Raw genomic sequence first — 47133 nt, 5'->3', positions numbered from 1 at the left:
CGGCCCCGCACGGCGGGGGTGGCGGTGGGCGGCGGGGGCCCCCCGGGGGGGGCGGGCGGGGGGCGGGCCCCGCGCCCCCCCCCCCCCCCCACCGGCACCGGCACCGGCGGCGCGGTCTCGCAGCCGGCGCTGTCGGCCAGTGACCGGGCGCAGGCCAGCAGCACCGAGCGGGCCCGCTGCTCGGTCGCCCGCGCCGCCGCCTGGCCGGCCAGCCGCGACCCGTCCCAGCCCAGTCCCACCGCGGTGAGCTGCTCGGCCGCGGCGACCACCTCGTCGGGGTCGACCTCTCCCGACAGCACCTGCAGCCAGGTCCGCCCGGCCCGCGCCACCGTGGCCGCGTAGGGGCTGGTCCGTGCGGCCGCGACCAGCGCCGCCGCGTGCGGCCGCAGCCCCTCGGGGTCGTCGGCCAGGATCGCGGCCTGCGCGCCGCTCCAGTGCAGCGAGGTCGCCCACAGCTCCGGGTCGCCCAGCCGTGCCAGCAGCGCCTGGGCCTCGGTCAGGTGCGGGCGCAGCCGCTCGCCGTCCCGCAGCCGTGCCGCGGCCACCACCAGCTCGCCCAGCGGCAGCAGGGTGAACAGGTCCACCGGGTGGCGGACCACCGCCTCGCGCGCCCGCACCCACGCGCGCACCAGGGCCGGCAGGTCGCTGCTGCGCCGCGCCAGCCCCACCTCCAGGGCCTGCAGGACGACGTCGTCGCGCGGCTCGAGCGGGCCGCCGCCCTCCTGGGCGCGCGCCATCTGCTCCCGCGCCTGGGTGGACCGGCCGGCCAGCATCGCGATCCAGGCCAGCAGCAGCCGGTGCCGGCGCCGGCACGGCGGGCCACCGAGGTCGGCGTCGACCGCCCGCTGCAGCACCGACTCGGCCACCCCCAGCTCCCCGCTGTGCAGCGCGACCAGCGCGGCGAGGGCGGCGGGGGAGTCGACGAGCAGCGCGGTGCGGCCCACCGGCTCGAGCAGCGCGGCGGCGCGGGTCAGCGTGGACAGCGCGGCGGCGATGTCCGCGGCGGCGCCGTCCCCCGTCCGCAGCGACTGGAGCACCCCCTGGGCGGTCAGCTCCTCGCTCACCGACAGCACCGTGGGCACCTCGCAGGCGGTGCGCGCCGCCTCGAGGGCGGCGGCCGCCGCGTCGGGCTCGCCGGTCGCCAGCAGCGCCAGCGCGGCCGATCCCGCGCGCTCGGCCCCGGCCAGCCGGCACAGCCCCGCGGCACGGGACAGCAGTCCCCGCTGGGCCAGGACGGCCGCGGTCACGCCGGCCGCTCGCGCCCGGTCCGGCGCGGTCTCGTCGGCCAGCGCGGTGTCGGCCCACTGCAGCGCGCCGTCGAGGTCCCCGGCCAGCGCGGCGGCCTGCGCGCGCCGACCGGCCAGCGACGCCACCGGCGCACCGCTGTGGGCCGCCTCGCCGAGCAGCTGCGCGGCCAGCGCCGGGTCGTCGGTCAGCGCCGCCTCGCCGTGCCGCTCGAGCAGCCGGGCGGCGTGCCGGTCCCGCACCCGCTCGGCGGCCAGCCGCCGGGCCAGCTCGACCGGTTCGTCACCGCGCTCGACCAGCAGCGCCAGCAGCTGGCGGCGGACCCGCCGCGTCACGTCGGGCGGGGTGACCGCCAGCAGCGCACGGGCCGCCAGCGGCACCACCTCGCCGGTGCCCAGCAGCAGCCCGGTGGCCCGGCCGGCGTCCAGCAGGTCGACCGCCCGGTCCGGCGACACCCCGAGCAGCTCGCCCAGCACGTCCTCGTCCAGCGGTGCCCCGGCCGTGAGGGCGTGCAGCAGCGCGCGGGTCTCCTCCGCCACGGCCGCCAGGTCGGCCCGGACCCGGTCGGTGACCTCGTCGGGCACCACGAGGCGCCCCGGTTGCCCGGGAACGCCGCCGCGCCGGCCCAGCGCACGCAGCAGGGGGACGGCGAACGCCGGCAGCCCGCCGGTCTGGGTCAGGACGGCGTCGGCGAGCGGGGGTGCCAGGGCCTCACCCAGCAGCTCCCGCGCCCACTCGCGCAGCCGGCCCCGGTCGGCGTGCCCGAGGACGACGGTGCGCCGGGCGGGACCGACCTGGGCCAGCAGCGCGCCCAGCGCGGCCGGCCGCGGCCAGGGGCGCTGCGCCAGCACCACGCGGGCGGCCGGCGAGCGCAGCAGCACGCCCAGGCGGGCCACGTCGGCGTCGGACAGGTGGTGCGCGTCGTCGACGAGGACCGCCACGGGGCCGGGCAGCGCGGCCGGGTCCTCCGGGACGGCGTCCAGCACCGCCAGCCCGGCCCGCTCGTGCGCCGTCGCCAGCTCGGCCAGCAGCAGCGACTTCCCGGTCCCCCCGGGGCCCACCACGGTCACGACGGGGGGCACCCGGCCGGTGGAGGCGGTCAGCTCGCGCACCAGCTCCGGACCCCACCCGGTCGCCGCGCTCACGCCGGCCCCTCCACCGGGGCAGCCGGTCCGGTCGCCGGGGCGTCGGTCGCAGGGGCGTCGGTGGGCTCGGGTGCGGGCTCGGGATCGGGCTCCGGCGCCGGCGTCTGCTCCACGGGGGCCTGGGAGGCCGACGGCTGCTGGGCCGGCGGGTCCGGCTTGAAGGGATCGGGGACCGGTGGCCGGGACGCGGGAGGTCGGGTGACCGGCGCCTGGGAGGCCGGCGGTCCGGAGACCGGGGGCGGCGAGGTGGTCGGCTGCCCGCCTCCGGTCGGCTCCTCGGTGACGGGGGCCTGGCCGGACGGCGACGGTCGCCCCGCCGTCCCGGGCGCCGGGGCACCCGGCGACGCGGTACCGGACGGGGTCCCGCCGGCAGTCCGGGAGGGGCTGGAGGCGGACGCCGTGGTCCCCGGTGCGGTGCGGTCCCTCGTCGACGCCGCGCTGCCGGGGGCGGACGGCGTGCTGCTGCGGGCCGCGGTCGCGATGGCGGCGGCGAGGCTGGTCCGGGGGGAGCTCGTGGAGTCGGCCGCCGTCCGCGACGCGCCGCCCCCGGCGCTCTCCGCGGCACGTGCGGTGGAGCCGCCGCCCACGACGGCCGTCCCGCGGGCGATGACGCCCCCGTCGTCGGCCTCGGCGGCGGCCCGCCCCGTGGGCCCGGGCGGGAGGACGGCGTCGAACAGCCCGGCCGCCGCGGGCCCCAGCAGGAGCAGCCCGAGCGCGAGGCCGGCCACGACCGCGCCGCGGCGCACCCGCCCGCTCCGCCGCGCTGCCGGCCCGGTGGCCGCGCGGGGAGGGGACCCCGGACGGTGCCGCCCCCGAGGCGTGCGCGGCCGCGGGAGCACCGGCTGCGGGTCCACGGCGTCGGACGGCACGTCCGCCCGCTCGGTGGGCGGCGCGGCAGCAGCTGCCGCTCGCGGGAGGGCCTCGGCTGCCAGCGCCTCCCCCGCCAGCGCCTCCGCCGCCAGCGCCTCCGCCGCCAGCGCAGCCGCACCGAGGGCGGGGGTCAGTGCGGGGTCCCCGCCCACGACCAGCGGCCGGCCCAGCTCGTCGGAGAGGACCTCGGCGACCAGCGGCACCCGCACGCCGCCGCCGGCCAGCACCACGGCGTCCAGGTCGGTGGGGTCCAGTCCCGCGGCCGCCACCGTGGCGGCGACCGCCTCGGCCGACTCCCGCACCGGCCCGGCCAGCACCTCGTCGAGCTCCTCGCGGGTGAGCCGGACCGGTCCGTCCGGCCCCCCGGTCCCGATCCGGACCACGGTGGCCGTCGACAGCGCCTCCTTGGCCGCCCGGCAGGCTCCCCGCAGCGCCCGGGCGTCCTCGGGAGGTGCGTCCAGGCAGTCGAGGACGTGGGCGAGGACCTCGTCGTCGACGTCCCGCCCGCCCCAGGGCAGCGGCGCCGGCGGGACGGCGAGGTGCACCAGCGGCCGGTCCGGGCCGGGGCCCACCACGGCGGTGTCCAGCGACCCGGCGCCCAGGTCGTAGACGGCGACCGTCGGCTCGGGCGCGAGGTCCCCGGCCGCGACGTGCGCGGCGACGGCCGCGACGGCGGAGGACACCAGGGAGAAGCGCGGGACGCCGGCGGCGGTGAGCGCGGCGGCCAGGGTGGCGCAGCGGTGCCCGGCCCAGGACGGCGGCACGGTCACCACCGTCCACGCGTCAGGGCGGCCCTCCCGCTCGGCGGCGAGGCCCCGCACGTGCTGGACGGCGTGGGCGACCAGCTCGGCGGCCGGTACCGCGCGACCTCCGGCGTACACCGGCACCGGGTCGCCCACCCGCGCCACCAGGGTTGCGCGACCCGCCGTCCCGTCGGCCGGGACGAGGGCGACCCGCCCGTCGTCCCGGACCGCCGTCGTGACCGGCCCCTCGCCGAGCGGCAGCGGCACCGCCGCGCCGTCCGGCCCGCAGACCGCCGCCGAGACGGCACCGCCCCCGACGTCGATCCCCAACCCGTACTCGCCGTTGCGCACAGGCCCCCCCTGACCACACGAGTCCCCGGGTCCGACTGCGGACCGGTCGGGGTCGCATCGCAACGTATGTCCCTGCCGTCCGCTCTGTCCCGCGTGTCACGGGGACCGATCCGCAGCGCACGGTGAGGAGGGGGCGACACCCCGCAGCCCCTAACGGAGAGTCAGCGGTCATCCCCCATACCGGTCCGGCGATGGGGGGCGCTTCCCCGATGCCGGGGGACGGCGGCCGGGCGTGGACTGCGCCCCAACAGCCGGCCGACGGTGGGCGGCTCGAGACCCAGGAGTGCAGCCATGTCGACCGTCGCGAGCACGCTGCTCGACTTCATCCTCGACCTGTTCCGCGACCCGGAGAAGGCCGCGGCCTACGAGGCCGACCCGCAGGCCGCGCTGGACGCCGCCGGCCTGTCCGACAGCACGCCGGCGGACGTGGCCGACCTCGCGCCGATGGTGTCGGACTACGCCACCGTCGGCGGCTGGAGCGGCGGTGCCTCCCACGGCGGCGGCTCCCACGGGGGCGGCTCCCACGGGGGCGGTCGGGGCGACCACGACTCCGGTGCGGGCGGCCGCGGGGACTCCTGCGACGCCGACGAGGACCGGGGCGGACACCACCACCCGAGGCCCGTGGACGACGACGAGGACGAGCACTCCTCCGGCGGCGGCGTCGCGCCGGTGGACCGCGACGAGTGCGACGACGACGAGGACGAGGGCCAGGCCGGTGGCGGCCACTCCCACGCCCCCGCGCCGGCCGGGGGCACCGAGGCGGTGGTCATCACCCACCTGCAGGAGGTGCACTACTCGCACACCGAGACGACCGTCGAGATCGACGCCTCGCACAGCATCTGGGTCAGCGGCGACGCCCAGGCCATCTTCGGCGACGTCCGGGGCGACGTCACCCAGATCGACAACGAGGGCGGCATCGTCGCCGGCGACGACGTCGAGGACTCCTCGGTCGACAACAGCGACCACTCGGTGCGCGACTCCCACAACACCGACACCGACACCGACGTCGACGTCGACGTCGACGTGGACGTCGACATCGACGACAGCCCCGTCAACATCGGTGGCGACCAGGCCGTGGACAGCTTCACCGGCAACGAGGACAACGACGTCGTCGCCGACCGCGGCGGCCAGGTCGGCGACAACACCTCCGTGCGGGTGGACGACGTGACCGTGGTCGAGGACTCGGAGAACGTCGGCAACGACACCTCGGTGCGGATCGACGACTCGTTCAACGGCAACGACCTCTCGCAGGACAACGACGGGGTCGACGACTCCTTCAACGGCAACGAGGACATCGGGAACGACCACTCGGACAACTCCGAGACCGACAACAGCGTCAACGACTCGTTCAACGGCAACGACCTGTCCGACGACGACGGCGTGGACGACTCGTTCAACGGGTCGCTGAACGGCAACGACCTGTCCGACGACGACGGGGTGGACAGCTCGTTCAACGGCAACGACCTGTCGGACAACTCCGAGACCGACAACAGCCTCGAGGACAGCGGCAACAGCTACACCGAGAACTCGGTCGACGTCGACGAGGACTACCACGTCGACGCGCAGGACACGGGGGACGTCACGGTCGGCTGACCCCCGCGGTACACCGGGTCCCGGTCGCTGCACGGGGGGCGACCGGGACCCGGCTGTCCGCGGCTGTCCCCGCAGGATCCCCGGGTGGTAGGACCGGGACGTCAGGAGGTGTGTGCCCGTGGCAACGTCAGCGCAGCTGCTCGACCGGGCGGGAGCGCTCGCGGAGGTCTGCGGGCGGCCGGACCTGCAGCGCCGGCTGCTCCAGGCCCGGGCCCGCAGCGCCGACCCGCGGGTCCGCGTCCTCGTCGTCGGCGAGCCCAAGCAGGGCAAGAGCTCGCTGGTCAACGGCCTGGTCGGCGCGCCGGTCTGCCCGGTGGCCGACGACGTGGCCACCGTCGTCCCCACCGTGGTGCGGGCCGGGGAGGCGCCGCGCGCCAGCCTGGTCCTGGCCACGGGGCCGGGTGGGGTCGGTGGTGGCTCGCCGGACGACGACGGGCCGACCGAGCGGGTGCCGGTCCCGGTCGAGCAGGTGGCCGCCCGCGTCACCGGCGAGGGGACCGACCGGCTGGTGCAGGCCGAGGTGGAGCTGCCGCGCCGGCTGCTCGACGGGCTGGAGCTGGTCGACACCGCCGGCGTGGGCGGCGTGGGCGCGCAGCGGGCGCTGCGCACCGTCGACCTGCTGCCCACCGCGGACGCCGTCCTGGTGGTGTCCGACGCCAGCCAGGAGTTCACGGCCCCGGAGATGGCCTTCCTCGAGCAGGCCGCCGCCCTGTGCCCGACGGTCGTCTGCGTGCTGACCAAGACCGACGCCTGCCCGCACTGGCGCGAGGTGGCCGAGCTCGACCGGGGCCACCTCGCCCGCCGGGGCATCGAGGCGCCGCTGTTCGCCGTGTCCGCCGCCCTCGCCCAGCTGGCGGTGCAGCACCGCGACCGGGAGCTGCACGAGGAGTCCGGGATCGGCGCCCTGGTCACCCACCTGCGCCGCGAGGTCGTCGACCGCGCTGAGGTGCTCACCCGCCGCGCGCTGGTGCACGACCTGCGCGCGGTCACCGAGCACCTCTCCCTGGCGGTGCGCACCGAGCTGGCCGGCCTGGAGGACCCGTCCGCGCGCGAGGAGCTGGTGCGCGGGCTCGAGGAGGCCCGGGCCGCCGCCGACGACCTGCGCCGCCGCTCGTCGCGCTGGCAGCAGGTGCTCACCGACGGCGTCACCGACCTGGTGGCCGACATCGACTTCGACCTGCGCGACCGCTCCCGGGTGGTGGTCCGCGAGGCCGAGGAGGCGATCGACGCCCAGGACCCCGGCCCGATGTGGCCCGAGCTGTCCGAGTGGCTGGACCGGCGCATCGCCGCCGCGGTCGCCGACAGCTACGTCTGGGCCGAGCAGCGTTCGGAGTGGCTCGCCGAGCGGGTCATCGAGCAGTTCGCCCGGGACGGCGGCGGTGCGGTCCCCGTGCTGACCGTCGGCGCCGCCGGTGACGCGCTGGCTGGCCTGGTGGAGCTGCCGACGGTCGACGACGGCGCGATGACGCTGCGCGAGCGGACCCTCATCGGGCTGCGCGGCTCCTACACCGGCGTCCTCATGACCGGGCTGGTCACCAGCCTGGCCGGGATGGCGATCATCAACCCCGTCTCGCTGGCCGCGGGCGCCCTGCTCGGGCGCAAGGCCTACCGCGACGACCAGCAGCAGCGCCTGCAGCGACGCCGGTCGGAGGCCAAGGCCGTGGTCCGGCGGCACCTCGACGAGGTGGTGTTCCAGGTCGCCAAGCACCTCAAGGACCGGCTGCGCACCGTCTCCCGCACCCTGCGCGACCTGATCACCGACACCGCCGAGGAGATGGCCCGGTCGCTGGCCGACGCGGTCGCCGCCGCCCAGCGCGCCACCCGGGAGGCCACCGCCGAGCGCGACGCCCGCATCCGCTCGCTGCGCCAGCGACGCGACCAGCTCGACCGGCTGGCCGCCGACGTCCGCGCCCTGGAGCGGGCCGCGGTGGCGGCCCCGTGACCGAGCTCGCGAGGTCACGCGTGGGCAGAGCACCGTCGGTCACGACGCCCACGAGCGCCGGCGAGGAGGCCTCGTGACCGCACCGGCGAGGTCCAGCGGGGACGCGGGCAGCACCGTGCTGGACGACGTCCGCGCGCTGCTCGACGACGCGGTGGCGCACTACGCCGACGTCCCCTCGGCCGCCGCCCGGCTCGGGGCCCAGCGGCGGCGGCTGGACGAGCCGCTGCGCCTGGCCCTGGTCGGCCGGGTGAAGTCGGGCAAGTCGACGCTGCTCAACGCCCTGGTCGGCGCCCGGGTCGCGCCCACCGACGCCGGCGAGTGCACCCGGGTGGTCACCCTCTACCGGCACGGCGCCACCCCGCGCGTGGAGCTGCACGGCACCGACGGCGGACGGCGGACCCTCCCGGTGCGCCGCGCGGACGGCGGACTGCGCCTGGAGCTCGGCGGCACCCCGCCGGAGGAGATCGCGCAGCTGGTCGTGGACTGGCCGACCGACGACCTGCTGCGGGCGACCGTCGTCGACACCCCGGGGATCGCGTCGCTGTCCACCGGCACGAGCGCGCGCACGCACGGCTTCCTCGGCGCCGACGACGGCGTCGCCGGCGCGGACGCGATCGTCTTCCTCACCCGCCAGCCGCAGCCCGAGGACGTCGCCGTCCTGGCCGCCTTCCAGGCCGGCACCGGCGGGGAGGGGGCGCTGACGACGACGATCACCGTCCTCTCCCGCGCCGACGAGGTCGGGGCCGGGCGGCTCGACGCGCTGCACGCCGCCGACGCCGTGGCCCGCCGGATGTCGGCCGACCCGCAGGTCGCGGCGGTGAGCTCCGCGGTGGTCCCCGTCGCCGGGCTGCTCGCGCTGGCCGGCCGGACGCTGCGGCACGGCGACTACGTCGCGCTGCGGGCCCTGGCCGACGCCGACCAGCAGCAGGTGTCGCGGATGCTGCTGACCGCGGACCGCTTCACCCGCCCGGAGGCGCCGGTGCCGCTCCCGGCGGAGGTGCGGACCGCGCTGCTGGACCGGCTGGGCCTGTTCGGCATCCGGCTGTCCATCGCGCTGGTGCGGGCCGGTGTCCCGGACGCCACCGCGCTGGCCGAGGAGCTGCTGCGGCGCAGCGGCCTCGGGGAGCTGCAGCGGCTGCTGCGGGTGCACTTCACCGAGCGCGGCGCGCAGCTGCGGGCCGGGACGGCGCTGCGACTGGTGGAGGAGGTGCTCGCCGAGCACCCCGTCCAGGGGGACGACGAGCTGCGGGCGGAGCTGGAGCGGCTGCGCCTGGCCACCCCGGACCTCGGCGAGCTCGACCTGCTGGCCCGGTCCCGTGCCGCGCACGGCCCGCTGCCGCCCGAGCTGCGGGCCGAGGGGGAGCGGCTGCTCGGCGCCGAGGGCACCGGCCCGGCCGCGCGGCTCGGGCTGCCGGCCGGGACGCCGGACGACGCGCTGCGGCAGGCGGCGCTCGAGGCCCTGGCCCGCTGGCGGACCGCCGCCGACGACCCGCTCGCCGGCCGGGCGACCGCGGACGCCGCGGAGGTCGTCGTCCGGGCCTGCGAGGCGCTGCTCGCCGCCCTGGACCGCTCAGCGGCGGCCGGCCGCCCGCGCTGACCGGCTGACCAGCGGGACGACGGCGAGCACGCACAGCACGGCGGCGGCGACCAGCGCCCACCGGTCGAGGTCGGCGCCGCCCGTGACCACGGTCTGCGCGACGTCGAGGACCAGCACCGTGGGCACCACGGTGAGGACCAGCGCCCACCGCGCCCACCCGGAACCCGGCAGCACCAGCGCCGTCCACACCAGGGAGACGGCGACGAGCGCCCCCACCCCGCCGAGGACCAGCGCGATGGTGGCCCGCACCCCGTCGGTGACCAGGTCGGCGGGCGCGGCGGGGTCCTCGGCCGTCGCGAGCACGGCGAGCCGGTCGCGGAGCGCGCCGAGGTCCAGCAGCGCCGCCGAGATGCCGGTGACCGCGGCCAGGCAGCCGGCCCACCACAGCGCCACGGCCGCCCGCACGGTCGCGGGCCGGGGCGGCCGGCTGCGGGGGAGCGGCGGGGCGATGTCGCTGGTCACCGCGGGCCGCGCCGGGGGCGGCGGTGCGGCGACGTTGCCGGTGAGCACGACCCGCCGGGGCAGGGGGCGGTGTGCTGTCGTCGGTCCCTGCTCGGACCTGGTGGACCCCGCCACGTGTCGCTCCCCCCGTGGGCCTGACCGCCGGACCGTCGCAGCCTGTCACCGCATGCGCGACCCCACAACCAGCCGGTTGCCGGGCGCCCTCAGCGACCGGTGAACCGCGGGGTGCGCTTCTCCAGGAAGGCCTCGACGGCCTCCCGGTGGTCGGCGGTGCGGCCCAGCTCGGTCTGCAGCCGGGCCTCGAGCGCCAGGGTCTCCTCGAGGCGGTCGGTGGCCGCCGTGGCCAGCACGGTCTTGATCGCCCGGTAGGCGGCGGTCGGGCCGGCGGCCAGCCGCGCGGCCAGCGCCTGCGCCTCGGCCAGCACCTGCTCGGCCGGCACGACCCGGTGCACCAGCCCCCACTCGGCGGCGCTCTCGGCGAGGAACGGCTCGGGGAGCAGCAGCAGCTCGGCGGCGCGCGAGCCGCCGACGCAGTGCACCAGGCGGGAGGCCAGCCCCGAGTCGCTGGACAGCCCGATGCCGGCGAACGCGGTGGTGAACTTGGCGCCCGCAGCGGCCACCCGCAGGTCCCCGGCGAGCGCGATGCCCAGCCCGGCACCGGCGGCGGCGCCGTTGACCGCCACGACCACCGGCACCCGCAGCGCGGCCAGCGCCAGCACCAGCGGGTTGTACTCCTCCTCGACCACCGACAGCGACGTCGCGGCGTCCCCGCGGAGCGCCTCGACGTGCTGGCCGAGGTCCTGGCCGACGCAGAAGGCCCGGCCGGTGCCGGTGAGCACCACGGCCCGCACCGCCTCGTCGGCCGCGACCCCGCGGACGACGTCGAGCAGCTCGCGCCGCGACCGGGAGGTCAGCCCCGGCCGCAGCATGGTGACGGTGGCGACCCCGCCGGCGTCCTCGCGGGTCACGGTCTCGGGCATCGTCGCCCCTCCTCGTCGTCGGCGGCCCTCCGCACGGCGAGATCGGCGATCTCGCCCGGCTCCGGGACCGGGAGCGTACGAGACCAGCCGTCCCGCCCCGGGCGGCCGAGGTCCCGATCGGGCGTGAGTAAGGTGAGGCTGCCCTACGCTGTCGCTGGTCCCGGTGCTCACCGCCTTCCTCCGGCCGGCCCACCGGCCCACCGCCACCGCGGCCGACCGCGCCGAGTCGTCCCCGCCCGTCCCGACCACCTCGTCCCCGGAGGCTCCCGAGCATGTCCGTGCGTGACCGCCGCCTGCCCCTCCTCACCGCCGGCCTGCTCGCCGCGCTGACCACCGCCGCCTGCGGCGGCGACTCCGGCACCGGCACCGCCGCCGGCACCGACGAGGAGGCCGCCGACACGATCACCGTCGCGGCCACCGACGACGCCTGCGACGTCGCCACCGGCGAGCTCGCCGCGGGCACCCACCGGTTCCAGGTGACCAACAGCGGCGACCAGGTCACCGAGTTCTACGTCTACGCCGCGGGCGACCGGGTGATGGGCGAGGTGGAGAACATCGCCCCCGGGCTGACCCGCGAGCTGCTCGTCGAGCTGCCGGCCGGCGACTACGAGACCGCCTGCAAGCCGGGCATGGTCGGCGACGGCATCCGCAGCGCCCTCACCGTCACCGGCGAGGCGGCGCAGCTGTCGGAGGACGAGACCCTCGCCCAGGCCGGCGCCGACTACCAGCGGTACGTGCGCAGCCAGACCGGCGCGCTCGTCGAGCAGACGACGGCCTTCGCGGACGCCGTCCGGGCCGGGGACGTCGAGGGTGCCAAGGCGCTGTTCCCCGTGGCCCGCACCTACTGGGAGCGCATCGAGCCGGTCGCGGAGGTCTTCGGTGACCTCGACCCGCGGATCGACGGCCGCGAGGGCGACCAGGCGGAGGGCGAGGACTTCACCGGCTACCACCGCATCGAGCAGGCGCTGTGGGTCGACGGCAGCACCGAGGGCATGGCCCCGTACGCCGACCAGCTGCAGGCCGACGTCCAGGAGGTCGCCGGCCTGGCCGACGACACCACGCTGGACCCGCTGCAGCTGGCCAACGGCGCCAAGGCGCTGCTCGACGAGATCGCCACCGGCAAGATCACCGGCGAGGAGGACCGCTACTCGCACACCGACCTGTGGGACTTCGCCGCCAACCTCGAGGGCTCTGAGGCCGCCGTCCAGGCGCTGCGCCCCTACCTCGAGGAGGCCGACCCCGACCTGGTGGCCGAGATCGACGAGCGGTTCGCCGCCGCCGAGGCCGAGCTGGAGCAGTACCGGACCGGCGACGGCTGGGTGCTCTACGACCAGCTCACCCAGGAGCAGCTGCGCGGCCTCAGCGACAGCATCACCGCGCTGACCGAGTCCGTCAGCCGGGTCGCGGCCGTCGTCGCCGACCGGTGAGGCCCCGATGAGCGAGCCGACGACCCCCGGCCGGGGGCTGAGCCGGCGCCGGCTGTTCGGCCTGCTCGGCGCCGGGACGGCGGGCGTGGTCGCCGCCGGCGCGGCCGGCGGCGCCATCGGCCGGGCCACGGTCGACGTGGGTGGGCCGGGCGAGGACGCGGCCGCTGGGCCGCACCCGACCGACGCGGTGGAGTTCACCGGCGCGCACCAGGCCGGCATCGTCACCCCGGCGCAGGACCGGCTGCACTTCGTCGCCTTCGACGTCACCACCGACCGGCGCGAGGACCTGGTGGAGGTGCTGCAGGCCTGGACGGCGGCCGCGCGCCGGATGACCGCCGGACAGGACGCCGGCCCGGTGGGTGCCGTGGCCGGCTCCCCGTACGCACCCCCGGACGACACCGGCGAGGCGCTCGGCCTGCCGCCGTCCGGGCTGACGCTCACCGTCGGCTTCGGCCCCACGCTGTTCACCACCGCCGACGGCGCCGACCGCTTCGGCCTGGCCGCCCGCCGCCCGGCGCCGCTGGCCGAGCTGCCCGCCTTCGCCGGCGACCAGCTCGACCCGGCGATCAGCGGCGGCGAACTGTGCGTCCAGGCCTGCGCCAACGACCCGCAGGTGGCCGTCCACGCGATCCGGAACCTGGTGCGGCTCGGCGCCGGGGTGGTTAGCGTCCGCTGGTCGCAGCTGGGCTTCGGCCGGACGTCGTCCACCAGCACCGGCCAGGCCACCCCGCGCAACCTGTTCGGGTTCAAGGACGGCACCAACAACCTCAAGGCGGAGAACACCGCGGCGCTGGACCGGTTCGTGTGGGTCGGCGACGGCGACCCGGGGGCGGACTGGCTGGCCGGCGGCACCTACCTGGTCACCCGGCGGATCCGGATGCTCGTCGAGCCGTGGGACACCGCCTCGCTGGTCGAGCAGGAGCAGACGATCGGCCGCGCCAAGGGCTCCGGTGCCCCGCTCGGCCAGCGCGCGGAGTTCGACCCGGTCGACCTCACCACGCAGGTCGACGGCGAGTTCGCCGTCCCGGAGACCAGCCACGTCTTCCTCGCCCACCCGACCAATTCGGGGACGGCGATCCTGCGGCGCGGGTACAGCTTCGTCGACGGCTCCGACGGGCTCGGCCGCCTGGACGCCGGGCTGTTCTTCATCGCCTTCCAGCGCGACCCGGAGACGGGGTTCGTGCAGGTCCAGCGCAACCTGCGCACGGACGCGATGAACGAGTACGTCCGGCACACCTCCTCGGCGGTGTTCGCCTGCCCGCCGGGCGTCCGGGGCGACGACGACTGGTGGGGCCGGGCGCTGTTCACCGGCTGACCCCCGGATCGTGGCCGGAACGTGACGGGACGGTCCCCTCCCGGAGCCGATCGGCTGGGAGGATGGAGGGCGGACGGACGCGGCGCGGGCCGGAGCGCGCGGCGCCGTCCCCCCAGGTCGGCGACACGCCCGGCATCCTGCGCGGATGTGTAGCCACCAGGGGTGCGGGACATCCAGACCCAGGGGCGCCGGCGCCCTCGGGGCCGCGGACGACGGCCGGGTCGCAGGCGAGGAGTGAGCCACGGTGGTGGAGCCGGGTCGGCGCAACCTGGGTGAGCGGTACGAGCTCGCCGAGTTGATCGCCGCCGGCGGCATGGGGCAGGTCTGGCGTGGCACCGACGTCCTCCTCGGTCGTCCGGTCGCGGTGAAGGTCCTGCGCAGCGAGTACACCGGCGACCCCACGTTCCGCGCCCGCTTCCGCGCCGAGGCCCAGCACGCCGCCGGGCTCTCCCACCCGAACATCGCCGCCGTCTTCGACTACGGCGAGACCGAGGCCACCGACGGCAGCGGCGAGACGCTGGCCTACCTGGTGATGGAGCTGGTCGAGGGCGAGCCGCTGTCGGCGGTGCTGCAGCGCGAGGGCCGGCTGTCGGCCGCCGTCACGCTGTCGCTGCTCGAGCAGACCGCCTCCGCGCTGGCCGAGGCCCACCGGGTCGGGCTCGTGCACCGCGACGTCAAGCCCGGCAACATCCTGGTCCGCGACGACGGCAGCGTGAAGATCACCGACTTCGGCATCGCGTGGTCGGCGGACAGCGTGCCGCTCACCCGCACCGGCCAGGTGATCGGCACCCCGCAGTACCTCGCCCCGGAGGTCGCCGAGGGCTCCCACGCGTTGCCGGCCAGCGACGTCTACGCCCTCGGCCTGGTCGGCTACGAGTGCCTGACCGGCCACCCCGCCTTCGACGGGGACAACGCCGTGACGATCGCGCTCAAGCAGGTGCGCGACGACCCGGAGCCGCTGCCCGACGACCTGCCCCGCGACGTGCGGAGGCTGATCCGCCGCGCGCTGGCCAAGGACCCGGCCTCCCGCATGCCGGACGGCGCGGCGTTCGTCGCCGCGGTCGAGGACGTCCGCGCCGGCCGGCCCCTGCCCGAGCCCGCCCCCACCCGCAGCCTCGCCGTCCCGCCCGCGACCGCCGGCGTCCCCGCCGCAGCCGGCACCCGGACCGTCGGACCGCCGGCGGCGCGCCGCCGCTGGCCGGCCGCCGTCCTGGTGCCGGTGGTGACGCTGCTGCTCGGTGCCGGCGCGGCCGCCGGGGTCTTCGTGGCCGTGTCCAGCGACGAGGACGCCGGGCCGACCGTGGTCGCCGCGCAGACCGAGGACGCCCGGATCGTGCTGGCCGCCGATGACTACGTCGGGCGGCAGGCCGACGAGGCGGCGCTCGCGCTGTCCGCGCTGGGCCTGCTGGTGCAGCGCGAGGAGCAGGTCACCGGGGACGCCGCGGCCGGCACCGTGACCGCCGTCGACCCGGCCGGCACCGAGCTGCGGCCCGGCGACACGGTGCGGGTCCTCGTCGCGGTGGCGCCGGCGCCCGCTCCGCGGCAGCGCGACTCCGCACCGGCCACCCGCGTCTCCGAGGGCACCGACGACCAGGCGCAGCGGCCGCGGCGGACGCCCGAGCCGGAGCCCGCGCCCGAGTCGACCGAGGCGGCCCCCACGCCGACCGCCACGCCGGAGGAGGAGCTGCCGGCCAGCACGCCGACCCCGACGTCGACCCCGTCGGCGAGCGCCACCCCGACGGAGTCGGAGGAGGCCGCCGACCCGTCGAGCACGGCCGGGCCGTCGACGTCGTCGGACGACGAGACGTGGGCCGGGGACGGCGAGCGCGACGGCAGCTGGGACGGCGCCCGGGACCGCGACGACCGCTGAGCGTCCCCCGGACGGGTGGACGTCCTCGCGCCGCGCTGTCGGCGCGGGCCCCGGGTGGCACGCTGCGGGGTCGCGGGGGATGGCTGCGGGCCGGCGGAACGGCCGGGCTGACCCGCCGCTGGTGCCCCGGTCAGCCCCGGCTGCGGCCGGGGGCGATCCAGAGCGCGGCGCCGAGGGCGGCCAGCGCGGCGGTGAGGACGAAGCCGCGGTCGCTGTTGACGTGGGGCAGCACGACCAGCACCCAGAACACGGCCACGCCGGTCAGCCCGGCGGCCGCGACCTTCCACGCCGCGTCGGGGTGTTGCCGGGCTGCCGGGACGACGCGGCCGGCGAACGGCAGTGCGCCGACGAGGGTGGCGAGGGTCGCGAAGACCGACCACAGCGTCACGGCCGACCACAGCGGCGCCTCGCCGAAGCCCAGGCCGAGGCCCAGCTGGAGCAGCAGCAGGGAGAGCGCGGTGAGGCCGGTGCCGATGCGGGCGGCCCGTCCCTGCGGCGGGCGCGTGGTGCGAGGGGTCCGCGGAGGCCGTGGGGTGCGGGGCGGGCGCGACGTCCGGGCCCGGCGGATGCCCTCCTGGGCGGTCAGCGGCAGGCCGAGGGGCGGGTCGGTGGCCGCGGTGCCGGCGCCGGGCGGTCCGGGCCGCGTGCCCACCGGGCCGGTGGGCTGGACGCCGCCGGACAGCGGGTCGGCGTCCACCCGGGGCATCTGGTGCGTGCCGGCGGCGGTCGCGCCGGCGGATGTGAACGCGATCCCCTGCGTGCCCGACTCGGTCGGATGGCGCGGTGCCGGTGGCTCGGGGGTGGGACTCGAGTGCGTCACGGTTCCTCCTCGCTCGAGCGCGGGCACGCGCCGGACCGGTTCGTCACCGCACGCTAGCGGCGGAGTGGCCGGCGGCCCGGCAGGAAACGCGGGCGGGCCGAGGTCTCACTAGGGTCGGCCGGGTGACCGTGCGTGCAGGGATCGTCGTCACCGGCACCGAGGTGCTCACCGGCCGGGTGAGCGACCGCAACGGCCCGTGGTTGGCCGAGGAGCTGCGCCGGCTCGGTGTGGACGTCGGCGCGGTGCTGGTCGTCGGCGACCGGCCCGAGGACCTGCGCAACGCGCTGCGCTTCCTCGCCGACGAGGACCTCGTCCTCACCACCGGCGGGCTCGGCCCGACCGCCGACGACCTGACCGCGCAGGTCGTCGGCGAGGTGCAGGGCCGGCCGTCGTCGGTCGACCCGGAGCTGGAGCGGCAGATCGCCGGGATCGTCGAGGGCCTCATGGACGGCCGCGGGTGGCGCGCCGACCCCGAGGCCACGGCGGCCGGCGTCCGCAAGCAGGCGCTCGTTCCCGAGGGGGCGATCGTGCTCCCGCCGGTCGGGACGGCGCCGGGTCTCGTCGTCCCCCCGGCGGAGGAGCGGGACGGACCGGTGGTCGTCGTCCTCCCCGGGCCGCCGTCGGAGCTGCAGGGGATGTGGCCGGCGGCGCTGGCCGCGGAGCCGGTGCAGCGGGCGCTGGCCGACCGCAGCGAGCTGCGTCAGGAGACGCTGCGGCTGTGGGGGACGCTCGAGTCGCAGCTGGCGGCGACGCTGCGGCAGCACGAGTTCCCCGACCTGGAGGTCACCACCTGCTTGCGGGACGGCGAGCTGGAGATCGTCACCCGCTACGGCCCGGAGGCGCAGCCGGAGTACGACCGGCTGGTCGAGGCGGTGCGCGCGGCGCACGGGCCGCAGCTGTTCTCGACCGGCCCCACGGTCGACGACCTGGTGGCGTCGGCGTTCGCCGACCGCGGGCTCACCGTCGCGACGGCGGAGTCGTGCACCAGCGGGCTGCTGGTGGCGCGGCTCACCGAGCGGGCCGGGTCCTCGGCGTGGGTGCTCGGCGGGGTGGCGTCGTACGCGAACTCCGCGAAGGAGGCGCTGGTCGGCGTCCCGTCGGAGGTGCTGGAGTCGTACGGCGCGGTGAGCACCCAGGTGGCGGCGGCGCTGGCCGAGGGTGCGCGGTCCCGCTTCGGCGCCGACGTGGGGGTCGGCATCACCGGGATCGCCGGACCGGGCGGGGGCTCCCCGGAGAAGCCGGTCGGCACCGTGCACCTGTGCGCCGTCGGGCCCGACGGGCGCCAGCCGCGCTCGGTGGTGCTGCCCGGCTCGCGGTCGGCGGTGCGGCACCGGTCGGTGGCCCTGGCGATGCACATGCTGCGCCAGCTCCTGCTCGGCGGGCCGCCGGCCTGATGGAGCTGCTCACGCCGCCCCCCCGGCAGCTGTCGTCCTACGGCAGCTCGGGTGTGGAGCTGCTGCGCGCGGCGCTCGTGCGGGAGCCGCAGGACGGGTTCGCGGTGGACGTCGTCCAGCTCGCGCCGGGCGGGTCGATCGGACGGCACCCGACCCGGCTGTGGCTGCTGTTCCTGGTCGTCTCCGGCCGCGGCTGGGTGTCCGGGGCGTCGGGTGACCGCCGGCCGCTGCGGGCCGGCGAGGCGGCGCTGTGGTCGCCGGGGGAGGACCACACGTCGGGGTCCGACGAGGGGCTGACCGCCGTCGTGGTGCAGTGCCATGTCCGTCCGCTGGCCGGCGAGGGGGTCCCGTGACGACCCTGACCCTGCACGCGACGGGGCCCATCGGGCCGGACGAGGTCTGGGAGCGCTACGCCGTCCCCGCGCGCTGGTCGCAGTGGGCTCCGCAGATCACCGGCGTCGAGGTGCCGGTGCCGCGGTTGGTGGCAGGCGTGCGGGGCGGGTGCGCGGGCCGGTGGGGGTGACGCTGCCCTTCGTCGTCGACGCGGTGGACGAGGCGGCCCGGCGCTGGTCGTGGACGGTGTCCCTCGGCCCCGTGCGGCTGCACCTGCTGCACTGGGTCACCGAGGGTCCGGACGGCGGCAGCACGACGGGGCTGCGGGTCTCCGGGCCGGCGCCGCTCGTGGTCGGCTACGCGCCGCTGGCCCACCTGGCGATCGGCCGGCTGGTCCGCGCGGTGCGCTGACGCCTCCCCTCATCGGGGTTGGAGCGAGCCGGCCCGCCGGGGTGCACCGCCCGGACACGCCCTCGTGGACGCCTCGTCGGCCGCGGGACCTCGACGGCGCCTGGTTCCACCACCGGTTGGGCGCTGCCGGCGGTGACGCGCTCGCCGCAGCGGCGCTGTGCCGGTTGCTCGGGGAGGAGTGACCGGTCACGGCGCGAGCTGCTCGTGGACGAGCACCCGGACGCCGGACGGCGTCACGTCCTCGCGGTGGACGCGGAAGCCGAGCCGGGTGGCCAGCGCCCGGCTCGGTGCGTTGTCGGGGTGGACGACCGCGGTGAGGCGGCGAGGGTCGCTCCGCCGGTGTACCGAGCGACGTCCGGGTCGGCGTACACCTCGGCCAGTGCCTCGCTGTGCTGACCGGAGAGGGGCGGCATGAGCAGCCGCTCGGTCTCGAGGTGCACGGGCGCACGGTGGTTGGGGCGGACGTCGACGACTCGCGTCAAGACCATGAGCACATCTGTGGACGAGCCGCTGACCTGGGGATCCGCGTGGCTCACTCTCCCCCGATCGGCTAGACTTCGAACAGGTGATCGATCCGGTGGGAGGTGTCGTGGCCAGGTTGGCGGTGCGGGCGGACGACGACCTGCACGCTCTGGACGACGGCGCCCTGCTCGACCGCACCGCTGGATTGATCCGCGAGCGGAACCGGATCGACGCCGAGCTGGTCCGCACGATCCGCGTCGCGGATGCGCGGCAGGCGTGCGAGCACGACGGGCTGAAGACGATGCCAGCGTGGCTGCGGAACCACACCCGACTCTCGGCTGCGGCAGCCGCTGAGCTGGTCCGGTCCGGGCGTGCACTCGAGCACCTGCCGGCGCTGGGGGCCGCGTTCGCGGCCGGGGACGTGACCGCCGACCAGGTCGCCGCAGTGGCCCCCATCGCGCGTGACGAGCACCGGGTCGCCGCCGCGGAACAGGATGTGGACCTGGCCGAGATCGACGCCGCGCTGACGGCGATCGCCACCTCGCAGCCGCACCAGGTGCTCGGGCAGGCGGTGAATCGCTATCTGGCGATGCTCGATCAGGACGGCCCCGAGCCCGACCCGACCGAGGGGCGGCGGCTGGCCATCACCAAGCACGCCGACGGCAGCATCACCGGCCGGTTCGACCTGGACGCCGTCGGCGGGGAGAGGCTGCAGACCGCGCTGGAGTCGGTGGTGCAGGCCGGCCGGTGCGCCGGGGACGAACGCACCCGTCACCAGCAGCAGGCCGACGCGCTGGTGCAGCTGTGCGACAACCAGCTGGCCGCCGGCTCCCTGCCGACCTTGCGCGGCCACAAGCCGCAGGTCATCGTCACGATCGGCGTCGAGGACCTGGCCGGCCCGGCCACCGGGCCGGGTGCAGCCGAGACCGGGTTCGGCGCGACGATCTCCGCCGCCCGTGCCCGCTGGCTGGCCTGCGACGGGCAGGTCACCCGGATCGTCATGGGCCCGGACGGGATGCCGCTGGACTACGGGCGCAGCCTCCGCTTGGTGCCACCCCACGTCCGCCGCGCCGCCGAGGTCCGCGACGGAGGGTGCGTGTTCGCCGGCTGCGGGGCCCCGACGTTCTGGTGCGACGTCCACCACCTGCTGGCCTGGATCGACGGCGGCGAGACCGACCTGGAGAACTCCGCGCTGTTGTGCGAGCGGCACCACACGAAGGTCCACCACGGCTTCCGGGTCGAACGCCGACCCGACGGGCGATGGCGCACCTGGCGACCCGACGGCACCGAGATCCTCATCGGCCCCGGCCGCACCGGTCCACCGCTGGCCACCGCAGCCTGACCGACCGACGACGCACGACAGCCGCGCGTTCCACGTGGAACGCGCGGCTGCCGTGCGTGCGCAACCGGGTCGCGCGCCGGGCGATGTGGTGGCCGAGAAGCCGGAGATGCGGCGGACGGGCGTCGAGGGCGGGACCTACAGTGCGTCCCGTGCGGGGGCTGGTGGAGGCGGTGCTGCCCGCCCGGATGGGCACGCCGTTCCGCTGGCTGGTCGGGTCGTCCTGGGTGGGCAACCTCGGCGACGGCATCGCCCTCGCCGCCGGGCCGCTGCTGGTCGCCGGCCAGACCCAGGACCCGCTCCTCGTCGCCCTGGGCGCCCTGGCGCAACGGCTGCCGTGGCTGCTCCTCGGCCTGCAGGCGGGCGTCCTCGCCGACCGCGTCGACCGCCGGCGGCTGCTCATCGGCGTGGCCCTGGCCCGCGGCGGCATCCTGCTCGGCCAGCTCGTGGGCGGGCTGCTCGCCCGGGCCTGGGGCGTCACCGGGCCGTTCTGGTTCGGCTTCGTCGGCTCGGCGGTCATCCTCGCCCTCATCTGGCGGCAGCTCGCCCACGTCGCCCACGCCGGCGAGGAGGCGTCCACCGCCTCGGTGTCGTGAGCGAGTGGGGCCCGGAGGTCCCTCGAGGAACGACGAGGGGCTCGGCGTGGCAGGGGAACGGCACCTGATCGCGGTGTGGTCCGGGGGACCACGGTGTCGTCGTACGGTGCGGTCATGGGCGTCACGCACGAGGTCACCAACCAGGTCCCGCCGCTGGTCGGTCACGACCCCATCGCCGGCGACGCCGCCCTGGCCGAGGCCTGCGCCCGGTACGCCGACGTCGCCACCCTCGACTCGCTGAAGGCGCTCGGCGCGCTGGCCGGCAGCGAGCAGGCGCAGGAGTGGGGCCGGCTGGCCAACGAGAACCCGCCGCGGCTGAGGACGCACGACCGGTACGGCCACCGGGTCGACGAGGTCGAGTTCCACCCCGCCTGGCACGACCTCGTGCGCACCGCCTTCGAGCACGGCCTGGCCGGGGTCCCGTGGAGGTCACCCGAGCCGCACGCGCACGTCCGCCGCGCCGTCGGCTACCTCGGCTGGACGCAGGTCGAGATGGGGCACGGCTGCCCGGTGACCATGACCTACGCCGCCGTCCCCGCGCTGCGCGCCGCCCCCGAGCTCGCCGAGCGGTACGAGCCGGGCCTCACCGCTCCCGCCTACGAGTTCGGCCTCGTCGAGCCGACCGGCAAGCGCGGCCTGGTCGCCGGCATGGGCATGACCGAGAAGCAGGGCGGCTCCGACGTCCGCGCCAACACCACCCGCGCCGTCCCGAACACCGACGGCACGTACGCGCTGACCGGGCACAAGTGGTTCACCAGCGCCCCGATGAGCGACCTGTTCCTCGTCCTCGCCCAGCTGCCCGAGGGTGTCTCCTGCTTCCTCGTCCCGCGGGTGCTGCCCGACGGCACCCGCAACGTGTTCCGGCTGCAGCGGCTCAAGGACAAGCTCGGCGACCGCGCCAACGCCTCGAGCGAGGTCGAGTTCGAGGGGACGACGGCCTGGCTGGTCGGCGAGCCCGGCCGCGGCGTCCCGACGATCATCGAGATGGTCAACACCACGCGGCTGGACTGCGTGCTCGGCTCGGCCGCCACCGTCCGGGCCGCCCTCACCCAGGCGATCCACCACGCCCGGCACCGGCGGGCCTTCGGCGCGCTGCTGGCCGACCAGCCGCTGATGCAGAACGTCCTCGCCGACCTGGCCGTGGAGAGCGAGGCCGCCACAGCGCTCGCCGTCCGGCTGGCCGCCGCCGTCGACGCCGGCGAGTCCGACTTCCTCCGCCTCGCCGGGGCCGCCGCGAAGTTCTGGGTCTGCAAGCGCACCCCGACGGCCGTCGCCGAGGCGCTCGAGGTGCTCGGCGGCAACGGCTACGTCGAGGAGTCCGGCATGCCCCGGCTCTACCGCCAGGCACCGCTGAACAGCATCTGGGAGGGGTCGGGCAACGTCATCGCCCTCGACGTCCTCCGGGCGATGGGCCGCTCCTCGGCGTCCCTCGCCGCCGTCCGCGCTGAGATCGACCTCGCCCGCGGCGCCGACGCCCGGCTCGACGCCGGGGTCGGCCGGCTGGCCGCCGAGCTGGCCGACCCCGAGCAGCTCCCCGTGCGCGCCCGCCGCATCGCCGGCCTGCTCGCCCTGTGCCTGCAGGCCTCGCTGCTCCTGCGGCACGCCCCCGCGGAGGTCGCCGACACCTTCTGCGCGACCCGGCTCGGCGGCGACTGGGGCGCGGTCCTCGGCACCCTGCCCGGGGGTGCGCCGGTCGGCTCGATCCTCGGGCGGGCACGGGTCTCCCCTGTCTGAATTGCATCCGTGTGGTTACCCTCGGTCGTACGTCGGGCGCCCGGCGCCGTCGTGAGCGGGCGGCGGAGGGGTGCGGTCCGCGGGACGGTGACCTGACGTCTTCCGCAGGGGGAGAGAGAGCGGGAAGGGTGCACGGACACGTTCCGAGTGGGCACGTCGCGCCAGCCGACCCCTTCTCCTCGATCACCGACGCCGTCTACCGGATCGACCGCAGGTGGCGGTTCACCTACGTGAACGCCGCCGCCGAGCGGCTCCTCGGCCGCCGGGCCGACGAGATGATCGGCCGCTACGCCTTCGACTGCTTCCCGGAGACGCTCGGCACGGTCATCGAGGACGTCTACCGGGCGGTGCTCGCCGACCGGCGCGACCGCGAGTTCCACTACTTCTACCCGCCGCTGGACCGCTGGTTCGAGATCCGCGCCTTCGCCGACGCCGACGGCCTCACCGCCTTCCTCCGCGACGTCGACGACCAGCACCGCGCCGCCCAGCAGCGCGTCGCCGAGCTGCGGCAGCTGGGCGCCGTCCTCGAGGCGCTCCCCCCGGCCACGGTGGTGCTGGCGGGCGACGGCCGGATCGAGATGGTCAACCGGGCGTGGACGGCGAACGGCGAGGTGCTCGAACGCAGCGGCGACCGGTCCGCCCGGGTCGGTGAGCGCTACCTGGACGCGATGGCGCGGTACGTCGACGCCGAGCACCACGCCCGGATCGCCGCGGGGATGCGGAGGATCACCGACACCAGGGACCCGGCGTCCACGTTCACCTGCGACTACCCGCACCAGGTCGGCGCGGACACCGCGTGGTTCCGCCTGCAGGCCGCGCGGGTGGACGCCTCCGACCGGGTCATCGTCACCCACACCGACATCACCGAGCGGGTCCGCGACCAGCAGGCGCTGGCCTGGCGGGCCAGCCACGACGACCTCACCGGCCTGCCCAACCGCGCCCGGCTGCTGCAGCTCATCGGCGAGGCACTGCAGGACGGCGCCGGCCGGGCGGCGCTGCTCTTCCTCGACCTCGACGGGTTCAAGACCGTCAACGACTCCCTCGGCCACGAGGTCGGGGACGAGCTGCTGCGCCAGGTCGGTGGCCGGCTCGCCGAGCAGGTCCGCCCGGAGGACGCCGTGGGGCGGCTGGGCGCCGACCAGTTCCTCGTCCTCGCCCGCGATTGCGACACCGCCGAGGCCGCGGCCCTGGCCTTCCGGCTGCAGAACTCCTTCTCCCGCCCCTTCCACGCCGCGGGCATCTCGGTGCCGCTGTCGGCCAGCATCGGCGTCGCCGCCGCCGCGCCCGGCGCCGACCGGGCCCACCAGCTGCTCAGCGACGCCGACACCGCCGCCTTCGCCGCGAAGGGCGCCGGCCGCGACCGCGTGCACGTCTTCTCGCCAGGGTTGCGCGAGGCGGCGCGGTGGCGGCTGGAGGTGGCCAACCGGCTGCGGGACGGCGCCGTCGACGAGTTCGTCGTCCACTACCAGCCGGTGGTCCGGGTGGACACCGGCGAGATCGAGGGCGTGGAGGCGCTGCTGCGCTGGCAGCACCCCGAGCGGGGGCTGCTCACCCCCGATGCCTTCCTCTCCGTGGCCGAGGAGACCGGCCAGCTGATCCCGATCACCCGCTGGCTGCTCGGCGAGACCACCCGGCAGGCCGCGGCGTGGGCCGAGCAGGGGCTGCCGCTGCGCATGTCGGTCAACATCAGCGCCCGGCACTTCTCCGCCGAGACGCTGGTCCACGACGTGCGGGTGGCGCTGCACGACTCCGGGCTCGCCCCGGAGAGCCTGGTGCTGGAGCTGACCGAGACCAGCGTCGCCGAGGACCCCACCCGCGCCGAGGACCAGCTCGCCGTGCTCCAGAGCTCGGGTGTGACGGTGGCGATCGACGACTTCGGGACCGGCTGGTCCTCCCTCGCCCAGCTGCTCGCGCTGCCCATCGGCACGCTCAAGATCGACCGCTCGCTGCTGACCGCCGCCGCCCGGCTGGCGTCCCACGGCACCGGACCGGTCCTGGCCGCCATCGTCTCGCTGGCCCGCACCCTCGGCATCCGGTCGGTCGCCGAGGGCGTGGAGACGCCTGCGCACCTGCAGATGGTCCGCGACGCCGGCTGCGACCTGGCCCAGGGTTACCTCCTCGCCCAGCCGATGCCGGCCTCCGACGTCCTGCGGTGGGCGTCCCGGGTCCGGGCAGCGGGTGGTGACTCGTGCGCCTTCGCGCTGCGGACCCGCGTCTGCTGAGCGGCCCGGTGCGGGCCCGCCGGCTGCGCCGCCGCATGCCGCGACGGGCCACGTCACCGGGCGGTCCGCCACGCACGACGGGTGCGCCGTCCTCCGATCCGCCCCCGGCCGGGCAGACTGCCCCGGGGACCGAGCGTGCGAGGTCCCCCGAGGACACAGCACCGCCGTCGGGCACGTGGCACGACGAGCGTCAGCGAGGAGGACACGTGACCGACCTGGACGCCGCCGCGGGGACCGCCCTCGACACCGACGCGTTCGACGGGCGGACGCGCCCGGCGCTGGACCTGCTCATCTGGGACGCGCCGAACATCGACATGACCCTCTCGACGGTGATCGGGGCCCGCCCCACCGCGGCCTCGCGCCCTCGGTTCGACGCGATCGCCGCGTGGTTCGTCGAGGGCGCCGGCGACCCAGGCGCGATCGACGCCCCCGAGGTCGAGGCGTGCGTCTTCGCCAACATCCCGCCGGTGGTGGGCAGCCTGCAGCGCTGGGTCGAGGCGCTGCGCAGCTTCGGCTTCGCCGTCTTCGCCCGGCCCAAGCAGCAGCCCGACGACGACATCGACCAGGCGATGCTCGACCACATCGAGGTCCGCCAGCACAGCCACCGGCTCCGCCGGCTGGTCGTCTTCTCCGGCGACGGCCGCAACTTCGCCGAGCCGCTGGAGGAGCTGGCCCGCGCCGGCACCCAGGTCACCGTCGTCGCGTTCAGCGAGGTCGCCGGCTACGCCATCGGCTCGGACCTGCTGGAGTTCATCGACATCGAGGACGTGCCCGGCGCCTTCGCCGTCCCCCTGGACCGGGTGCGCCTCGACGCACTGCCGCCGGACGGCGCCTGGCTGCGGCCCACCCGCAGCCTGCGGGACTTCGTCAGCTCCTACGTGCGCCGCAACGGCTGACCGGGGTGGCCGACGGGGGTGCCGGGCCGGTCGCCACCGAGGACCTGCTGGTCCCGGGGGAGACGTGCTGGCGGATCGAGCGGGCCGACCGGTTCGCCGTCTTCGTGGACGCCGCCGACTACTTCGCGGCGCTGAAGGAGTCGGTGCTGCGCGCGCGCCGCCGGGTGCTGTTCATCGGCTGGGACTTCGACCCGCGCATCCAGCTCGACCCCCGCCGGAACGGCTCCGCACGCACCGACCGGCTGGGCCGGGTCCTCGAGACCGCCGTCCGGAGGAACCCGGAGCTGGAGATCGGGGTCCTGCACTGGGACGTCGGCATGCTGATCGCGCTGGTCCGCGGCCTGGCGCCGATCGTGCTGCTCAACCGGCGGACGCCCGACCGGCTCACCTTCACCGTGGACCAGCACCACCCGATCGGCGGCGCGCACCACCAGAAGATCGTGGTGGTCGACGACTGCCTGGCCTTCGCCGGCGGCATCGACGTCACCACCGACCGGTGGGACACCGACGAGCACCGCGACGGCCACCCGCTGCGCCGCCGGCCGGGCTCGGGCCGCCGCTCGGGGCCCTGGCACGACGTGACCAGCGTCGTCTCCGGGGACGCCGCCCGGGCCATCGGCGACCTGGCGCGGGAGCGGTGGGAGAGCGCCACCGGGGACCGGCTGGAGCCGGTCGAGGGCCTGGAGGTGTGCTGGCCGGAGGACGTCGAGCCGCTGCTCACCGACGTCGACGTGGCCATCTCCCGCACCCGGCCGGAGCACGGCGGTACGGAGCTGGTGCACGAGATCGAGCTGCTGTGGCTGGCCGCCATCGCTGCCGCGCGGCGCGGCGTCTACATCGAGAGCCAGTTCTTCGCCAACCGCCGGATCGCCGAGGCCATCGCCCAGCGGCTGGCCGAGCCCGATGGGCCCGACGTCGTGGTCGTGAACCCGGAGAGCTCGGCGAGCTGGCTCGAGGAGAAGGCGATGGACACCGCGCGGGCCAAGCTGCTCGCGATGCTCGAGGACGCCGACGTGCACGACAGGTTCCGGCTGTACGTGCCGGTCACCGAGCGACGGCGGCGGATCTACGTGCACGCCAAGGTGCTCGTGGTCGACGACCGGCTGCTGCGGATCGGCTCGGCGAACCTCAACAACCGTTCGATGGGCCTGGACACCGAGTGCGACGTCTCGATCGAGGCCCGGCCCGGCGACCGCCACGACGAGGTCTCGGCCGCGGTCACCGGCCTGCGCGACCGGCTGCTGGGCGAGCACCTCGGCGTGCCGCCCGAGGAGGTGGCCCGGGCGGTGGCGGCGCACGACGGCCGCCTGGTCGCCGCGGTGGAGAGCCTGCGCCGGCCGCACGGGCGCTCGCTGGTGCCCTACGTCCCGCCGGAGCTCGGGCCCGGCGACCGGGTGCTGGCCGAGACGGAGCTGCTCGACGCCGAGCGGACGCCCAACCGGTGGCACCGGGTGCGCCGCAGCTTCCGGCCGCGGCTGGCCGGCTCGCGGACCCGCCGCCGCTGACCGCCGGTGTCCCGCGGCCCGCGGCGGGGAAGGAACCGACCCCGGACGCGAGGAGGGGCCATGGCGGTCTGCGAGGTCTGCGGCAACGACTACGACATGAGCTTCGAGGTGGTCGCCCAGGGCGCGCGGCACACCTTCGACAGCTTCGAGTGCGCGATCCACAAGATGGCGCCGATCTGCGAGCACTGCGGCGTGAAGGTCGTCGGCCACGGCGTCGTGGTCGAGGGGCGCTTCTACTGCTGCGCGCACTGCGCGCGGCACGAGCACGGGGACGCCCCGGTCCGCGACTCCGCCTGACTACAGCCGCGGGAGCATCGCAGCGAGCTCTGCGAGCGAGGAGCGGACCGTGGCGCGGAGTCGGGCCAGGGGGCTCCGCCTGAGGAAGGACCCCCTGCCCCCACCGCTCGCAGGCTCGCGGCGGGCCCCTGCAGGGGGCCGTAGCCCGTCACCACGCCCGCGGCGGGGCCCGCAGGGGGCCGCCGCGGGCTCGGCGTGCGCACCAGCGCCGGCGCTGTCGTCGTCAGACGGCCCGGCGTGGTCCCGGGACGGCGAGCTCGGGGGCCGCGGTGCCGGGTGGGACGACGGGCTCCTGGTCGCCGCGTCCCGCCCGCGAGGCATAGGCGGCCGCGACCAGCAGTCCACCGACGACGTTGCCGGGGATGGTCCACAGCAGGTTGCCGGCCAGGTCCGACCAGTCGGCGACCCCCTGGAGGGCGGCGAGCGAGAAGGTCGTCATGTTGGCGATCGAGTGCTCGAAGCCCGAGCCGATGAAGGCGAGCAGCCCCCACCACAGGACCGCCAACCGGGCTCCGTCGGTCGCGGCCCGGGTGGCCATCCAGACCGCCAGGCAGACGAGCGCGTTGCACAGGACCGCGCGCCAGAACAGCTGCGGACCGGTGGCGGCGTCCTTGGCCGCGACGATGCCGTCGAGCAGCGCCACGGCCGGTGAGGGTCCAGCCGCGCCGGCCGGCGAGCCGAGCACCCCGCTCAGGTGCACGGCGCCGGCCAGGGCCAGGGAGCCGACCGCGTTGCCCAGGAGGGAGAGCCCCCCGACCAGCCCGGCGGACCGCCAGGCGGTGGCCCGCCGGCTGATCCCGTGCGCCATCACCATGACGTTGCCCGTGAACAGCTCCGCGCCGGCGAAGACGACGAGGGTGAGCGCGAGACCGAAGACGGCTCCCTGCACCAGCCTGGTCGCCGGGGAGCCGGCTGCGGCCAGAGGAGCGGAGACGCTCACGAGGAGCACGACGGCGATCCCGACGTACGCCCCCGCCAGCACCGAGCTCTTGAGGTAACCGGCCGGGCTCTGGACCGCGGCCGCCTTGGCCACGGCCTGCGCCGTGGTCTCCGCGGCGGCCTCGGGGACGGTCCGCGGCATCAGGAGACCCCGCCCTGGACCGGAGCGCTCGCGGCCACGTCGTCGACCCACGGACGGGTCGAGTGCTTGGCCTTGAAGTAGTCCCCGCCCTTGCGGACGACGTCGTCGGTGCCCCACGCCTGGCGCACCTCGGACCGCTTGACCATCTGCGGGATGTGCTTGGAGCAGTGGATGTAGGCCTCGACCACGTCCACGGCGACCCACCGCTCGGGACGCCGTCCGCCGTCCTGCAGCAGCCCGTCGAGGACGCTGTCGGGCAGGTCGGTCCGGGCGAGCAGGTCGTCGTTCTCCAGGATCGACGCGCGGCCGTTGACGTGCAGCCCGATGGCATCGCCGCAGAAGTCGAGGAACAGCAGGCCGATGTGCCCGTTCTCGACGATGTTGCCGAGGCTGGCCATGACCCCGTTCCCCCGGTACTCGGGGTAGGCCAGGGTCCGGTCGTCCAGCACGCACACGAACCCGGGCGGGCCGGCGCGGAAGGAGCAGTCGGCCTCGCCGGAGGCGTCGGACGTCGCGACGAAGACCATCTCCATGCGGGCCACGAACTCCCGCATGTGGTCGTTGAGGTGGTCGAGCATCTGGTGGTTGTAGAAGCCGCGGGCGCGGCTGGTGGTGCCGTAGCGCTCCTGCAGCAGGTGTTCGCCGATCGAGCCGGGCATGAGTGGTCCCTGGGTCGGAGGGGAGGGGGAGTGGAGGTCAGTGCGAGCCGAGGAGGCGGTCCACCTCGGTGAGGCAACCCAGCGCCGCCACCGGGGTGTCCGGCTGGCTCATGAGGGAGGTCAGCGCGCCGGCGTCCAGCGGCCGGGCGAAGAAGTAGCCCTGGCCGATGTCGCAGTGCAGGCTCTGCAGCTCGCGCACGTGCTCACTGCGCTCGACGCCCTCGGCGACGGTCTCCAGCCGCAGCGTCTTGGCCAGCGAGACGATCGTGCGGGTCACCGCCGACTCCTCGAGGTTCGCGCCACCGAGCCCGTCGACGAAGGACTTGTCGATCTTGAGGATGTCGATGGGGAAGCGCTGCAGGTAGGTCAGCGACGAGTAGCCGGTCCCGAAGTCGTCGATCGCCAGACGGACGCCGAGCAGCTTGAGCGCCTCCAGGGTCTGGATCGTCGTCGCGGTGTCGTTCATGAGGACGCTCTCGGTGATCTCCAGCACCAGCAGGTGCGGGGGGAAGCCGGAGTCCTCGAGCGCGGCGGCGACCTCGTCGGCCAGCCGGGGCTGGCCGAGCTGACGGCCCGAGAGGTTGACGCTCATGACCAGGGGCTGGCGGTCGGGGAACCGGTCGAGCCAGACCCGGCCCTGCTGGCACGCGGCCCGCAGCACCCACCGCCCGAGCTCGTTGATCAGGCCGGTCTCCTCGGCGACGGGGATGAACTCCATCGGCGGGACCAGCCCGCGGTCGGGGTGCACCCAGCGCAGGAGCGCCTCGACACCGATGAGGCTGTTGGTGCGCAGGTCGATCTGCGGCTGGAAGTGCAGCACGAACTGGTCGCGTTCGAGCGCGCGGTGCAGGTCGTTGACGATCTCCAACCGGCGGACCGCGCCGGCCCGCATGAGGGAGTCGAAGACCTCGTACCGGGCGCGCCCGGCCTCCTTGGCGCGGTACATGGCCGCGTCGGCGTCCCGGAGAAGGCCGTGGGCGTCGCCCTCGATGCCGTCGGACACGGCGATGCCGATGCTGGCGGTCACGAAGACCTCGGCGCCGTCCAGCTCGAAGGGCTCCGCCAGCGCTCCGGCCAGCCGCTCGGCCAGCCCCTCGGCGTCCCGTTCGCCGATCGCGGACTCGGCGAGGACGACGAACTCGTCCCCGCCGAAGCGGGCGACGGTGTCCCCGGGGCGCACGACGGCGCGCAGCCGGGTGGCGGCAGCGGCGAGCAGGGTGTCGCCGGCGGAGTGCCCGAGGCTGTCGTTGATCAGCTTGAAGTGGTCGAGGTCGACGAAGACCACCGCGATCCCGCCGCGGCTGCGCTGCGCCAGGGCGACCTCCAGCCGGTCGAGCAGCAGCGTCCGGTTGGGGAGGCCGGTCAGCGGGTCGTGCAGGGCGTGGTGGGTCAGCCGGTCCTGGGCCAGCTCGCGCTCGACCACCCGGCCGAGCTGCGTGCCGATCTGGCCCATCACCTCGCACAGCGCGTCGTCGGCCTGCAGCGGCTCGGAGGTGAAGAACTCCAGGACGGCGGTGACCTCGCTGCCGACCAGGACGGGGAAGGCGAAGGCCGCGGCCAGCCCGCTGTCCCGGGCGGCGTCGCGCCGGGGGAAGTTGTCGTCGGCGGTGACGTCGACGACCCACCTGGGCTGCTTGGACGCCAGGACGCGGCCGGGGAGGCCGGTGCCGGCGCGGAAGGAGCTCGCGGTGCTGGCCTGCAGGAAGGGCACGTACCGCTCGTCGTCGGGGTGCACCCAGATGTTGGAGGAGCGCAGCGTCTCGCCGTCGTCGTCGACGATGTAGATGTGCCCGACCGGCCAGCCGGTGTGCTCGGCGATCATCCGCAGGCCGGTCTCCAGCGCCTCCCGCCCGCTGGAGGTCTCGTTGGACGCGACGCTGACCTGCTGCAGGAGCCGGACGAAGCCGGCCTCCCGGGCCAGCGCCTCCTCGGCCCGCTTGCGCTCGGTGATGTCCCGCAGGATGCCGGTGAAGAACCGGCCCTCCGCCCCGGCCCAGTGCGACAGCGAGAGCTCCACCGGGAACTCGGTGCCGTCCGCCCGCAGCGCGTGCACCTCGACGGCACCGGATCCGATGACCCGGGGTTCCCCGGTGAGCAGGAACCGGCCCATGCCGCGCTCGTGCGCGTCGCGGTACCGCTCCGGCATCAGCATGGTCAGCGGCTTGCCCAGGACGTCCTCGGCGCTGTAGCCGAACATGACCTGGCCGCCGCGGTTCCAGCTCACGATCAGCCCGCGCGCGTCGGCGGAGACGATCGCGTCGCTGGCCGACTCGGTGACCGCGCGGTACTTCGTCTCCAGCTGCTGCAGCGCCGACTCGGTCTGGTGCCGCGGTGCGACGTCCTGGAACCAGAAGACGGCGAGCGGCTCCCCGTCATGGCTCACCAGCGAGCTGACGTAGTCCACGGTCAGCGTGCTGCCGTCGACCGCGGTGAGCGGCGCCGTGCCCCGTGCCGGGCGGCCGGTGTGCAGCGGCGCGCACAGCGGACAGGCGGCCGGCGACTCGTCGACCGGCCGGCCGTGGTGCTCGTCGTGCACCTGGGCACCCAGCAGGAGCGGGCGAGCGGTCCCCAGCATGCGCGCGGCCGCATCGTTGGCCAGCACGCAGCGGCCGGCCGTGTCGACGGCGTAGACACCCTGGTCGGTCACGGCCAGGAGGCGGTCGGACAGGGTGGGTGCGGAGGTCCGGGCCGGACCGCGGTCGCGGTGCCAGGGACGGAGCTTGCGGGTCATGGAGAGCGGATCGGACGGGATCCGCGTTCCCTTGAGCACCGGTTCCCCACCTCCTCCCTCCGAGGGGGTCCGGGAGGGAGCAGGTCCCGCGGCGCGCGGTGGGGTGGCCGCACCGGGGACGGCGGTGACGGTTACCGTTCCGTCGCGGTACCGCGCCGCGATCGCCCAGGACCGAGCGGGGGGAGCCCGATGGACGCCGTTGGCGCCGTCCGTCCGGAGGTGGACGACGAGGCCGAGGTGACCCCGCGGGAGCACCGCTACCCCGTCAGCACCCGCGTCGAGCGGGTCACCGGCGAGACGGTCGTGGTGCGCCCCTCGGTCGGCGACTTCGCCGACCAGGAGGTCGTCCGGGTCGGTGACCACGTGCAGGTCCTCTGGCGGGACGCCACCGCCGTGTGGGCGCTGCCCGCGCAGGTCGCCGTGGTCGAGCGCGGCGCCGTCCCCCGCTGGCACCTGACCGTCCTCGGGCCCGCGGAGTCCGTCCAGCGGCGCGAGGCGGTCCGCGCCCGCCTCGCGGTGCCGGTCACCGTGGTGCTCGACTCGACCGACCTGGAGGGCGAGGTCGTCGACCTCAGCGAGCGCGGCATCCGCGCCGTCCTCGACGCCTTCGGCAGCCCGCCGGTGCCGGGCAGCGTCGTCCCGCTGACCGTGCACCTGGAGGACGGCGACGTCCCGGCGCGCGCCGAGGTCGTGTGGCACCACACCCGGGCCGGCCGCTGGGCCGTCTCGCTGCGCTTCCTCGACCTGCCCGAGCGGGAGCAGGACCGGGTCCGCCGCCGGGTGTTCCAGGCGATGCGCGAGGAGCGCGCCCGCCACTCCTCCTGAGGGACCCACCCGGCGCGGACGCTCAAGGTCCGGCGGGATCTGCCGATGTACCAGCGGCGGCTGACCGAGATGCCGCAGGTACAGAACCGGGAGGTCCCCATGAGCGACGTCGGCGACGACCGGCCGACCGCAGGCACCGAGGTCCAGCTGACCCCTCTCAGGAAGGGTGTCTCGCTGACCGGGTCGGTCGAGACCGTCGTGGGCGGCACGCTGGCCGATTCGAGACTCGTGGTCCGCCCGGACGCGCCCCAGCTCACGAAGGCGTGGGCGCTCAAGGCCGGCGACCGGGTCGAGGTCTTCTGGCGCGAACTCGGGGTCGGCCTGGCCCTGCCGACCCAGGTCGTGAACGTCCCGTCCGGGGACGACGCCTGCTGGCAGCTGCGGGTGACCGGCCCGGCCGAGCCCAGCCAGCGCCGCCAGGCGGTGCGCGCCGGCGTGCAGGTGCCGATCCGGGTGCACGTCGACGGCACCGACACGGTGGGGGAGACCGCCGACCTCAGCGAGGCCGGCTGCCGCGTCCTGGTCGACGGGTGGGGGCTGCCCCCGGAGCCCGGGCTGCCCGCGGAGATCGCCCTCGACCTGGAGGACGGCGAGCTGATCGCGCCGGCCCGGGTCGTGCGCGTGCTGGTGCGCGGCGCCCGCTGGTACATCTCCCTGGAACTCAGGGACCCGTCCGAGCAGACGCGGGACCGGCTGCGGCGGCGCGTCTTCGCGGAGCTGCGCGCCGAGCGCGCCCGGCGGGCCGACGCCGACGAGTGACGTCCATCGGGCCACGGTCCGACTAGAAGCCCGACCTGCGGGATAGTCCCCGGGGCGTGACCGTCGCCGCCCGCCTGCCCGAGGCCCTCACGGCCCTGCGGGACGCCGTCGCGGCCGCCCCGCTCGGCCTGGCCACGCCGGGCAGCGAGGCCGCCCGGCGCGCGGCCCGCGGGGTGGTCGAGCAGGTCGACGACTACCTGCTGCCCCGGCTGCTCGACCTCGACGCCCCGCTGCTCACCGTCGTCGGCGGCTCGACCGGGGCCGGCAAGTCCACGCTGGTCAACAGCCTCGTCGGCGCCCCGGTCACCACGCCGGGCGTGCTGCGGCCGACCACCCGGTCGCCGGTGCTGGTCTGCGCCCGCACCGATGTCCCCGCCTTCGAGGGCGACCGGGTGCTGCCCGGCCTGGCCCGGGTCACCGGCGGGGCCGGCAGCCCCGGCACGCTGCAGCTGGTGCCGCGGGACGACGTCCCGCCCGGCCTGGCACTGCTCGACGCGCCCGACGTCGACTCGGTCGTGGAGTCCAACCGCGAGCTGGCCGCCCAGCTGCTGGCCGCCGCCGACCTGTGGGTCTTCGTCACCACCGCGGCCCGCTACGCCGACGCCGTCCCGTGGGACGTGTTGCGGACGGCGCAGGAGCGCGGCACCGCGCTGGCCGTCGTCCTGGACCGGGTGCCGCCGGGCGCCGCCGACGAGATCGCCCCCGACCTCGCCGGGATGCTCGACCGCGCCGGGCTGTCGGGCGTGCGGCTGTTCGTCGTCGAGGAGCGGCCGCTCGTCGACGGCTTCCTCCCGGAGGACCAGGTCGCCCCGCTGCGTGGCTGGCTGCACGCGCTCGCCGCCGACCAGGAGCAGCGGGCCGCCGTCGTCCGGCAGACCCTCACCGGCGCCCTGGCCAGCCTGGAGGACCGGGTGGCGGGCATCGCGGCCGAGGTCGAGCAGCAGGCGCAGGCCGCCCGCGCGCTGCGGGAGGCGGCCGCCGCGTCCTACACCGCCGCCTACGAGGGCATCGACGAGGGCGTGCGCAGCGGCAGCCTGCTGCGCGGCGAGGTGCTGGCCCGCTGGCAGGAGTTCGTCGGCACCGGCGAGTGGATGCGCTCGCTGCAGAGCTCGATCGGCCGGCTGCGCGACCGGGTCACGGCCGCGATCACCGGCCGCCCCTCGCCCGCCGCCGAGCTGCAGGGAGCCCTGGAGACGAGCGTCGAGACGCTGCTGCGCGCCGAGGCCGACCGCGCCGCCGAGCGCACGGTCACCGTCTGGCGGGCGCTGCCCGGCGGCCCGCCGCTGCTGGCGGCCGCCGACACCGACCTCGACCGGGTCTCGCCGGACTTCCCCGAGGCCGCCGCGGCGCAGGTCCGCGACTGGCAGGGCTACGTGCTCGACCTGGTCCGCGACCAGGGCGCCGACAAGCGGACCCGCGCACGGGTGCTCTCCTGGGGGGTCAACGGCGCCGGCGCCGTCGTCATGGTGGCCGTCTTCGCGCACACCGGCGGGCTGACCGGCGGGGAGGTGGCGGTGGCCGGCGGCACGACGGCGCTGGGCCAGCGGCTGCTGGAGGCGGTGTTCGGCGACGCCGCCGTCCGCTCGCTGGCCGCCCGCGCCCGGGAGGACCTGCAGGCCCGCGCCGACGCGCTGCTGCGCTACGAGCAGGGCCGCTTCGACGCGCTGGTCGACGCGGCCGGACCGGGCCCCGACGCCGCCGCCGAGCTGCGTGCCGCCGCGGCCGCGCTGGCCGCGGCCCGGGACCGGGCATGAGGGGACGGACGCCGCCGCTGGCCGACCGGCTGGCGGCGCTGCGCGAGGCGGTCGAGGTCGCCGACGGCCGCCTCGAGGTCCCCGAGCTGGCCGAGGCCCGGACGCTGCTGGCCAAGGCCGGTGCCCGCGAGGCGCTCGGCGACGCCACCGTCGTCGCGCTGGCCGGCGCCACCGGCAGCGGCAAGTCCACGCTGTTCAACGCGCTGTCGGGCAGCGAGGTGAGCACCCCCGGCGTCCGCCGGCCGACCACCGGGGTGGCACACGCGACCGTGTGGGGCGCCGACGAGGCGACCGACCGGCTGCTCGACTGGCTGCAGGTGCCGCGCCGGCACCGGCACGCCCCCGAGCCGGCACTGGACGGCCTGGTGCTGCTGGACCTGCCCGACCACGACAGCGTGCGGCTCGAGCACCGGCTGGAGGTCGACCGGCTGGTGCAGCTGGTCGACGTGCTGGTGTGGGTGCTCGACCCCGAGAAGTACGCCGACGCCGCCGTCCACGAGCGCTACCTGGTCCCGCTGGCCGGGCACGCGGGCGTGCTGCTCGTCGTCCTCAACCAGGTCGACCGGCTCGACCCCGCGGCCGTGCGGGCCTGCCTGACCGACCTGCGCGGCCTGCTCGACCGGGAGGGCCTGGCGGACACGCCGCTGCTCGCCGTCTCCGGGCGCACCGGCACCGGTCTCGGCGAGCTGCGTGCCGACCTGGCCCGGCGGGTGTCGGCCCGGCGGGCGGCGACCGACCGGCTCACCGCCGACGTCCGCGGGGTGGCGACAGCGCTGGCGGCGCACTGCGCTGCCGGCTCCCCGGCCCACGGCGGGAGCGGTGTGGGCCGGGCCGAGCGCGAGCAGCTCACCGATGCGCTGGCCGACGCGGCCGGGGTGCCCGCGGTCACCGCCGCCGTCGAGCGGTCCGTGCGCCGCAGCGGGACGGCAGCAACCGGCTGGCCGCTGGTGCGCTGGACGCGGAAGCTGCGCCCGGACCCGCTCGACCGGCTGCACCTGGGACAGGCCGCGGACGACGACGGGGCGGTGGTGGCCCGCACGTCGCTGCCGGCCGCGGGCGCGGTGCAGCGGGCCGGGGTGACCCGGGCGGTGCGCGCGGCGCGGGAGGCCGCGGGGGAGGGCCTGCCCGAGGCGTGGCGCGACGAGCTGCGGCGGACCGTCGAGGTGTCGGAGGAGCAGCTGGCCGACCGGCTCGACCGGGCCGTCGCCGGCACCGACCTCGGTCCGCAGCGGACCCCGCTGTGGCAGCGCGCGGTGGGTGGGCTGCAGTGGCTGCTCACCCTGGTCGCGCTGGCGGGCGCGCTGTGGCTGCTGGCGCTGGTGGTCCTCGGCTTCTTCCAGCTCGACGACGTCGTCCCGCTGCCCCGGGTGGAGGGGCTGCCGCTGCCCACGCTGCTGCTGGTCGGCGGGTTGCTGGCCGGGGCGCTGCTGGCCCTGGTCGCCCGGCCACTGGTGGGGCTGCGGGCACGACGGCGCGCGCGGCGGGCCGAGCAGCGGCTCTACGCGGCGGTGGACGTCGTCGCGCAGGAGGAGGTGCTGGCCCCGATGGCCGAGGTCCGCGAGGACCACGACCGCTACTGCGCCGCCGTGACCCGCGCCCGGAGGTAGTGGGCTCCGGGGCTCGACGCCCGTCGGGAGGGCACCCGGCCACGGTGCGATCCGGAGGATCGCGGTGTCACCGCTCAGTCGCGGTGGTGCTCCCCGGCGCGCGGCTCGGGCACGGAACCGGTCTCCAGGGGGGCCAGGCCGTTGGGCAGCATCGCCCAGACGTGCTTGCGGCCCGGGCGGCTCTCCCAGCCGTAGTCGGTGGACAGCTGCGCCACCAGGTGCAGCCCCATGCCGCCGAGCGCCGGGTCGCGGTCGACTGCGGGGACCGGCGGGCGATCGGGTGCCTCGTCGCTGAGGTCGAGCAGCCAGCCGTCGGTGCCCGCCACGACGAGCGCGCGCACCGCGCCGCCGCCGTGCCGCAGCGCGTTGGAGGCCAGCTCCTCGAACACCAGCAGCAGCCCGTCGCGGGCGTCGTCGGTGGACGTCGAGCAGACCGACGGGTGGGCGACGCGTGCCCGCAGGTCGGCCCGGACGCGGGAGACGACGTGCATCGCCTCGAGCTGCCAGTGCCACACGTCGCCCGCGAGGGACGGCACGGGTGCGTGCGGCCACGGCTCCTGGCCCAAGGCAACCTCCTCCGCCGTCGCTGGGCGACCAGGTCGGGGTGGACCCACCACCGACCCGCTTCCCCATCCTGACCGAAAGGCCCGTTTCGTGCAGCGGCGGCCCCCGGAGGGTCGTCTCCGGCTCCCGGCGGCGTGCGTGGGGCAGACTGGCCGCGTGCAGGATCTCTGGCGGGACCTGAGCCAGGTGGTGCTGGCCGACAGGAGTCTGGACGACGTCCTCGGCGAGGTCACCGACATCGCCGCCCGCAGCATCCCCGGCGCCGAGTCCACGTCGATCACCCTGGTCCGCGGGGACAAGGCCTTCACCGCCGCGCACACCGGTGAGATGGCGCTGGCCGCCGACGAGCTGCAGTACGAGCGCGGCTACGGGCCCTGCATGGACGCCGGCCGGGCCGGCGTGGTGCTGCGGGTCGACGACATGCGCACCGAGCAGCGCTGGCGCGAGTACACCGCCCGGGTGATCGAGGTCGGCGTCCGGAGCTCGCTGTCGATGCCGCTGCCCTACCAGGGCAGCTCGATCGGCGCGCTGAACGTCTACTCGACCCAGCCGGCGGCCTTCGCCTCGCAGGACTCGGAGGAGGCGGCGACCACGGTGGCCGAGGCCGTCGCGGTCCTGGTGGCCAACGCCGACGCGCACGACCGGCTGGGCGAGCACGCCCACAACATGCGGCTGGCGATGGAGTCGCGTGCGGTGATCGAGCAGGCCAAGGGCGTGCTGATGGCCCAGCAAGGGGTCGACGCCGAGCAGGCGTTCGAGGTCATGCGGGACGCGTCGCAGCGCTACAACCGCAAGCTGCGCGACATCGCCCGCGGCATCGTCGAGTCCACCCAGCGGCGCTAGCAGGGGGACCGCCCTCCCCCCAGGCCTCGTGGGAGGACCCCCTGCGAAGGACCCCCTCCTCCCCACCCCTCGCAGGCTCGGGGCGGGACCCGGGAGGGGGCCGGCGGGGCCCTGGAGGGCGGCCGGTCCGCCTCAGTTCCGCGCGTCCAGCCCCTCCAGCCGGCTGACGAGGAACTCCACCGCCGCGGCGCTGTCCACCGTCTCCGCCACCTCGACCGCGGTGGGGGACGACGAGACGCTGCGCCGGTCGACCAGCGTCTGCCCGCGGCCGGCACCCAGGGTGGTGTCGACGACGACGTCCCGCCGCACGGTGCCCAGCGTGCCGGGCACGATCGCCTCGGTCAGCGCCAGCGCGTCGTGCAGCACGACGCCGGTCGTGCCGTAGCTGGTGCGGGCGTGGTCGACGTACTGCTGCAGGATCGCCGCAGCGGTCGCCCCGACCGGCCCGGCCGCCGCGAACCGGGCGATGCCGTCGGCGTCGAGCACGGTGGGCAGCGTGACGTCCAGGCCGACCAGCACGGTGGGGACGCCGGAGCCGAGCACCCGCTGGGCGGCCTCCGGGTCGGCCCACACGTTGAACTCCGCGGCCGCGGTGACGTTCCCGCCGCGCGCGGCCGAGCCGCCCATGAGCACCAGCCGGCCGATCCGCTCGGCGGCCTCGGGGTAGGTGGCCAGCAGCAGCGCGACGTTCGTCCACGGGCCGATCGCGGCCACCGTCACCGGCGCCTCCGCGGCCAGCAGCACCTCGGCCATCGCGACCACCGCCGGGCGCGGGTCCGGCGCGGCCGGCGAGGGCTCCAGCTGGACGCCGCCCAGGCCGGTCTCGCCGTGCACGTGGCCGGCCCGCTCGGGCTGCCGGTAGACCAGCGAGTCGCGGGCTCCGGCGGCCACCGGGACGTCGGAGCGCCCGGCCAGGTGCAGCACCCGCAGCGCGTTGTCGGTGGTCTGCGCCAGCTCGACGTTGCCGTGCACCGTGGTGACCAGCCGCAGGTCGACCTCCGGGCTGGCCAGCGCCAGCAGGATGGCCAGGGCGTCGTCGATGCCGGGGTCGGTGTCGATCACCAGGGGGGTCGCCACGGGCCCGATCCTGTCAGTCGCGCGGAGCGCCCCCGGCGGCGCTGGGCCGACGTCCGGCCAGCCGGGTGACCACGTGGAGCACGACCCCGGCCAGCAGCAGCAGCGCGGCCAGGCCCCAGACCTGCGCCTCCTGCTGCCACAGGAGCAGCAGGCAGGAGGCGATGCCGAGCACCGGCAGCACCGTCGGGGCGCGGAAGTGCTCGGTCGCCACGGAGTCGCGGCGCAGCACCAGCACCGCGGTGTTCGTGCTGAGGAAGACGAACAGCAGCAGGAGCACCACGGTGTTGGCCAGCGTGGACAGGTCGCCGACGAGGGTCAGCGCCATCGCGACCAGGGTGGTGACGGCGATCGCCACCCACGGCGTCCGGCGGTTGGGCAGCACCCGGCCGAGGACGCCGGGCAGCAGCCGTTGCTCGGCCATCCCGTACGCCATCCGGCTGGCCATGATCATCGTGAGCAGCGCGCCGTTGGCCACCGCGACGAGGGCCACCGCGCTGAACAGCCGGTCGGGGATCCCGGCGTCCGCGGCGCGCACCACCTCCAGCAGCGGGCCGGAGGACGCGGCGAGCTCCTCGGGGGGCAGCACCACCGAGGCCGCCAGGCCGACCAGCACGTAGACCACCCCGGCGGTGAGCAGCGCACCGAACAGCGCCCTCGGGTAGACCCGGCGCACGTCGCGCACCTCCTCGGCGAGGTTGGCCGAGGTCTCGAAGCCGACGAAGGAGTAGTAGGCCAGCAGCGCGGCGGCCAGCACCGCCGAGGCCGGGGCGACGCCGGGCGGGAACTCCACGCTGCGCCCCAGGTCGCCGTCCCCCCGGCCCAGCACCAGCGCACCGAGGACGACGACGAGCACCAGCCCCGACACCTCGACGAGCGTCATCACCAGGTTGGCGCTCAGCGACTCGCGGATGCCGCGGGCGTTGAGCAGCGCCACCAGCAGCAGGAACACCAGCGCCGCCGGCGTCGCGGGCACGTCGAGGAAGACGCCGAGGTAGTCGCCGGCGAAGGCCAGCGCCAGCCCGGCCGCGCTGGTCACGCCGGCGGCGAGCATGCAGAAGCCCACGAGGAACGCGACGAGCGGCTGCCGGAAGGCCCGCTCGGCGTACACGGCCGACCCGCCGGCGCGCGGGTACTTGGTGGCCAGCTCCGCGTAGGACGCCGCGGTGAGCAGGGCCAGCAGCAGCGCGACGAGCAGCGGCACCCAGATCGCCCCGCCCACCTCCGCGGCCACCTGGCCGGCCAGCGCGTAGACGCCGGCGCCGAGGACGTCGCCGAGGATGAACAGGAACAGCAGCGGCCCGGTGACGGCGCGGCGCAGCCGGGTGTCGGTCCGGTCGGCGGGTGGTGCGGCCGGGTCTGTCACCGGTCGAGTCTCAGCAGGGGCGCACGGCCCGGCAACTCCGCGGACCGGGGGGCCGGCACCTCGACACGCCGGGCGCGTCGGGACGCGTCCGGGGGTGACCGGCGCCCTGACCAGCGCGTTCCACGCTCAGGACCGGTGATCTTGTCGACAAGCGGTCGCCCGGGAGGGCGGGTCACCGTCCGCCGCGGGACGCCGTCGCAACGGTTCGGTCACGCGCCCTCCGGGAGGTGTCGCAGGAGGCCGTCGCGCGGGGTCGTCGTCCCTACCGTTCTCCCTGTCCGCAGCGACCGCGGCACCGACCTGAGGAGGACGTCATGGCGAACGACCGGGCAGTGGCTCCGCGTCCGTCGCGCTCGGCTGACGACCTGACCCTCAGTGGCCTCCTCGACGTCCTGGACCGGGCCGAGTCGGGATCCGCGCGCAGCGGGTCGCGCCCCCTGCACCGCACCGGTGCAGCGCGCCGGAAGGCGGCCGTCCGCCCCGTCCCGGTGCCCGCGGCGCGCCCCCGGTCGCTGCCCCTGGCGCCGGCCCCCGCGCCGGTCTGGACCGCGCCGGCCCCGGCTCCCGCGCCCCGCCGGGGCCTGCGGGCGCGGGTGCGCGGCCTGGTCCGCCGGCTCGCGCTCTGGGGTGCCGGCCCCGACGGCGCGCACCTCGCCTGGGGACGCCCGGCCGCGCCTGCCCCCCGCCCCGACGGCCCGGTCGTGCTCACCGAGCTGCCGAACACCCCCACGGTCCAGCCCGCGGCGCCTTCCCCCGCCGCGGCGCTACCCCCGGCCCGGGTCCCCCGGCCGGCTGCCCGCCCCCGCGTCCCGGTGGTCGCCCCGCTCGCCCGGCAGCTGCCGGCACCGCGGCCTGCCCCCGCACCGAGGACCGCGCAGGGAGGCCGCCCGCCGGCAGCCGCCCGGGCCTCCGCCCCGGCCCGGAGCCGGGGCGATCCGCGACCTCCTCCGGCCCGCGGGCAGCCTGTCAGCTGAGAAAGGACCCCGTCCTCCCCACCCCTCGCACGCTCGGGGCGGGACCCGGGACGGGGCCGCTCTCAGGACGGACGCCGTCCCCCGCCCCGTCTCCCGGCACCGGCCGTCGCCCCCTCCGGCGGCCGCAGCCCGGTGGTCTCCGCTCCTCCCGACCGACCCCGCAACCGCTCCTGGCTGTCCCCTCCGACGGTGCTCCCCCCGTCGCCCAGACGTCGCTGCTCCACCGGTACCCGCCTCGACCCCCCGCCGACTGCGCCCCCGAGCGCAGCGCGCGGACCCTCCAGGGAGGCGGCGACCGCAGCGCGGCACGGCTGGCCGGCGACGTGGTCCGTCCGACGGGACGACAGGTCCGCGCCGGTACCCGTCCCCCGGGTCTCTGACCGGCACCGACCTGGCCCGGCGCCGTGGCGGGCGGCGTGCCGGCCCGCAGCCGGCCCGGGAGTCGACCGCAGGAGACGACCCGCAGCCAGGAGCCGGTGCGCCGCAGGACGCGCTCCCCGCGCCGGACACCGCCGCTCCCCCCGCCGACGGCGGGCGCCCTCCCGGCCCGGGGCGCCCGCCGTCGGCATCCGTGCCTCCCCGGCACCCGTGGCCCCGGTCCCGCGCGATGCGCAGTTGTCACATCCGGCACAAGGGGTGGCCGCGGTGGCTCCAGGCGTGAGACAAAGGGAGCACCGCGCGTCCCGGGTGCTCCCACGGGGCTAGTGGACGACAGTCCTGACGTCCGTGCCTGCCCCGAGGATGCGAGTGAGTCGACCGTGAACCTGGATCGGACGCCGGCGGAGACCGGGGACCCCGACCCGGAGGCCGCGGCCGCCCGCCTGCGCTTCGACCTGGCCATCGACGCGGCCGGGATCGGCAGCTTCGACTGGGACCTGGTGACCGGTCGGCTGGAGTGGGACGACCGGCTGCTGGAGATCTTCGGCTTCGACCGGGCCAGCTGGCCGGGGACCATCGAGGCCTTCGCCGAGCGTCTCCACCCCGACGACGCGACCCGCACCCTCCGGGCGCTGCAGCACGCCATCGACACCCAGGGGGAGTACGACGCCGAGTTCCGGGTCGTCCTGCCCACCGGCGAGACGCGCTGGGTGCAGGGCCGGGGCCGGGCGCTGGCCGACGAGGCCGGGAGGTCCGTGCGCCTGCTGGGGGCGGGGTACGACACGACCGAGCACCGCCAGGCGGACGCCCGGGTGGCGCGGGTGCTCGAGTCGATGAACGCCGCGTTCTTCGCCCTCGACCGGGACTGGCGGTTCACCTACGTCAACGGCGAGGCCGAGCGGGTGCTGCAGCGCTCGCGCGGCGACCTGCTGGGTGGCGACATCTGGGAGCTGTTCCCCGCCGCCGTGGGCAGCGACTTCGAGGTGCACTACCGCGGGGCGGCGGCCACCGGGCGCGAGCGGGTCTTCGAGGCCCACTACCCGGCGCCGCTGGACGCCTGGTACGAGGTCCGGGCGTGGCCGGGGCCCGACGGGCTGTCGGTCTACTTCCTCGACGTCACCGAGCGCCGGGCCGCCGAGGAGCGAGCCCGCGCCAGCGCCGCCCGGCTCGCCCTCATCGCCGAGGCCGGTGCGGTCACCGGCGAGACGCTGGGCTCCGGTGCCGGGGAGGACGCCGCGCTGCAGCGGCTGGCCGAGGCCGTCGTCCCCGTGCTGGGGGACTGGGTGATCGTCAGCCTCGCCGGCGCCGACGGCCGGATGCGCGACGTCGGCAGCTGGCACGTCGACCCGGCGCAGCGGGCGACCGTCGCGCGCTACGCCGGGCTGCGCCTGGCCGCGCTGTCACCGGATGCACCGATCATGCGGGCGCTGGCCTCGGGCCGGACGCTGACCGTCGCCGACGTCGGCGCGGCCGTCGGGCGCACCCTGCCTCCCGGCGAGGTCAGCGACGTCTTCTGGGCCCTCGACCCGCGGACGGCGGTGACGCTGCCGCTCGTCGCCCGTGGCCGCACCCTGGGCGCGCTGAGCACCTACCGCTCCGCCGGGCGGCCGGCCGCGGACGAGGACGACGTCGCCACGGCCCAGGAGGTCGCGGCGCGCGTCGCGCTGGCGCTGGACAACGCCCGCCTCTACGAGCAGCAGCGCCGGCTGGCCGAGGGCCTGCAGCGCAGCCTGCTCAGCGCCCCGCCGGCGCCGGACGCCGCGGAGATCGTCGTCCGCTACCAGCCGGCGGTGGAGGTCGCCCAGGTCGGCGGCGACTGGTACGACGCGTTCGTCCAGCCCTCCGGGACGACGATGCTGGTGATCGGCGACGTCGTCGGCCACGACACCGAGGCCGCGGCGGCGATGGGGCAGCTGCGCGGGCTGCTGCGCGGCACCGCCTACCGCGACGGCGTCGGCCCGGCGCGGGTGCTGAGCGACCTCGACGCCGCCATGCAGGGGCTGGGCATGCACACGATGGCGACCGCGGCGGTGGCGCGGGTCGAGCAGAGCCCCGAGCAGCGGGACGCCGGGCTGACCACGCTGCGCTGGTCGAACGCCGGGCACCCGCCACCGCTGGTGCTGCACACCGACGGCCGGGTGGAGGCGCTCGCGGCCGAGCGGCCGGACCTGATGCTGGGCGTCGACCCGGCCACGTCGCGGTCCGAGAGCGTGCTGACCGTGCGCCGCGGGTCGACCCTGCTGCTCTACACCGACGGGCTGGTGGAGGGCCGCGACCTGCCGCTGGACGAGGGCATCGGCCGGCTGAGCGCCGCGCTGGCCGAGCTCGGCGACCGGCCGCTGGAGCAGCTCTGCGACGCGGTCATCGAGCGGCTGCGCCCCGAGCGGCTGCAGGACGACATCGCGCTGGTCGCCATCCGGCTGCACCCGCAGGACTGAGCGAGCCGGTCCGGCTCGCGCCCCGTCGTCGGTGGTGCGCCTGAGCGGCGCATCCCGGCCCCCGACGCGCCACAGGCGCACACCACGCCACCGAGGCGAGCTCGGCGCAGGCCAGGAGCGCACCCCACAGCTCCGATCACCGGCCCGTGCACCACGCGGCCGACCGCCCGTACCCCGTGTGCACCGGGGCCGCGCACCGGGCGCTTAGTGCGAATGATTCTCGTTCTTGCTAGCGTCCCGGCGACCCCCTCTCCCTCCCGGAAGGAGTGGGCGGGCCGGACCCGCCCGTACCGACGATGCCGCGCACCCCCGTGTCCCACCGTCCCCTCGCCGCCGGCCTGGCCCTGCCACTGCTGCTCACCGCCTGTGCGTCCGGGACGAGCGGCCCCTCCGCCGGGACCCCCGCTGCCGAGCCGACACCCCCCTCCGACGTGCAGGAGGTGGCCGCGAGCACCCCGCGGCTGGCGCTCACGCACGACGGGGGAGTGCGGGTCCTCGACGCGACCACGCTCGAGACCGTCGCCGACCTGCCGCTCGACGGCTTCAACCGGCTCAACGGCGCCGGGGACGGCCGCCACCTGCTGGTCAGCACGCAGGGTGGCTTCCGCGTCCTGGACGCCGGTACGTGGACCGAGCCGCACGGCGACCACAGCCACCACTACACGTCCTCCCCTCGGCTCACCGACGTGCTCCACCCCGCTGAGGAACCCGGGCACGTCGTCGCACACGACGGGCGCACCGCCCTGTTCGACGACGGCACCGGCGAGGTCGTCGTCCTCGACAGCGACGCGGTCGCCGACGGTCCGGACGGCGCCCGGCGGCTGACCACGCCCTCGCCGCACCACGGCGTGGCGGTGGCACTGGGCGACGGCACGCTGGTCGTGTCCGAGGGCACCGAGGACGAGCGCACCGGGATCCGCGTGCTCGACGCCGCCGGGGAGGAGATCGCGTCGTCCGACGGCTGCCCCGGCGTGCACGGCGAGGCGGTCGCCGCCGACGACGCCGTCGTCATCGGCTGCGAGGACGGGGCGCTCGTCCACGCCGACGGGCCGATCCGGGAGGTGCAGAGCCCCGACGCCTACGGCCGCATCGGCAACCAGGCCGGCAGCGAGGCCTCCCCGGTGGTGCTCGGCGACTACAAGACCGACCCCGACGCCGAGCTCGAGCGTCCGACCCGGGTCGCCCTGGTCGACACCCGGACGGCGCAGCTGCGGCTGGTCGACCTGCCCGCGTCCTACTCGTTCCGCTCCCTCGGTCGCGGCGAGGACGGCGAGGCGCTGGTGCTGGGCACGGACGGTGCGCTCCACGTCATCGACCCCGAGACAGGCGCCCTCGAGCGCTCGGTCCCGGTGGTCGCGCCGTGGGAGGAGCCGCTGGAGTGGCAGCAGCCGCGCCCGGCGCTGCACGTGCTCGACGGCACCGCCTACGTCACCGAGCCCGCGACCCGTCAGGTCCACGCGGTCGACGTGGTGACCGGCGAGGTGTGGCGGTCCGCCGACGTCGGCGTCCTCCCCGACGAGCTCGCCGGCGTGACCGGCGACGAGTGAGCCCGCGCCCGCCTCTCCAGGAGGAGGTCCCGTGACCGCCCGTCCCGCTCCGGTCCTGCGCTGCTGGACCACCGCCTGCTGCGTCGTGCTCGCGACCGTCGCGTGCTCCGGGGACCCCGGGGCGGACACCGCCGGAGTGCAGGTCGTCGCCTCCGGCTATCCGCTGGAGCACGTCGCCGAGCGGGTCGGGCAGGGGCACGTCATGGTCGAGGGGCTGGTGCCGCCCGGCGGCGACAGCCACCAGGTCGAGCTCACCCCCCGGCAGGTCGGCCGGCTCGGGGAGGTCGACGTCGTCGTGCACCTCTCCGGCCTGCAGCCGTCCACCGACGCAGCGCTCGAGCAGCACGGCCCCGGTCGCGTCGTCGACGCCGCCGACGTCGTCGACCTCGGCGTGGCGACCGGCCGACCGGCCGGGGCCGCGCGCGCGGAGGTGCTGGACCCGCACTTCTGGCTCGATCCCACGCGTCTGGCGGCGGTCGCACGTGCCGTCTCCGACGAGTTCGCGGCGGTCGACCCCGAGCACGCCGGGGACTACGCCGCGGCGGCAGCGGCCCTGGAGACCGAGCTCGCCGAGTTGGACGCGGCGTACCAGGAGGGGTTGGCGAGCTGTCGGGGACGCACCCTGGTGACCTCGCACGAGGCCTTCGGTTACCTCGCGGAGCGCTACGGCCTGGTGCAGGTGGGGATCGCCGGCCTCGATCCCGCGGTCGAGCCCTCACCTGCCCGGTTGCGCGACGTCGCCGAGGTGGTGGAGGGCCGCGACGTGCGGACGGTGTTCTTCGAGGTGTCCACCGGTCCCGGCCTGACCCGCGCCCTCGCCGAGGACCTCGGTCTGCGCACCGGGGTGCTCGACCCGGTGGAGCGCGCCCCGGCGGCGGGCGAGGACTACTCGAGCACCATGCGGGCCAATCTGCGGGCGCTGCAGCAGGGGCTGGACTGCGTACCCGCCGGCGACTGACGACGGCGGTCCGGGGCCGGGGGAGC

General features: G+C 76.5%; 37 protein-coding genes. 25 read left to right on the top strand and 12 right to left on the bottom strand.

Annotated features, from left to right (window positions below):
* Positions 1–2390: LuxR C-terminal-related transcriptional regulator (locus ACI79G_RS11935; RefSeq protein WP_456881342.1), on the bottom strand; the 2390-nt coding region annotated here is incomplete at its 3' end.
* On the bottom strand, positions 2387–4354 hold the full coding sequence (locus ACI79G_RS11930) for an Hsp70 family protein (protein WP_456881341.1): 1968 nt from the start codon (positions 4352–4354) through the stop codon (positions 2387–2389). The genes ACI79G_RS11935 and ACI79G_RS11930, both read right to left, overlap by 4 nt.
* 291 nt (positions 4355–4645) lie before the next feature.
* Here ACI79G_RS11930 and ACI79G_RS11925 point away from each other — a divergent pair, with 291 nt between their 5' ends.
* The 3 genes from ACI79G_RS11925 (at position 4646) to ACI79G_RS11915 (ending at position 9486) form a co-directional block, all read left to right on the top strand.
* Positions 4646–5947 carry an IniB N-terminal domain-containing protein gene (locus ACI79G_RS11925; RefSeq protein WP_456881340.1) on the top strand — a complete coding sequence of 434 codons (1302 nt, stop codon included), beginning with the start codon at positions 4646–4648 and terminating at the stop codon, positions 5945–5947.
* A 118-nt stretch (positions 5948–6065) separates the two neighbouring features.
* Positions 6066–7889: a dynamin family protein gene (locus ACI79G_RS11920; protein ID WP_456881339.1), complete on the top strand. Its 1824-nt coding sequence runs from the start codon at positions 6066–6068 to the stop codon at positions 7887–7889.
* Between the two features lie 73 nt (positions 7890–7962).
* Positions 7963–9486 (top strand): dynamin family protein, encoded by a 1524-nt coding sequence (locus ACI79G_RS11915; protein ID WP_456881338.1) that lies wholly within the window; start codon positions 7963–7965, stop codon positions 9484–9486.
* Here the strand turns inward: ACI79G_RS11915 and ACI79G_RS11910 are convergent.
* Together ACI79G_RS11910 and ACI79G_RS11905 are read right to left on the bottom strand one after the other, a co-directional pair.
* The gene (locus tag ACI79G_RS11910) at positions 9460–10062 is read right to left on the bottom strand and encodes a hypothetical protein (protein ID WP_456881337.1); all 603 of its coding nucleotides are present in this window, start codon (positions 10060–10062) and stop codon (positions 9460–9462) included. The genes ACI79G_RS11915 and ACI79G_RS11910 overlap by 27 nt on opposite strands.
* Positions 10063–10151: 89 nt before the next feature.
* Complete coding sequence (locus ACI79G_RS11905; RefSeq protein WP_456881336.1) at positions 10152–10928, bottom strand: enoyl-CoA hydratase-related protein; 777 nt, start codon at positions 10926–10928, stop codon at positions 10152–10154.
* A 272-nt stretch (positions 10929–11200) separates the two neighbouring features.
* Here ACI79G_RS11905 and efeO point away from each other — a divergent pair, with 272 nt between their 5' ends.
* The 3 genes from efeO to ACI79G_RS11890 all read left to right on the top strand — a co-directional run bounded on the left by efeO (position 11201) and on the right by ACI79G_RS11890 (position 15540).
* Positions 11201–12355 carry an iron uptake system protein EfeO gene (efeO, locus tag ACI79G_RS11900; protein WP_456881335.1) on the top strand — a complete coding sequence of 385 codons (1155 nt, stop codon included), beginning with the start codon at positions 11201–11203 and terminating at the stop codon, positions 12353–12355.
* A 7-nt stretch (positions 12356–12362) separates the two neighbouring features.
* Positions 12363–13670 (top strand): iron uptake transporter deferrochelatase/peroxidase subunit, encoded by a 1308-nt coding sequence (gene efeB / locus ACI79G_RS11895; protein WP_456881334.1) that lies wholly within the window; start codon positions 12363–12365, stop codon positions 13668–13670.
* 244 nt (positions 13671–13914) lie between these two features.
* Positions 13915–15540 carry a protein kinase domain-containing protein gene (locus ACI79G_RS11890; RefSeq protein ID WP_456881333.1) on the top strand — a complete coding sequence of 542 codons (1626 nt, stop codon included), beginning with the start codon at positions 13915–13917 and terminating at the stop codon, positions 15538–15540.
* A gap of 130 nt (positions 15541–15670) precedes the next feature.
* On the opposite strand, the gene ACI79G_RS11885 is transcribed toward ACI79G_RS11890, so the two are convergent.
* Positions 15671–16360: a hypothetical protein gene (locus tag ACI79G_RS11885; protein WP_456881332.1), complete on the bottom strand. Its 690-nt coding sequence runs from the start codon at positions 16358–16360 to the stop codon at positions 15671–15673.
* 122 nt (positions 16361–16482) lie between these two features.
* Between ACI79G_RS11885 and ACI79G_RS11880 the strand changes: the two genes are divergently transcribed.
* Genes ACI79G_RS11880 through ACI79G_RS11865 form a run of 4 tightly spaced genes read left to right on the top strand, consistent with a single transcriptional unit; the run spans position 16483 to position 18498 of the window.
* Complete coding sequence (locus tag ACI79G_RS11880; RefSeq protein WP_456881331.1) at positions 16483–17754, top strand: competence/damage-inducible protein A; 1272 nt, start codon at positions 16483–16485, stop codon at positions 17752–17754.
* Complete coding sequence (locus ACI79G_RS11875; protein ID WP_456881330.1) at positions 17754–18107, top strand: cupin domain-containing protein; 354 nt, start codon at positions 17754–17756, stop codon at positions 18105–18107. Before ACI79G_RS11880 ends, ACI79G_RS11875 begins: the two co-directional genes overlap by 1 nt.
* Positions 18104–18277 carry a hypothetical protein gene (locus tag ACI79G_RS11870; RefSeq protein ID WP_456881329.1) on the top strand — a complete coding sequence of 58 codons (174 nt, stop codon included), beginning with the start codon at positions 18104–18106 and terminating at the stop codon, positions 18275–18277. The genes ACI79G_RS11875 and ACI79G_RS11870 overlap by 4 nt, the downstream gene beginning before the upstream one ends.
* The gene (locus ACI79G_RS11865) at positions 18274–18498 is read left to right on the top strand and encodes a hypothetical protein (protein WP_456881328.1); all 225 of its coding nucleotides are present in this window, start codon (positions 18274–18276) and stop codon (positions 18496–18498) included. The genes ACI79G_RS11870 and ACI79G_RS11865 overlap by 4 nt, the downstream gene beginning before the upstream one ends.
* 233 nt (positions 18499–18731) lie before the next feature.
* Here ACI79G_RS11865 and ACI79G_RS11860 read toward each other — a convergent pair whose 3' ends face one another.
* Positions 18732–18938 (bottom strand): hypothetical protein, encoded by a 207-nt coding sequence (locus ACI79G_RS11860; RefSeq protein WP_456881327.1) that lies wholly within the window; start codon positions 18936–18938, stop codon positions 18732–18734.
* Positions 18939–19075: 137 nt separating this feature from the next.
* Between ACI79G_RS11860 and ACI79G_RS11855 the strand changes: the two genes are divergently transcribed.
* From ACI79G_RS11855 to ACI79G_RS11825, 7 genes are all read left to right on the top strand, one after another.
* Positions 19076–20302: a DUF222 domain-containing protein gene (locus ACI79G_RS11855; protein WP_456881343.1), complete on the top strand. Its 1227-nt coding sequence runs from the start codon at positions 19076–19078 to the stop codon at positions 20300–20302.
* Positions 20303–20451: 149 nt separating this feature from the next.
* Positions 20452–20895, top strand: a complete 444-nt coding sequence (locus tag ACI79G_RS11850; protein WP_456881326.1) for an MFS transporter — start codon at positions 20452–20454, stop codon at positions 20893–20895.
* Positions 20896–21009: 114 nt separating this feature from the next.
* On the top strand, positions 21010–22629 hold the full coding sequence (locus ACI79G_RS11845; protein WP_456881325.1) for an acyl-CoA dehydrogenase family protein: 1620 nt from the start codon (positions 21010–21012) through the stop codon (positions 22627–22629).
* A gap of 128 nt (positions 22630–22757) precedes the next feature.
* Positions 22758–24851, top strand: a complete 2094-nt coding sequence (locus ACI79G_RS11840) for a putative bifunctional diguanylate cyclase/phosphodiesterase (RefSeq protein WP_456881324.1) — start codon at positions 22758–22760, stop codon at positions 24849–24851.
* Between the two features lie 206 nt (positions 24852–25057).
* On the top strand, positions 25058–25747 hold the full coding sequence (locus tag ACI79G_RS11835) for an NYN domain-containing protein (RefSeq protein ID WP_456881323.1): 690 nt from the start codon (positions 25058–25060) through the stop codon (positions 25745–25747).
* A gap of 5 nt (positions 25748–25752) precedes the next feature.
* A complete protein-coding gene (locus tag ACI79G_RS11830) occupies positions 25753–27252 on the top strand; it encodes a phospholipase D-like domain-containing protein (RefSeq protein ID WP_456881322.1) in 1500 nt (499 codons plus the stop codon).
* A gap of 60 nt (positions 27253–27312) precedes the next feature.
* Positions 27313–27549, top strand: a complete 237-nt coding sequence (locus ACI79G_RS11825) for a hypothetical protein (RefSeq protein ID WP_456881321.1) — start codon at positions 27313–27315, stop codon at positions 27547–27549.
* A 223-nt stretch (positions 27550–27772) separates the two neighbouring features.
* On the opposite strand, the gene ACI79G_RS11820 is transcribed toward ACI79G_RS11825, so the two are convergent.
* From ACI79G_RS11820 to ACI79G_RS11810, 3 genes are read right to left on the bottom strand one after another with little or no spacing between them, the layout of a single operon-like run.
* Entirely contained in the window at positions 27773–28630 is an 858-nt protein-coding gene (locus ACI79G_RS11820; protein ID WP_456881320.1) for a formate/nitrite transporter family protein, read from the bottom strand.
* On the bottom strand, positions 28630–29289 hold the full coding sequence (locus tag ACI79G_RS11815) for a pyridoxamine 5'-phosphate oxidase family protein (protein WP_456881319.1): 660 nt from the start codon (positions 29287–29289) through the stop codon (positions 28630–28632). Before ACI79G_RS11815 ends, ACI79G_RS11820 begins: the two co-directional genes overlap by 1 nt.
* 37 nt (positions 29290–29326) lie before the next feature.
* Positions 29327–31936, bottom strand: coding sequence for a sensor domain-containing protein (locus ACI79G_RS11810; RefSeq protein ID WP_456881318.1), 2610 nt, complete (start codon positions 31934–31936; stop codon positions 29327–29329).
* Between the two features lie 273 nt (positions 31937–32209).
* Here ACI79G_RS11810 and ACI79G_RS11805 point away from each other — a divergent pair, with 273 nt between their 5' ends.
* The 4 genes from ACI79G_RS11805 (at position 32210) to ACI79G_RS11790 (ending at position 36965) form a co-directional block, all read left to right on the top strand.
* Positions 32210–32845: a flagellar brake protein gene (locus tag ACI79G_RS11805; RefSeq protein ID WP_456881317.1), complete on the top strand. Its 636-nt coding sequence runs from the start codon at positions 32210–32212 to the stop codon at positions 32843–32845.
* A 99-nt stretch (positions 32846–32944) separates the two neighbouring features.
* Positions 32945–33604: a PilZ domain-containing protein gene (locus tag ACI79G_RS11800; RefSeq protein ID WP_456881316.1), complete on the top strand. Its 660-nt coding sequence runs from the start codon at positions 32945–32947 to the stop codon at positions 33602–33604.
* A gap of 56 nt (positions 33605–33660) precedes the next feature.
* The gene (locus ACI79G_RS11795) at positions 33661–35358 is read left to right on the top strand and encodes an ABC transporter (protein ID WP_456881315.1); all 1698 of its coding nucleotides are present in this window, start codon (positions 33661–33663) and stop codon (positions 35356–35358) included.
* The gene (locus ACI79G_RS11790) at positions 35355–36965 is read left to right on the top strand and encodes a GTPase (RefSeq protein ID WP_456881314.1); all 1611 of its coding nucleotides are present in this window, start codon (positions 35355–35357) and stop codon (positions 36963–36965) included. Before ACI79G_RS11795 ends, ACI79G_RS11790 begins: the two co-directional genes overlap by 4 nt.
* A gap of 74 nt (positions 36966–37039) precedes the next feature.
* Here ACI79G_RS11790 and ACI79G_RS11785 read toward each other — a convergent pair whose 3' ends face one another.
* Complete coding sequence (locus tag ACI79G_RS11785) at positions 37040–37531, bottom strand: ATP-binding protein (protein ID WP_245700503.1); 492 nt, start codon at positions 37529–37531, stop codon at positions 37040–37042.
* A gap of 154 nt (positions 37532–37685) precedes the next feature.
* Between ACI79G_RS11785 and ACI79G_RS11780 the strand changes: the two genes are divergently transcribed.
* On the top strand, positions 37686–38372 hold the full coding sequence (locus ACI79G_RS11780; RefSeq protein WP_456881313.1) for a GAF and ANTAR domain-containing protein: 687 nt from the start codon (positions 37686–37688) through the stop codon (positions 38370–38372).
* 132 nt (positions 38373–38504) lie between these two features.
* Here the strand turns inward: ACI79G_RS11780 and ACI79G_RS11775 are convergent, their stop codons facing one another.
* Together ACI79G_RS11775 and ACI79G_RS11770 are read right to left on the bottom strand one after the other, a co-directional pair.
* Positions 38505–39449, bottom strand: a complete 945-nt coding sequence (locus ACI79G_RS11775) for a nucleoside hydrolase (protein WP_456881312.1) — start codon at positions 39447–39449, stop codon at positions 38505–38507.
* A gap of 13 nt (positions 39450–39462) precedes the next feature.
* Positions 39463–40812, bottom strand: a complete 1350-nt coding sequence (locus tag ACI79G_RS11770) for an APC family permease (RefSeq protein ID WP_456881311.1) — start codon at positions 40810–40812, stop codon at positions 39463–39465.
* Between the two features lie 1732 nt (positions 40813–42544).
* On the opposite strand from ACI79G_RS11770, the gene ACI79G_RS11765 reads away from it, so the two are divergent.
* The 3 genes from ACI79G_RS11765 to ACI79G_RS11755 all read left to right on the top strand — a co-directional run bounded on the left by ACI79G_RS11765 (position 42545) and on the right by ACI79G_RS11755 (position 47107).
* Positions 42545–44602, top strand: coding sequence for a SpoIIE family protein phosphatase (locus tag ACI79G_RS11765; protein ID WP_456881310.1), 2058 nt, complete (start codon positions 42545–42547; stop codon positions 44600–44602).
* Positions 44603–44913: 311 nt separating this feature from the next.
* Positions 44914–46149, top strand: coding sequence for a zinc metallochaperone AztD (aztD, locus tag ACI79G_RS11760; RefSeq protein ID WP_456881309.1), 1236 nt, complete (start codon positions 44914–44916; stop codon positions 46147–46149).
* A gap of 31 nt (positions 46150–46180) precedes the next feature.
* Positions 46181–47107 (top strand): metal ABC transporter substrate-binding protein, encoded by a 927-nt coding sequence (locus ACI79G_RS11755; RefSeq protein WP_456881308.1) that lies wholly within the window; start codon positions 46181–46183, stop codon positions 47105–47107.
* Positions 47108–47133 lie beyond the last annotated feature (26 nt).

The organism is Geodermatophilus sp. SYSU D00779, from assembly GCF_054050595.1.
Note: the sequence above shows the minus strand (reverse complement) of the source record. Positions and strands in the feature narration are given on the sequence as shown.

Excerpts from the sequence above, each read along its gene's own strand:
- ACI79G_RS11925 (WP_456881340.1), top strand. The coding sequence starts at position 4,646 with ATGTCGACCGTCGCGAGCACGCTGCTCGACTTCATCCTCGACCTGTTC.
- ACI79G_RS11905 (WP_456881336.1), bottom strand. The coding sequence starts at position 10,928 with ATGCCCGAGACCGTGACCCGCGAGGACGCCGGCGGGGTCGCCACCGTC.
- efeO (WP_456881335.1), top strand. The coding sequence starts at position 11,201 with ATGTCCGTGCGTGACCGCCGCCTGCCCCTCCTCACCGCCGGCCTGCTC.
- efeB (WP_456881334.1), top strand. The coding sequence starts at position 12,363 with ATGAGCGAGCCGACGACCCCCGGCCGGGGGCTGAGCCGGCGCCGGCTG.
- ACI79G_RS11875 (WP_456881330.1), top strand. The coding sequence starts at position 17,754 with ATGGAGCTGCTCACGCCGCCCCCCCGGCAGCTGTCGTCCTACGGCAGC.
- ACI79G_RS11845 (WP_456881325.1), top strand. The coding sequence starts at position 21,010 with ATGGGCGTCACGCACGAGGTCACCAACCAGGTCCCGCCGCTGGTCGGT.
- ACI79G_RS11825 (WP_456881321.1), top strand. The coding sequence starts at position 27,313 with ATGGCGGTCTGCGAGGTCTGCGGCAACGACTACGACATGAGCTTCGAG.
- ACI79G_RS11820 (WP_456881320.1), bottom strand. The coding sequence starts at position 28,630 with ATGCCGCGGACCGTCCCCGAGGCCGCCGCGGAGACCACGGCGCAGGCC.
- ACI79G_RS11815 (WP_456881319.1), bottom strand. The coding sequence starts at position 29,289 with ATGCCCGGCTCGATCGGCGAACACCTGCTGCAGGAGCGCTACGGCACC.
- ACI79G_RS11805 (WP_456881317.1), top strand. The coding sequence starts at position 32,210 with ATGGACGCCGTTGGCGCCGTCCGTCCGGAGGTGGACGACGAGGCCGAG.
- ACI79G_RS11800 (WP_456881316.1), top strand. The coding sequence starts at position 32,945 with ATGAGCGACGTCGGCGACGACCGGCCGACCGCAGGCACCGAGGTCCAG.
- ACI79G_RS11790 (WP_456881314.1), top strand. The coding sequence starts at position 35,355 with ATGAGGGGACGGACGCCGCCGCTGGCCGACCGGCTGGCGGCGCTGCGC.